Below are 57,671 nucleotides of genomic sequence, written 5' to 3' on the forward strand. Positions count from 1 at the left end.
CTGAAGAAGATGGTTGCGTAACTGTTCGTGATAGAGATACTATGGAACAGGAAAGAGTTGCAATTGCAGATCTTAAGGCATACTTCGAAGACAAATTTAGATTTTAGCAATTGATATCTAGTCGGATTTCAAAGGCTGTTACTAATGTAGCAGCCTTTTTTTTATTGCCCATTTGGAGTATAATTAAGGGGATTATTAGCTAACTGAAAGGATATCTTATGGCAGAAGTAATTAATGTTACGGGAATTATTTTATCTAGCATGCCAGTAGGTGAGTCAGATAGAAGAATTGTTATTTTAACAAAAGAATTAGGTAAGATAAGTGCTTTTGCTAAAGGTGCTAGACGACCTAATAGCAGCTTGATAGGGCTTACAAGACCCTTTATCTTTGCTGATTTTGAAGTTTATAGAGGAAGGAATTCCTACACCATATACAAGGCCGTGGCAAAAGAGTATTTTGAAGAGTTAGTAACTGACTTGGATGCGGTTTGCTATGGCTATTATTTTGCAGAAATTGCAGATTATTACTCAAGAGAAAACCTTGAGGCGAAGGAGCTTATAAACCTTTTATATGTAAGCCTTAAGGCTCTTTTAAAGGAGCAGATTCCAAACGCCTTAATAAGATACATTTACGAGTTAAGAATGATTGCCATTAATGGAGAATGTCCGGATTTCTTCTCTTGTAGAAAATGTGGCAAGGAAGATAATTTATTATTTTACGCAAAGGATCTTAATGGAGTAGTTTGTGGCGATTGTATAACAGAGAGCCTTGCAGCAGTAAGACTTAGTAAAGATGCCCTCTATACACTACAGTATATTGTTACAAGCCCTCTTAATAAGCTTTATACCTTTACACTAAATGATGAGACTTTTAGAATTATTGCTAGTGTAATTAACAGGCTTGAGGACATTTGCTTTGACAAGAAATTCAAATCTAAAGATATGTTATTAGAAGAAATACTTTAAATAGTTAGTATAATAATGTAAAATAATATTAATAAATATAGATTAAAGAGCTGAGGTGAGATTATGCTTTGTCCAAAGTGTGGTCAGGAATATGAAGGCCCTCAGTGTCCACGTTGTGATGGACCTGTGGTCCTTGTAAATAATTCGGATTACCTTAAAAGAAAGAAGGCCTACGAAGAGAGACTTAAAAACAGGGGTAAGGAAGAATTAGAAGAAGATAAAAAAGAAGAGAAAAAAGAATTTGATTTGATGGAAGTTGTAGATGGTCTATTTTCTGAGGAGAATAAAATGTCTAAGCTTAAAATAAAGGCCAGGGGCTTAGCAAAGAAGCTTAGAAAGTCTAAGAGAAAGTCAACTAAAGACACCAAGCCTTCAAATAAGAATAATGAGAACAATGAAGAAGGACCGCTTAAGTCTGTTTCAATTAGAAAGGCTAAGAAATTCAAATATAACATTAGAAGAATAGCCTTTTTAGTGGCAGCTCTAGTGTGCTTAGTCCTTATAATTGTTGGAATTTATAAGTTGGTAACAAGAAAGAATTACGAGCTTTTCTTTAGCTATAACGACAAGATTTACAATGTAACAGATCTAGAGTCTAGTTATGTTTGTGACGAGTCGGATGCTGTATTTGCTGTGGATGGAAAAACATTTTACCAGGCAGAAAACCTTGATATAGAGGGTAGCATAAAGCAGGAGATGGCAAGTAATGACGGAGATTATTTAGCTTTCGTTTCCTATCTTGAGGATGGCAACTACGAAATCATTGTTAACACAAGTAAGGGAACAGTTAAGCTTGCCACTAACAAAAATTCAAAGGAATTAGTAGCCCTAAGAGATAGCGGAGTTTTGATTTATACTGAAACTGAAGAGCTAAATGACGAGGGTGGTACAGGTAGTAAGAGCTTAAACGTAGTATTTTTTGATGGCCTTGAATATCAAACCATTAATTTAAGCGAGGACATCAGTAAATATTATGTTTATACAGCCCAAAGCCTTGTGGTGGCAGTAGATAATGATGGTAATTTATTTGAATATAACTATAAGACTAAGAAAAAGACTAGTCTTGAGGGAAATGTAACTAATCTTTTAGGCATGAGTTCTGATAATTACAATTACTACAGCTATAGTGCTGATTTAGTAAACGAGTGGGATAAGGCTAATAGCTTTGTCTATGCCATTGGTTATGTTTATTATCTATATGATATTAAGGATGCTAAATCTACAGTTCTTGCTAAGTCTTCAGACTCAAGCATGGAGTTTATCTATGATGAGACTAATAATTATGTTTATGCTCTTAATACTAATACAGTTTATTCTGCAAAGCTTGATGGGGACACAGTATCAAGTCTTGAGGAACTAGATAATATTAAGACTGCAAGAAATGTGGTATATAATTATTCCACAAAGGAACTTTACTTTATTGATGGAGATTCTAATTTAGTTAGGGTTAAGAAGGGCGAGGAAAAGGAACTTGAAAGCAATGTCTATGATGGTTCCCTTAGCCTTGTAAGTAATGATAGTAAGGCTATTTGCTATATAGTTGATAATAGTATTTATTATAGAAAATCTTCCACAGCCGCAGCTGTAAAGATTTATACAGGAGATAATCTTACTACTAACATTGGTATGGTAAAATATAAGAATAAGCTATATTTCTACGCATCAAGCGAGCTTTTATGCACTTGCTCAACTAAGGGAGGCTCTCTTAGTGAGGTAGGAAAGATAGCAAGATTCTGGTTAGGAACTAAGTTAAAGTAAATAGGACAAGTTAGGTATTAATATGGATTTGTTTGATTATATGAGAGAGAATAATAGCAAGAAGGAATCACCTCTTGCTATGCGACTAAGACCTAAGACATTAGATGATATAGTAGGTCAGGAGCACATAATTGGTAAGGATAGTTTACTTTATAGAGCAATTAAGGCGGATAAGTTAAGCTCAGTTATCTTTTATGGACCTCCAGGAACAGGAAAGACAACCCTTGCAAAAGTTATTGCCAATACAACAAGCGCAGACTTTAGACAGATAAATGCCACAATAGCCGGTAAAAAGGATATGGAAGAAGTGGTTAAGGCTGCTAAAGATAACCTAGCTATGTATGGAAAAAAGACAATACTTTTTATAGATGAGATTCACAGATTTAATAAGGGACAGCAGGATTTCCTCCTTCCTTATGTGGAGGATGGAACCTTAGTCTTAGTAGGTGCAACTACTGAGAATCCTTACTTTGAAGTAAATGCCGCTCTTATATCTAGATCAATTATTTTTGAACTTATGCCTTTGAAAAAAGAAGACATAAAGGTGATTTTAAAGAGAGCCGTTTATGATGAAGTTAATGGTATGGGTTCTTATAATGCTGAAATTGATGAAGAGGCACTAGATTTTCTAGCAGATATTTCTAATGGAGATGCTAGAAGTGCTCTAAATGCCATTGAGCTGGGCATTTTAACAACAGATAAAAGCGAAGATGGAAAGATACATATCGATTTAGAGGTCGCTCAAAACTGTATTCAAAAAAGAGCCGTAAGATATGATAGTGACGGGGATAATCACTATGATACAATCTCAGCTTTTATTAAGAGCATGAGAGGTTCAGACCCGGATGCAGTTACTTATTATCTAGCTAAGATGCTTTATGCTGGGGAAGATATAAAGTTTATTGCTAGAAGAATTATGATTTGTGCTAGTGAAGATGTAGGAATGGCAGATCCCAATGCACTAAATGTTGCAGTTTCTGCCTGCCTTGCAGTTGAAAGAGTGGGTATGCCAGAGGCTAGAATCATCTTAGCAGAGGCAGCCATTTATATAGCCAAGGCACCAAAGAGTAATGCAAGTTATATGGCAATTGATAGAGCTCTAGAATTTGTAAAGACTCATAAGCAGGTGCCGGTGCCAACACATTTGCAAGATGCCCATTATAAGGGGGCCGCAAAGCTTGGACATGGAGTTGGTTATAAGTATCCACATGCCTATCCAGGGCATTATGTGGAACAGCAGTATTTGCCAGACGAATACAAAGAGGAGAAATTTTATATTGAAGAGTAGATGCTAGATTTTTAAACTGGTTAAAAATGGGAGGGGTTCCAAATGAGAGATTATGTAAATCGTCTATCAAGAGGAAAATTTAATTTTGAAGAAAATCGACTTAAGTGTAAGGAAGAGATAGTAAGACTTGATATTGCAAAAGACCTTATAACTGAGTCTAGCTTTGAATTAGAGGCATCAAATTCATTGAGAGGAATGGTTTTTGCCTCTGATTTAAGAGTGGAAATTATTGATAAGAATTTTGCCGGAACTAATATAGTTATTAGATATAGAGTTGATGGCAGGGATTTAAAGAAAAAGGAGAGCTTAGAGGGAAAGTTTGTGGTTATTAGTGAAGCTGGCGAACTTGAAATCCCTTACTCTTTTAAGTGCATTGAAAAGTTTGTGGAGACTAGTCTTGGAAATGCATCTAATCTCTTTCATTTTACAAACCTCTACCAAACAGCCCCAAGCGAGGTTATGGAAATCTTTTTTAGTCCAGATTTTAAGGATATCTTTTTGGAAAATGATGAAAAGCTATCTAATATTTACGATGCCCTAAAGAATCGTGAGCACGGACTAGAATCTATTGAAGAGTTTTTAATTGCCCTAAATAAGAAAGTGGCAACTAGCTTTAAGCTAGCTGAAACTAAGAAAATCTATGAATGCCCAAACAGTAATCTTAAAGACTTTTTTGTAATAAAAAAATCGGGCTGGGGAAATTTTAAACTCGATTTATCTTGTGATGAGGATTTTATTAAGCTAGAGAATACAAGCTTAAATCAGGATGATTTCACAGGAGATATCTGCGAAGTTGAATATTTTATTGATGTAGAAAAATTACATAAGGGTAATAATTTTGCAAAAATACGACTTCGTTCTTTTAACGTAAATCTAGATTATATCATTGAAATTAAAGAGGATACACAGATTCTAAAATCTGAAGAAAAAACTAGACATAGGGAAAGTAAGCTTGCCTATAAGCATCTAGTTATGGAGTATCTTGATTACAGAATGAATATTATTCGACGTGATGATTTTGTAAGTCACGTAAGAGAAATTGTAAATAAATATTATTCCTCTACAAAGGGAGATATATTTTTAAAACTAGCCCTTGCCCAGAGCTTTGTAATTACTGGGGAGGATGAATTAGCCTCAGAAATTATTGAAGAGGTAAAGGTAGAAGCCCTAGCTAGTATGCACTCAAACCCTGTAAATTACGCTTATTTTCTCTATGTAAATAGTCTGCTTTTAAAGTCAGGAGATTACACAAGAAAGGTAATAAATCAGGTTAGGGGAATTTATGAAAGCGGCAATAAGAGCTGGCAGATTCTCTGGATTTTATTCTATCTTAATACAGAAAATGAGAAGAATAGAAGTATTAGACTAGTTCGTTTAAAGGAGATTATATCAAAGGGCTGCACAAGTCCTGTTATGTATTATGAGGCCCTTAGAATCTTTAATAGCCATCCAGAATTATTTAGAGTTCTTGATGACTTTGAGTTAAAGGTTGTAACCTTTGGTATTCGTCACAGTGCTATTCATGAAAATCTTGCAAGACAGATTGCTGATGTGGTGGATGAGCTTAAGTATGCAAGTAACGAGCAGCTAGTAATTTTAAAGATTCTTTATAACATGTATAAGCTTGATAGCATTTTAGAGCCACTAGTAAAGCACCTAGTTAGAGCAGGCCTTGATAGTGAGGATAACAACCACTATATCGAGCTTGCCATTGTTAAGGGCTTTAAGATAACAAGAATTTATGAGTATTATATTTCTAGCTGTCCTAGGTCTATGAATGTGGTATTTCCTAAGCCTGTGCTTATGTATTTTATGTATGATAACTCTTTATCTAGAGAGGATAAGGCTTTCCTTTATGCTAATATTCTAGATAATAAGGGAGTTTATAAGGAAGAGTATGAGGCTTATGAAAGAATTATAGAAAACTTTGCAATTGAACAACTAAAGCTTGGCTTTATAAACGAGGATATGTCCATTATTTACAAAAATGTGTTGAGAGGGGAACTTGTAAACGATGACAACGCAAACTTTATATCTATTCTTGATTACATCAATAAAATCACTGTTAAGGATAAGAGAGTTAAGGCGGTAGTGGTTAAGCTAACAGAAAAAGCTAGTCTTGATTTTTATGAGCTAAAGCAGGGAGTTTGCTGTATTCCAATTTATACTAATAATTCTGCCATCTGCTTTTTATGCGAGGATGGAGTTATTAGAAAAGAGGGCATAGAGCATGAAATCAAGCCTTTAATGACAGATATGGTTTCTATGAATACCCTTAGACAATTTGATATTTCAAACGAAGGCTTTTTGATTAACTGGGCTTATGATAGTCACAAAAAGGGGGATAAATCTGAGGAAACCCTTGGTGGATATAAATACATTTTAGTAAATCCACTTATGGGCTATAACTTTAAGCTAAAGGTTAATTCATGGCTTATTAAATATTATTATGAATTAAATGAATTTGAAAATGCAGAAAGTGTATTAGCCCTGCTTATTAAGTCAAAGCTAAAAAGAGAAGATGGCATTAGACTTATTGAGATAGCTCTAAATAATAAGCTCTATGATGAGGCCTATGAATTGGGGCAGGAATATGGCTTTAGAGGGGTTTATCCTGCTAAGCTACTTAGACTTACAGATCATTTAATTACAAATAATAATTTTGAGGAATCTAAGGAACTAGATTTTATTGCAAGTTACCTCTTTGCAAACAGAGTTTATAATGAGAAATTGCTTATATACATGTTAAGATATGCTTCTTGTTCTAATGAGGACTTTTACAAGTTGTGGAAGGCCTGCCAGAACTTCGGCCTTGATGTCACTGAACTATCGGAAAGAGTCATTATTCAGATGATGTTTAGTGGGGTGCATAATGGCAGACTTACAGAAGTCTTTACAGATTACTACAGCCACCACGGCATTAAGCTTGTTACAAAGGCTTACCTAGCCTACAATTCCTACCTCTTTATTGTTAAGGGTAAGAAGGCAAACGAGGTAATCTATAAGGTAATTGAAAGAAGTATTGCTGAAAATGTAGGTCTTGCAGATATATGTTACGTGGCTTATTTAAAAGAAATTTCAAGAAAGCCAGAGCTACTAAAGGAAGAGGAAAGAAGGGAACTTGCTCAAAAGGTTATAGATTATCTTTGTAAGAAAAATATTATGCTTAGCTTTTATTCTAACCTAAGCAATTACCTTAGACTTCCTTATAATCTAGTGGGAGCAACGATTCTTGAATGTATAGCAAGCCCAAATCATAAAGTAATGATTCATTACATTTTAAATGAGTCTTCTACTAAGTTTACTAGCGAGCTTATGAACTCTACGGATTTTGGTCTATTTACATATAAATTCAATCTCTTCTACGGAGATAGTTTAAGGTATTACTTCACTATTGAAGGCGAGGGAAAATGTACTAAAACCGCCGAGAATACAATAGAGTTTACTAATCTAATTGGGGAGACAAGCAGGGGCCGTTTTGATAATATTAACGACTGCTTTGCTAGCAATGAACTTAGAGATTACATGACTTTAAGAAGGGTTATGGAAAGTTATTTGGTTGAGGATTTTGTAGTTGATGAGACGTTTAAGATGCGAAAGGATTAATCAATGGAGAGTTTAGAAAATGTGTCAGGCTTAATAATTGGTATGGATTTAAATGAAGACGTGGCCATGCTTAGCTACTATGATTACAACAACAATATAGTAAATCAGCTAGAATTTGATAATAGGCAGGAATATTTTCTTAATAAGCCTTTAAAGGAATTGGTTAAAGACGTGGAAGGGGTAAGAGAAGGAGAATATAGAGAGCTTACTAATCTCTTATCTAGCCTTTTGGATGCTGCGGCCAATAAAACTGGGGTTAGCGTAATTTCTTGTCTAACTGTGGTGCTTCACAATTACAGCATCGACTATTTAAATGCTATTAAAAGAGTCTTTCAAAATCTAGGGCTAAATCAGGCAAACAGCCAGGTCATTAGTAAAGGAGAGAGCTTTGCTTATTATGCATATTCTCAGAAACGCGAGTTATACATTGGGGGAGTTTGTCTTGTGGATTTTGAAGAGAATGGACTTAAATATATAAGGCTAAACTCAAAACGAAGCAACAACGTGGACTATATTATTGAGGATAAGAAAATCTATAATTCCATTGAATTTAAAGAGGTCCTAAATAAGGAAAAGAGCTTAGAGGATGTGGAGGATTTACTTATTTCAAGCCTTAATGAATTTTTAGATAGGAAAATGATTTCCTCAATCTATCTAACGGGAGCAGGCTTTAATACGGATAAGTTACCGGAGAATTACATTAAGTTAATTACAAGTAGAAAGAAGGCCTTTATAGGTAATAATCTTTATTCTAAGGGGGCTTGCTATTCGGCTCTTGAATATATTAGACCAAAGGTCTTTGATAATACAGTGCTTTTATCTGAGCAAAGAATTATGGTGGGCATTGAGCTTGATATTCTAGACAAAGGCGTGCCAAAGCGCTTTAGACTTATTAAGCCAGGCACTAACTGGTTTATGGCAGATAGAAGTATTGATTTTATAATTGAGGATATGAGGGAGATTAAATTGCATATTCTTACAGCAGATAATAGATTTGATGATGAATCTATTGATATATCAGATTTTCCTTATAGAGAAGGAAAGACTACTAGGATTTCTATATCTGTGAAATTCTTTTCTTCAGATAGATGCCAAATTGTAGTTAAGGATTTAGGCTTTGGAGATTTCTTTAAATCTTCTGGCAAGTTAGTTTATAAGGATTTGGATTTTGCTATTTAAGGAGTGCTTATGAGTGGAATGATACTTTGTAGAACAAAAATGGCAACTAATCCCTACAGGGTTTATAGTACGGGAATTAGAATTTATACAAGCCAAGAGCTTTGTTACTACATTTACAATAATATTTATTTAATAGCTAATGATTTTATAGACGATAGGTTGATAGATTTTCTAAAAAATGAGCTAGGGGAAGTAAACCTTGCTAATAGACTAGATTATCTAAGAGAGAATAATGCAGGCCTTGCAGAAATGCTTGTAACCATATTAAAGTCTATTGATTATTATACTATTGCTGAAATTGAGAAAATAAGAGAGATTCTAAATACACTATCAAGTCAGACACCTTTTGAAAGACTTGGAAAAAGAGCGGATAGTTATTTAAGCAATAAGTGCTATTATAGCGCCATTGACTGCTATCTTGAGATAATTAATAACTACTCTCTAGAAGATTTAGGAAGTCCTTTTTATGCAAAAATTCTTCACAACCTAGGAGTGGCTTATGCAAGGATGTTCTTATATGAAATGGCTATAAAATATTTTGAAGAGAGCTATAAAATCAGCCAGCATGAAGAGACTAAGCGTATGCTAAAGACTTGTGATGCTTTGATACATTTATATAGCAATTTGGAAAATTTGGACATAAGCGAAGACGAATATGTTATTCGAAGTGAAATGGAGACACTTATGGATAACGCCAGATTTAGCGAAAAATTCAAGGAATTAGAGAAAGTATTTAAGTTAAAGGATGAGGGTAAAATTTCAGAATTTAATTTGAAAATAAAGGACATTTTAGCTAAGTGGAAAGAGGAATATTTAAAATATACAGCTAGTATCTAATTAAAAGGAGTGGCTATGGGGATTTTCAAATTTATAAAAAAGAGTATTGATGATGAGTATGATCTAGATAATCTAGAGGACTTAGTCTATGAAGACGAGCCCTTAGATACAGACGAGAATTTAACAGACGAGGATTTTAAAAAGGACCTTAAAAGCTATGATATGGGCGAGCTTTTTGCAGGTCTTGGTTTTGATGGTTCGGGTAATAGGCTGCCAGAAGAAAGTGATGTGGTAGGCCGTAAAAAGAATGTGAAGAATCAAAAGGATTTAAGAAGGGAAGAGGAGAAATACGACGAACTTCTAAATTCTGTTCAGGCTCAAAACCTTATAAAGACCGTTGAGAAGATAAATGTTGAGGCTAACAAGGAAAAACAGAAGGAAAAAATTGAAGAAGGCCTAGAAGAGGGCAAGGACTCTTTATATATTAAAAATGGTAAGAAGCGACTAGACATCCAAACTGATGAGGATATTTATCAGCAAATGGGGGTTGATAATGAGAAGGAGCTTTATAGAAAACTTGAGACTGGCAAGGTGGATAGAGAAATTGATAAGCTAGAGATAGATTTGCCAGATGTTTCTAAAAAGCCAAAGGCTCTTGATAAGGTAAATACAAGTACTTTCATGCCTCAGGATATGGAGATTTATGTTAAGAGCCAGTGCGATATTATGGAGGAGGCCTCTTCTTATGTGGAGAGAGCTAAGCTTGAATATGAGACAGTGGCTGAGTATTACGAGGATACCAATAAGATTTGCGATGCACCTACCAATATGAAGCTTAAGGTAGAGAATGCCGCGGAGCGTGTGGAAAATCTTACAACGGATAGACGCATTAGCAGGGGTATGGGAAACCAGCTTCCTATGGAGGTCTTTAGAAAACTAGAGAGCCTAGAAGACCAGATTCCAGGCGCTATTGATGATATCCAGAGCCAAGAGAATTATTATGAAAATGTAAAGCGAGACATGAGGATGCTTGAGGGGGAGAGAATCACTCTTAAGTCAGAGGCTAAGTCTTTAGTTAGGCGTCAGTTAAACATTAGAAGCCTTGCTATTACTACAATAATTTGCCTTATGGTGGTTTTTGTGGTATTTGTTATAGCAATGTTTAAGCTTCAAGATGATGCTAACACTTTACTATTTGTTATTGTGACTGCTCTAGCAGCAGCCCTTGCACTCTTTATGTTCGCTCTTCTTCGTCGTACTGAAAGAGAAGTCTATGTGGTGGAGAATAAAATTAATAAGGCCACAACTCTTCTTAATAAGGTGAAGATTAAGTACATAAACGCTGCTAACACACTAGATTACGAGTATGCTAAGTATGATATAACAAGTTCCTATGAGCTTGCAGAAAAATTTAAACTCTTTAATATTATGAGAGCTGACCAAAAACATCTTGTGGAGATGACTTCTGCTCTTAGTTCTGCAGAAAAAGAGCTTGAAGACATTTTACGCATGCTTGACCTTTACGATCCTCATATCTGGCTATCTCAAGCTAGAGCCATTCTTTCTGATAAGGAAATGGTGGAGATTAGACATAAGTTAACCTCTAGAAGACAGAAGCTTCGTGGTCAGATTGAGTATAATGAGAATCGTATTAAGGAAGCTAAGAATAATATTAAAAATGTAACTAACAAAAATCCACAATATGCCGCGGATGCATTGAGGGTTGTTGAGATGTATGAGAGAAAGCATGCATTTTAATAGATAATAAATTATAAATTATTGCAAAAATTAGGGGTTGTGTTACAATAAGAAATGGTTTTTTGGACCTTGGAGAGGGTCAGTAAACACTACTACGTTATATTGAGGAGTTATTATGAACGAGAGACTAGTAAAGCTTAAAGAGAATGCGCTTGCTAAGATTAATGAAGCTGATTCTCTTGATAAATTAAATGATATCAGAGTAGCCTTTTTAGGTAAGAAGGGTGAACTTACAGAAATACTAAAGGGAATGAAGGACGTTGCACCAGAAGAAAGACCTAAGGTTGGTCAGATTGTTAATGAAACAAGAGCAGCAATCGAGGAAGTTTTAGAAGATGCAAAGAAGAGCTTAGCTAGTAAGGCTCTTGAAGCTAAGTTAAAGTCTGAAGTAATTGATGTAACACTTCCAGCTAAGAAGACTAATGTAGGACATAGTCATCCTAATACATTAGCTCTTGAAGAGGTTAAGAAGATTTTCGTTGGTATGGGTTATGAAGTTGTTGAAGGTCCAGAAGTTGAATATGATTACTATAACTTCGAGGCACTTAACATTCCTGCAAACCATCCAGCTAAGGATGAACAGGATACATTCTATATTGATGAGAAGACATTACTTAGAACTCAGACTTCATCAGTTCAGGTTCATGAGATGGAAAGAGGAAAGCTCCCAATCAAGATGATTAGTCCTGGTAGAGTTTATAGAGCAGATGAAGTTGATGCTACACATTCACCTTGCTTCCATCAGGTTGAAGGTATGGTAATTGATGAGAATATTACATTTGCTGATTTAAAGGGTACACTTGCTGAATTTGCTAAGCAGCTCTTTGGACCAGAGACAAAGGTTAAGTTTAGACCTCATCACTTCCCATTCACAGAACCTAGTGCAGAGATGGATGTAAGCTGCTTTAAGTGCGGCGGTAAGGGTTGTCGTATGTGTAAGGGTGAAGGTTGGATTGAAATCCTTGGTTGTGGTATGATTCATCCTCACGTATTTGAAATGAGCGGCATCGATAAGGATAAGTACACAGGATTTGCATTTGGTATCGGCTTAGAGAGAATTGCACTTCTTAAGTATGAAATCGATGATATGAGACTTCTATACGAGAATGATGAAAGATTCTTAAAGCAATTCTAGTAGTTGTGACAACTGCGAAGCAGTTGCCATGTAGGCTCGAGCAGATTGCCAAGGGCAATTCTAATGCGAGAGCTTCTATTAGTTGTGACAACTGCGAAGCAGTTGCCATGTAGGTTCGAGCAGATTGCCAAGGGCAATTCTAATGCGAGAGCTTTCATTAGAAGACAAAATTAAGCAACTAAAAGGGAGATTAAATCATGAATACATCTTTAAATTGGATTAAAGCTATGGTCCCAGGCCTTGAGTGTACTGATCAGGAATTCCGTGATGCTATGACACTTTCAGGTACAAAGGTTGAGGGATTTGAAAGATATAATAAGAACTTAGAGAAAATCGTTGTTGGCCAGATTGAGTCAGTAGAGGCTCATCCTGATGCTAGCAAGCTTGTAGTTTGTCAGGTTAATGTAGGAAGCGAAACAGTTCAGATTGTAACTGGTGCTCCTAATGTTAAGGTTGGAAGTTCAGGACAGAAGGTTATCGTAGTACTTGATGGTGGTAAGGTAGCTGGTGGTCACGATGGTGGCGCACTTCCAGAGAATGGAATTAAGATTAAGAAGGGTAAGCTTCGTGGAGTTGAATCATTTGGTATGATGTGCTCTATGGAAGAGCTTGGTGTTTCTTCTGAATTCTTCCCAGGTGCAGATCCAGACGGTATCTACTTCCTTGGTGATGATGCAGAAGTTGGTTCATCAGCAATTGAGTATCTTGGTCTTGATGATGTTGTTTACGAATATGAAATTACTAACAACAGAGTAGACTGCTATAGCGTAATTGGTATTGCAAGAGAAGCAGCAGCTACATTTAAGAAGGAATTTAAGGCTCCAGTTGTTACTAAGACAGGTAACGATGAGGACGTTAATGATTATATTAAGGTTGAAGTTAAGGATAGCGACCTATGCAAGCGCTACACAGCTAGAGTTGTAAAGGATATTAAGCTTGCTCCATCTCCAGAGTGGATGAGAAGAAGACTTATGACAGCTGGTATTAGACCTATTAATAACATCGTTGATATTACAAACTATGTTATGGAAGAATATGGTCAGCCAATGCATGCTTACGACCTTGAAACTATTGAAGATAGAAAGATCGTTGTTGCAAGAGCAAAGGACGGAGAAAAGTTTGTAACACTTGATGGTCAGGAAAGAAATCTTGATTCAGAAGTGCTTATGATTAATGATGGTAAGAAGGCTATTGGTATTGCAGGTATCATGGGTGGCGAAAACTCTATGATTACTGACAATGTTAAGACAATGCTTTTCGAGGCTGCTACATTTGATGGTACTAACATTAGAAAGTCAGCTAAGAGAGTTGGTCTTCGTACAGATGCTTCAGGTAAGTTTGAAAAGGGTCTTGATCCAGAGAATGCTATGGCAGCTATGGATAGAGCTTGTCAGCTTATTGAAGAACTTGGTGCTGGTGTAGTTGTTGGTGGTGCTATTGACATTTACCCAGTTAAGAATGAAAGAAAGAGAATTACTTTCGAGCCAGAAAAGATTAATGCATTACTTGGTACAAATGTATCAACTGATGATATGATGACATATTTTAAGAGACTTGAAATTGAATATGATAAGGATAGCAATGAGTTAATTATTCCTACATTTAGACAGGATTTACTTAGAAATGCTGATATCGCTGAAGAAGTAGCTAGATTCTTTGGTTATGACAACATTCCTACAACTCTTCCTCATGGTGCAACTACAATGGGTAAGATTTCATTTAAGCAGGAGGTTGAATTAGAGGCTGCTAGAATTGCTAAGTTTGCTGGTTTCTCAGAAGCTATGACATATTCATTTGAAAGCCCTAAGGTATTTGATAAGTTAATGCTTGATGCAGATGATAAGTTAAGAAAGACTATTGTTATTTCTAACCCACTTGGTGAAGATTTCTCAATTATGAGAACACTTCCACTTAATGGTATGTTAAACAGCCTTTCAACAAACTATAACAGACGTAACAAGAACGTTAAGTTATTCGAGCTTGCTAAGGTTTATATTCCAACAGGTGAAGAACTTCCAGATGAGAGAGTTCAGTTCACACTTGGTTTCTTTGGTGATGGCGACTTCTTTACAATGAAGGGTGTTGTTGAAGAATTCCTTGATGAAATTGGAATTAGCAACAAGTTAACATATAATGCAGATGCTAAGAAGAACTTCTTACATCCAGGTAGACAGGCTGAAATCTCATATGAAGGTAAAGTACTTGGTTACTTAGGTGAAGTTCATCCTAAGGTAGCTGATACTTACGGTATTGGTGATAGAGCTTATGTTGCAGTTCTTGATATGCCAGTAGTAACAGAGCTTGCTAACTTCGATATTAAGTACACAGGAATCGCTAAGTTCCCTGCTGTAACAAGAGATTTAAGTATGGTAATGCCAAAGACTATGCCAGTTGGTGATGTTGAAGCTATTATTGCTAAGCGTGGTGGCAAGTTAGTTGAAAGCTATAACTTATTCGATATTTACGAAGGTAGCCAGATTAAGGAAGGCTTTAAGTCAGTAGCTTACTCAATCGCATTTAGAGCTAATGATAGAACTCTTGAAGATAAGGACATTACACCAGTAATGGATAACATCTTAAAGGATTTATCAGCAGCAGGTGTTGAATTAAGAGCTTAATTTTAAAGTTTTCACTTTTTATAATAATAATTAAATGATAAAATACTAACTTCGGGGAGTTTTGTAAGATCCCTTCCCGAAGTTAGTTTTTGATAAAAGAAAGGGTATGATCGCGTTGGTCATATTTATAGGTGTTTAATGATGGATTTACATGATTTTGACTATGATTTACCAGAGGAGTTAATTGCTCAGGATCCACTATCTGATAGATCTTCATCTAGACTTATGGTTCTTAATAAGAACACAGGAAAACTAGAACATAAGATTTTTAGAGATATTATTGACTATCTTAATCCAGGGGATTGCTTAGTTCTTAATGATACTAAGGTTATTCCTGCAAGACTTTACGGTGAGAAGGAAGGCACAGGCGCAGGCATTGAAGTGCTTTTACTTAAGCGTAAAGAGGATTTAAAGGATACATGGGAAGTTTTAGTTAAACCAGGTAAAAAAGCTAAGGTTGGAGCTAGAATTAGCTTTGGTGATGGTAAGCTTGTTGCTGAAGTTAAGGAAATTGTTGATGATGGTAATAGAATTATTCAGTTTGAATACGATGGTATTTTTGAAGAAATTCTTGATGACTTAGGACAGATGCCACTTCCACCATATATAACACATAAGCTTGAAGATAAGGATAGATACCAGACAGTTTATGCAACTCATAAGGGCTCAGCTGCAGCCCCTACAGCAGGTTTACATTTTACTAATGAATTACTTAAGGCTATCGAGGAAAAGGGCGTTAAAATCGCAAGAGTAACCCTTCACGTAGGTCTTGGTACATTTAGACCTGTTAAGGTTGAGAATATCTTAGATCACCACATGCACTCAGAATTCTATATGGTTAGCCAGGAAGCTGCTGATATAATTAATGAGACTAAGAAGAATGGTGGCAGAGTAATTTCTGTAGGAACAACTTCTACAAGAACTATTGAGTCTGTAGCTAACGAAGACGGTACAGTGCCTGCTAAGACAGGCTGGACAGACATTTTCATCTATCCAGGTTATAAATTTAAGACAATTGATTGCCTTATAACTAATTTCCACTTACCAGAATCTACTCTAGTTATGCTTGTTTCAGCCCTTGCTGGCAGAGAAAATGTACTTAATGCCTATAAGATAGCAGTAGAGGAGAAGTATAGATTCTTTAGTTTTGGTGATGCAATGTTTATTACAGACAATGAGATACAGTAAATTTAATGAGCGTTTAATGAAAAATCCTGTCATATCGGTTGTTAATTAATGCACTGTTGTGTTAAAATAATACTAGTAGAGAGGATTAAAATTGGAGGTAATAAGATGGTTGAACGAAGAAAGTCTAAAAGGACTGACATCGACGCAGTCATTGCATTAAAGCAATTAGGGGATAATTTTGTTACGGGTATTTCAGGCAAAGCAGTTTCTGTTAATACTCTTAACATTTCAAAGGATGGTATTGCATTTAAGTCAGATAGAAAGTTTAAGTTAAACTCATATCATGATACTATTATCAAGCTTGATAACAAGGAATCCTTTGAAGCAATTATCGAAGTAGTTCGCATGGAGAATAGAGGCGAACCAGAAACAACTTATGGATGCCGTTTCATTGGTATTACTAGTGATGATCAGTTTAAGATTGATGTATATCAGATCGTTTACGAATCAAGACTAGCAACTGAAGGGGCTTAAAAGTTGTAATTACAATTTCAGATTTATATATGAGTAAGACAGATGATCGCGGCTACATTTCCGAAAGGAAGTAGGTGAGGAAAGTCCGGGCTTCATAGGGCAGGATGCCGGATAACGTCCGGTGGAGGCGACTCCAAGGCTAGTGCAACAGAGATATACCGCCATTTTATGGTAAGGGTGGAAAGGTGGAGTAAGAGACCACCGCAGTCTTGGTAACAAGATTGGCTATGTAAACCCCATTCGAAGCAAGACCGAGTAAAAACAATACGTCTGCCCGGCGTGTTTTAGGTAGGTCGCTTGAGTCTATTGGCAACAGTAGAACTAGATAGATGATCATCACGAAGTAATTCGACATAACCCGGCTTATAGTTTTGCTCATTTATAATATAAAAAAAGCACTACAAGGGAGAGGCTACTTTAAGGAAGTAGCTTCTCCCTTGTTTTACCTGACGGCGGGGTCGGTGTGGGGCTTGCCATAGAGCCTAACACTCCTGTGCTTTTCATTCTTTTATCAACTTATCTTCTTCGGTTATGCTCCGAAGTACTTTGCAGGGATTTCCGACTGCGATCACATTTGCCGGTATATCCTTTGTAACGACCGACCCTGCTCCGATTATTGAATTCTCCCCGATCGAAACGCCGGGAAGCACAGTCACATTGGCTCCGAGCCATACGTTTGCGCCAATCGTAATCGGTCTGTCGTTGAACAAGCCTTTTAGTCGTTCCACTCCGTCGATAGCATGATTTGTGCAGATAATATTGCATCCGGGGCCGATGAGAGCGCAATGACCGATCTTAATGATATTAGAGTCTAAAAAAGTACAATTCATATTGATCATCGCCATTCCTTCAAAGTGAAGATTTTTGCCGATAACGCATTGAAAACCAGATTCGATAAATACGTGCTGATTGTAGCCGGTGACCAGATCACGGATGATTTCGGTTCGCCTTGGATCGGATGGCTTTGTAGTGTTGAATTCAAAGCACAAATCTTTCACTTTTGCCATATGCGCCGTTACCTCGGCGTCTCTTCTGTTAAATTGTTCTCCGTTTAGAGCTTTTTCTAGTTCAGTCATTTTTTAATTTCCTTTCTTTTTAAGACAGATACTTGATTTTATGATCATAAAGACGGCAATTACCGTAATAATCAAAGCGACCGCTGTTCCGGTAATGATATTCGGCGTATGTACGTTCAATTCCGGCTCGAAGGATGAAAACATTGCGGTCTGCAGGGTGAACATGGCAGTCACCGCGAAGCTGAGATCAATCATTTTTGCAGCGGAGAGAATCGGTCCTCTGTCATGCCGGTCCTTGAATACCCGGATTACGGCAATCGTTATGCGATAGAAGGAGTACGCCGCTATTGCGAAAATGATCGTTCCGGGATAGGAAAAACTTTTATTCTGCTTAACGACCTGCACGACGATGCCGGACAGACCTATATTGAACAGAAGCATCAGCCATCCCGCAAGACGGTAGCGCCTCCACTCGGAAAGTTCATCCATCGCTGATTTGCCGCGAAGCAAGCGGACGTCTTTATGAATCAGCGTCACTTTCACCGCGATCAACAAAAAATAGTAAACGGCGATGGCAATCAGCCAGTTGGAACGGTAGTACACTCCTGTCACAAACTTGAACGCGGCGTAAAGCAGGTTGATGATCGCGCCGCGATACAGGATCACACGGGCGTTGAACGTTTTGTCCTCATAATACCGGCGAACGTATTTGTTTTTCAGTAGCTTGTTTACCGCCCTTGCAAGCAGTATCACCGTCACGGTGATGAGGTAATAAGCTCCCAGCGCCGAGGCAAGATACGCGATATAGGCGAACGGTGTGTTCGTAATTCGGTGCAAAAACACCGCGCCGACGGCGGTAAGCGACAAAAAGCCGAAGAAGCACCGAAACCAGACAGGCGGGAAAAAAACAAAATTAAAAAAGCGTTTCATACGGTTTGTTTTGCATACTTTTTTTATGTTCACCTTCAAATCCTCCTTTACGCCAATTATAGTAAAAGGAAGGTCAGAAATGAACAACACAAACGTACAAAAGTGTCGATTACAGAATATCGGAGTCAACATATTTGCTTTTTTTACGCCCGAACAGATGGAAGAAGCCTTTCAGACGAGGCTTAAAGCCGAAGAATATAAAAGCAAAATGGCGTAACCGAAGCGGTCACGCCATTCACAACAAGAATCAAATATATATTTTTATTATTAGGATGCATTATCTATTATATTTTTCTTCACAGTATTTACATCTGTAAACCTGCTTTTCCTCATCTGCAAGGAAGAATACGTGCTTTAACCCCTGTTCAATTGAAGTAATGCATCTTGGGTTGTTACAGAAGATAATATTAGTAATTTCCTTTGGAAGAGAAAGTGTCTTTTTCTCAACGATTTCACCGTTCTTAATTACATTAACAGTGATGTTATGATCAATAAAACCAAGCGCGTCTAAATCTACTAAATCAAGACCACCCTCAATCTTAATGATATCTTTTTTGCCCATCTTATTAGAACGAGCATTCTTTATAATAGCTACCTGACAATCAAGTAAGCCAAGTCCAAGTTTATTATAGATTTCCATAGCCTTGCCAGCTTCAATATGGTCAAGTACGAAACCTTCATTTAACTGTCCAACGTTTAACATAGCAATCTCCTCATTTATATTTGTATTTCTTAATTTAAAAAATGATGCTAAAACCCGTCTTTATTAGCGCCAATTCCTATCTATTAAGATTTATTATTTATCAAGTCCAAGAAGTGTAAGGATAAGAGCCATTCTTACATATACACCGAATTGAGCCTGCTTAAAGTAAGCTGCTCTTGGATCGTCATCAACTTCAACAGAGATTTCATTTACTCTTGGAAGTGGATGTAATACATACATATTTTCCTTTGCCTTAGCCATCTTTGCCTTATCAAGAACGTAGAAGCCCTTCATTCTTAAGTATTCATCTTCAGAGAAGAATCTTTCTCTTTGTACTCTTGTCATGTAAAGGAAATCAAGATTGCCAATAACATCGTCTAAGCTTTCAACTTCAACGAAGTCACAATTATTTTCTTTTAAAACATCTTCTCTGATGTAATCAGGAATTCTAAGTTCTTTAGGAGAAATAAGAACAAACTTGATGTTAGAATATCTAACAAGGGAACTAATAAGAGAATGAACAGTACGTCCAAATTTAAGATCGCCACAAAGACCAATAGTGAAATTATCAAGGGAACCACCAAGCTCTCTAATTGTCATAAGATCTGTAAGAGTTTGAGTTGGATGCTGATGGCCACCATCACCTGCGTTAATAACAGGAATTCTAGAAACAGAAGCAGCAACCATTGGTGCACCTTCCTTTGGATGTCTCATAGCAGCGATATCTGCATAACATGAAATAACACGAATTGTATCTGCAACGCTTTCGCCCTTTGAAGCGGAAGATGAGTTAGCAGAAGAAAAACCTAATACAGACCCTCCTAAGTTAAGCATAGCAGCTTCAAAACTTAATCGGGTTCTTGTACTAGGTTCATAGAATAAAGTAGCTAATTTCTTTCCTTCACAACGTTTAGAATACTTATCTGGGTTGTGAGAAATATCTCTGGCTAAATCAAGTAGGTTATTTAATTCTTCAACACTTAAATCTAGCGGACTAAGTAAATGTTTCATAATGCCTCCGTAAATCTCAATTAATTTTTAATCTTATGTATTCTACTATTAAAATCATAAAATATCAATGTTTATTTCAAAAAAAATACAAAAAATAAACCCCAAGAAAAATAAACTTAATTTTCTTAGGGTTTATATTAGAATTACAATATATTTTAACTCAGTCGGAGAAATCCCCCACCTCTAAGCGTTAGCGTAGGTGGGGGATTTCTCCGACTGAGTTAAACGCTCCGCGAGGATGCGCACGGATTCGGATAGGAATTTGTCTGCTGAAGCAGACCCGAATCCGGCGCGCAAGACTCGCGAGCGAGTCTTGACTAAATTCTAATTAGTCTTCTAATTCAACAATCTCCATGTTGTTAGGATGAGAAATGTTAAGTGGCTTACCATTCATAACAATTAAGCCCTTCTCATAATCAACAGTAAAAATTGTAATTGTGTTATTCTCGTTATTCATACACATTACATGCTTGTCATCAGGGAATACACCTAAGAACTTAGGATATTCGCCACTTACAGGTAAGGAATTAAGAGCTGATAACTTACCTGTCTTCTTATCTACTTTATAAACTGTAAGAGTGTTATCGCCAGCATTAGAGCAAAGTAAGTTATTTCCTGAGTTTGTAAAGGTAATATAAGCTGCTGCACTATTAGACTTGTGGTCCTTTCTTACAGTGAAAATGTTCTGAATAAGTTCAAATCTATTCTTATCTGAATTCTTGTCATATTCGTATACGTTGATGTAGTTCTTAAGCTCGCAAACAACATAAGCAAATTTACCATCTGCACTAAATAAAAGCTGACGAGGAGCTGATTCCTGCTGCGATCTAATAATATCATAGAGCTTAATTCTACCAGTCTTGTGGTCAAATTCGTAAAGCTTAATCTGATCGATACCTAAATCACAAGCGCAAAGTAAATCTTCATCAGGTGTGAAGCAAACTCCACTAACATGTGGTCTTGAATTACGTTCAGCAATACTTCCCATACCCTTATGGAATACTTCATCAGCAATGCCGCCAATTGAACCATCTGCCTTGATCTTTAAAACTGTAATCTTACCATCGTGATAACCTGCAACGACCATAAACTTATTGTCCTTAGTTGTAACAATATTACAGCCTCTCATACCGTTAATAGAAGCAGTATTAAGCTTCTTTAAAGAACCATCTTCTAATATTTTAAAGGAAGTAACACCCTGATCACAAATAGAGTAAAGGAACTGCTTATCATATGATGTAGTTACATAAGAAGGATTGTCGATTTCAATCTCATCTCTTTCAGTAATACGTCCCTTTGGCACATCTAAATCATAAATATGAATGCCCTTACTTTTTTCCTGTGTGTATGTTCCCACATATGCTACGTATTTTTTACTCATAGTTTTCCTCCAATAAAAAGTATTGTCTCCATGAATATAAAAACCCCTTTAGTTTTTTGTCACGTTAAAACAATCTAGTACAATTTTAATTCAAGGAGGGCTTTTTTTCAATAGGACTCGGTTAATTTTTTAACAAAACTAATATAATAAAGTATTTTTGAAAATGTTACGAAATCAAGTAATTATGTATATTTGACAAGTAAATATAAGCTTGACGTTGCTTAAAAAATTACATATAATTGATTTAAATAAAAGATGCGGAGGTGCTTAACATGAAGTGTCCATTCTGTGGTAATGATAATACTAAGGTTATTGATTCTAGACCAACAGACGATAGCTCAATTAGACGACGTCGTCAGTGTGAAGTTTGTGGTAAGAGATTTACAACATATGAGAAAGTAGAGACCCTACCGCTTATTGTTATAAAAAAGGATAATAACAGAGAACCATATGATAGAGAGAAGATAGTGGCAGGCATAGTTAGATCATGTCATAAGAGACCAGTTTCTATCTCAAAGATTAATTCTATGGTTGACGAAATTGAGAATACGATATTTAATATGGGAGAGAAAGAAATTTCTACTAATACAATTGGCGAAATCGTTATGGATAAATTAAAGGATGCAGACGAAGTCGCTTATGTACGATTTGCTTCCGTATATCGTGAATTTAAAGATGTAAACACATTTATGGATGAAATCAAGAAGATTTTAAAATAGAGCAATCTATTGTTATAAGGAGTTTTTATGTTAGAAAGATTTTATCCGGATTTGTATATTGATTCTGCGTATAATATTGATTATGAGGGCCTCTATAACGGTGGTTATAGAGGCATTATCTTTGATATAGATAATACCTTAGTAGAACATAATGCACCGGTAGATGAAAGATGCAAGAATTTATTTGAGAGATTACACGAGATAGGTTTTGAAACCTGCATTATCTCTAATAACGGCGAGGAAAGAGTAAGACCTCTAGCTAATGCAGCTAATTCTAAGTACGTTAGTAAGGCAGGCAAGCCAAATCCTAGAAACTATCACAAGGCCATGAACATTATGAATACAAGATCTAATGAAACATTTTTTGTTGGAGACCAGATTTTTACTGATGTTTGGGGCGCTAATAGAGCAGGAATTTTCTCAATCTTAGTAAAACCTATTGCAAAGCATGAGGAGATTCAGATAGTATTAAAAAGAAGACTTGAGTGGATTGTTTTAAAGTCTTACAAAAGGTTTTTAAGGAAGAAGGAAAATGAAAGAAATTAAGGGAACAACAAAGCTTTGCGGACTTGTTGGAAATCCGGTTGAACACTCTATTTCCCCGCTAATCCACAACAATTTATCAAAGCTAAAGGATATCGATATGGTTTATACAACCTTTAGAGTTGAGGATGAAGACGTGGATAGTGCCATTAAAGGGGCTTACTTACTTGGAATTGTTGGCTTAAATGTAACAGTTCCCCACAAGCAAAGAGTAATGGAGAGTTTAGTAGCAATTGACCCATTAGCTAAGGCCATTGGGGCAGTTAATACTCTAGTAAGGGATGAGAAGGGCTTTAAGGGTTACAATACTGATATCCTTGGACTAGAGCGTGAATTAATGGATGAGGGCTTATCCATTAAGAATAAGACATGTATTATTCTTGGAGCAGGAGGAGCTGCAAGAGCAATTACATTTTTATGTGCCAGCAGGGAAGCTAAAAAAGTTTTTGTAATTAATAGAAGTCTTGATAAGGCTAATTCTATTAAAGAAGCGGTTAATGCACATTTTAATTCAGATATTGTTGAGGTTTTAGGCCTTGATGAATATGAGCGAATTGAGGATAATGACTGCCTTTGCATTCAGTGTACTAGCGTAGGCTTATATCCTAACGTAGAGGATGTAATTATAAGCGATGATGCATTTTACAAAAAGCTATCAGCAGGGGTGGATATAATCTATAATCCTTACAGAACCCGCTTTATGAAGCTATGTAACAAGGCCGGTAAGAAGGCCTATAATGGTTTGAAAATGTTACTCTACCAGGGCGTTTGTGCTTACGAATTATGGACAGACACTAAGATTTCAGCTTCAGAGTGCCAAAAGATTTATACTAAGATGCGCGCCCATATGGCAGGAAACATCATTTTAATAGGCTTTATGGGTAGCGGTAAGTCTACCTTTGGCAAGTGGATTGCAAAGCACAAGGACATGGAATTTATCGATACCGACGACTATATTGAGTCTAAGGAAAATATGTCTATAAACGAAATTTTTGAAACTAAGGGTGAGGAGTACTTTAGAGAACTTGAAACAAGCGTGGTTAAGGAACTTCAGGCAAAGCTTACTAACTGCGTAATTTCAGTTGGTGGAGGCCTTGTTGTAAAGCCTGAAAATCAGAAGTTACTTGCTAATATGGGTAAGGTCGTTTATTTAGAGACACCTAAATGTGAGCTTATTAAGAGACTTTCATCAAGCAATAACAGACCGCTTTTAAAGGATGTTAACTTGTCTGATAGAATTGATGAGCTTATGGAGAAGAGAGAAGAAATCTATAAAAAGGCGGCTACTGTAAAGGTGGATACAGCCAATAGAGATTTTGAAGATATGTATAAGGATATAATTAATTCATAAATTATCTTAAAGAGATAAGAATTAAAACTAAGTGTAGTAAATGAAAGGTGGTAGTTAAGATGAAATTATTAGTTCTTAATGGACCAAATATTAATTTTCTTGGAATTAGAGAGAAAGGAATTTATGGTAATGACAACTATGAGACTTTAGTTTCCATGATTGAGGCTAAGGCTAAGGAGTTAGGAATAGAAGTAGAGGTTTTCCAGTCTAATCATGAGGGAGCAATCATTGATAAGATTCAGGAAGCTTACTATGAGAAGGTGGATGGAATTTTAATTAATCCAGGTGCCTTTACTCACTATTCTTATGCCATTAGAGATGCCCTAGCTTCATTAGCTGATATTAAGAAGATTGAGCTTCATATTTCAAATGTTCATAAAAGGGAAGAATTTAGACATACATCCGTTACAGTTCCTGTTTGTGATGGACAGATTGTAGGCCTAGGACTTAAGGGATATTTATACGGACTTGAGGCATTAATGGATATGGTTAATAAAAAATAGTTGCCAAATGACCTATATTAGTATAAAATTAATAAGGTTATTGCGTATCTTAGGAGGGGATAATCTTTCTTAAGATTTGAGTTATCATAAGTTTATATATTATTTAAGAACAGATAACATAATTGATTTATTTAGGAGGTTTACCAAGCATGGTTACAGCAGGTGATTTTAAAAATGGTATTACAATTCAGATGGATGGAAACATTTGGCAGATTATTGAATTCCAGCATGTAAAGCCAGGTAAGGGCGCAGCTTTTGTTAGAACAAAGTTAAAGAACATCGTTTCTGGTGGTGTTGTTGAAAAGTCTTTCAGACCAACAGAAAAGTTTGATTTAGCTCATATCGAAAAGAAGGAATATCAGTATCTTTACGCTGATGGAGATTTATTCTACTTCATGAATACAGAGACATACGATCAGATCGCATTATCAGCTGATAACGTTGGTGATTCACTTAAGTTCGTTAAGGAGAATGAATTAGTTAAGCTATGTTCACATAACGGTAACGTATTCTCTATCGAGCCACCAATTACAGTTGAACTTGTAATTACAGAATCAGAGCCAGGTGTTAAGGGTGATACAGCTACAGGTGCTACAAAGCCAGCTATCCTTGAAACAGGCGCTAAGATCAATGTTCCATTATTCGTTAACCAGGGTGATACAATTAAGATTGATACACGTACTGGCGAATATCTTTCAAGAGCATAATTAATTAGTGATTAATTAATAGAATAATAAGAAAGCCGCTTCGTATGAAGCGGCTTTTGTTTTATTTAATTATTACTAAAAAGACTAAAGGTTGGTTTAGCATTTTCACCATCATAATATTTAAAGATTACTTTAGCTAAAATCTCGTCCTTAGTTACATAAGAAGTTGTATCCCAGTATCTAGAATCCTTTGAGCTATTTCTATTATCCCCTAATACGAAGTAGCTGTCTTTAGGAACGATATAAGTCTGGCTTGTGCCATCGTCAATCATGGCTTCTTTTATATAGTCCTCAACTAATTCTTCACCATTTACATAAACCTTGCCCTCAGAGATTGTAACCACGTCTCCTGGTGTACCAATTACACGCTTAACGAAGTTTTGCTCTTCATCATCTGGGAATTTGAAAATGATAATGTCGCCACGCTTAGGCTCTGAGAAGATATAAGCAAGTCTAAAGCCTATTAATCTATCATTAACATTAATTGTGTTCTCCATGGAACCTGTTGGAACCTGAGCGTTAATAATAACGAATTTAGTAATGATAAGTGCTATAACAGCAGCAATAACTAAAATCTTAATATAGCTTAGGATTTCCTTTACAATAAGCTTCTTAGTGTCTTTCTTACAAGAAGCATTTGATTTAGAAGAATCATCACTAGATGATTTCTTAGAACTAGATTTACTAGCTGAAGTAGAGTAATCTAAATCGTCGTCATAGTCGTCAGGATTTTCAAAATAGATACCGTCATCTACGCTGTCATCGATATCAGTTAGAAAATCGTCGTTGAACTCCTCATTATATCTGTATTTGCGATTGTCAGCCATCTTTATACCCCTAATTGTAAATATTATAAGTTCGTAAAATGTCTAGCCAAAAAGAAAAGCTAGTACATTCGCATAAAAGTAGGAAAACCCTTATTTTTCACGAATTTACTAGCTTTATTTTACGTTAAATTTTTTTATTTGGCAAGTAATTCCATAATTTTATTACTTCTTGAAATAAATGCTGTCATAGCCTCAGCTGAGAGTGGTGCATGAGCAAGTAAAGCAAGGTCATAAATCTGTTCACAGAAGAGCTTTGTGTTCTCTCCTTCAGGATTTTTTGCAACGTAATCAACTAACTTGTTGTTAGCGTTAAGTACAAGGGTCTGACCGTTTGCACCAAACATAGATGGGTCCATGCCTGCCATGCCATACATCTTCATCATATCCTGCATACGTCTATCCTGCTCAGATAGTGTAATCATTGAGGAAATGTTCTCATCCTTGAGCTTTGTTACATTTACATTAAGCTTGTCATTGTTTAAGGCCTTCTTAAATGTATCTGTAAGCTTTTCAGAGATATCCTTTAATTCATCTTCGTTAACTTCTTCCTTAAAGCTATCATCAATAGCAGCATCAACACGGCTAAACTTTAAGCCTTCGTTTTTACTCTCTAAGCTCTGGATAAATGGCTGATCAATTCTGTTATCAAGAATTAATGCATCGATATTATCTGCCTTAAACATGTTGATATACTGGCTCTGTTCCTGCATATCAGTTACATAGAAGATTGTATTCTCATGCTTTTCTTTATTCTCTTCAAGGGCTTCCTTAAGTGTTAAGTACTTGTTATCTAAGTTCTTAAAGATAATGTAGTCGTTCATCTTCTCAGCGAATTTCTCATCCTTTAAGCAACCGTATTTAATGAATGGATTAATGTCATCCCAGTATTTCTCGTAGTTTTCTCTATCAGTCTTGCACATACCTGATAACTTATCAGCAACCTTCTTAGTAATATAGTCGCTAATCTTCTTAACGAAACCGTCATTCTGAAGGGCAGAACGAGATACGTTAAGTGGAAGGTCTGGACAATCAATTACACCCTTTAGTAGGAGTAAGAATTCAGGAATAACTTCCTTGATGTTATCAGCTACGAATACCTGATTGTTATATAACTTAATTGTTCCTTCAGCAGATTCATATTCCATGTTAATCTTAGGAAAATATAAGATACCCTTTAAGTTAAATGGATAGTCCATATTTAAGTGAATCCAGAAGAGTGGTTCCTTGTAATCCTTAAATACTCTGTGATAGAACTCAATATAGTCTTCCTTCTTACATTCATTAGGATGCTTTGTCCATAATGGATGAATGTCGTTTAGAGCTTCTGGACGCTTGTTGATTGTAACCATCTTCTTTGCTGGTTCCTTTTCAACAGTCTTCTTTTCGCCATCTTCCTCAACCTCTTCAGTTACTGCATCCTTTGTAAAACGCTTAACTACAACGTCCTTTTCCTGTAATTCTTCTTCAGGGATGTCGACAGTCTTTGGCTCTTCGTCAACATTTTCCATAAAGATTTCAACAGGCATGAATGAGCAGTACTTCTCAAGAACTTCTCTAGCCTTGTATTCGTTGCAGAATTCATAAGAATCATCGTTTAAGTAAAGAGTAATCTCTGTACCAACGCTTGTCTTATCTGAATCAGACATATCATAGTCTGTACCGCCATCACATTCCCAGTGAACAGCTGTTGCATCCTTTTTATATGATAAAGTATCGATTGTAACCTTGTTTGCTACCATGAAAGCTGAGTAGAAACCAAGACCGAAGTGACCAATAATCTGATCGTCATTAGTCTTATCCTTGTACTGTTCAAGGAAGGCTTCAGCACCTGAGAAAGCAATCTGGTTGATATATTCGTTAACTTCCTCACTTGTCATACCAAGACCATTATCAATAATCTTGATAGTCTTATCTTTAGAGCTAATTTCTACTTTAACCTTATATTCAATGTCATCTGGCTCTTCGTATTCGCCAATAAGTGATAACTTCTTTAATTTAGTAATTGCATCACATGCATTAGAGATTAATTCTCTATAGAAAATATCGTGGTCTGAGTACATCCACTTTTTTATAATAGGAAAAATATTTTGACTGTTAATTGATAAACTACCGTGTTCCTTAGCCATTTTATCCACTCCTTTGATTGTAATAGTATTAGAATCTAGGCTTTCGCCCAACAAAATATACTTTAAACTTAAAATGACTGAAAGTCAATAAAAATTAGCACTCAAATTAGCTGAGTGCTAATAAAATTTTTATAAACTTATAAGATAGATGCATTAGTTGTATTTACTAGATATTAGTTTCCGTCCATGCTATAATATACCAAAATTTTGGTAGGTGGAATGACCACCAGTGTTAACAGGTAACAAAAAAAGTGGGGGATTTTAATAAAAAAGGAATCTGAAAGCCTTGAAATTACTGGCTTAGAGATTCTGAGAGATTATTACTATGACAAGGAGGAACCAAAAGTTGGACATCATCTGGAAGGAACAGGGTTTTATATATAATGAAGAATACAGGGAACTGAATGAACAAACGCTTTTGCTGGATGGCAGACTTTCCCGGGAGGAGGCGGCTGCGCATCCTCATGTCTACTGTGATATTCAGGAGGCTTTTGCCGGTCGTGAACTTTCGGAAGGGAGTCTGGAAAATCCCACTATCATGTACATTGTTCCAAATGTCTATTGGATTGATGACCCTCTGGCAACAGATACCCTGCAAAAAAAAGAAGGGGATAGAGCTCCCTTCGGTATGCATGTAAACAGCAGATCTTTAAAAATAGTAGGATTATCCGAAAAGCCGGAAAACATAGTGATTGCAGGCAACAGAGGGCAGTCCCATGCCTGCAACGGAAATTATACTCTGTTTAGTTTTCAGGTGGAGGAATTGTTCCTTGCCAATCTGACGCTGGGAAACTATTGTTGTGTAGATTTAGTCTATCCGACGAATCCGGCACTGAATCAGCAAAAGAGAACGGAGTCTGTTACCCAGGCACAGCTTGCTTTTCAGGAAGGAGAAAAACTTTGTGCCGACAATTGCCGTTTTGTAAGTCGGTTAAATCTGGTTCCTGTTTGTGGGGCAAAACGCGCATTGTATCGGAATTGTCATTTTGAGAGCACAGATGATGCTTTAAACGGAAACGCAGTGTATGTAGGCTGCGATTTTGATTTTTACGGTAATCGGCCCATTTATCAGGCAACAGGAACGGGAGCTGTGTTTATTGACTGCATTTTCCGTAGCAGGATTAAGACTCTGGGAACGGAGGCAGAACAGTATCTTACCAAGGAGGGCGGTCAGATCGCGTTGATTGATTGTTGCTATGAAACAGCGGAAAACGTGCCTGTGAGAGTTGATTGGACGAAATATCCATTGCCCTCTCTAAAATGTTATCAGTACGGAGTTGTTCAAAACGGAAAGCCGGTCATACTTGGAGGCGGTGGCAGCGAAGAAACGGTACAGCTTCAGGGTAAGAAAGCGCTGGAAGCCTATGTTTTCGAATATGAGGCAAAGAGATATATCAATATTGAAAATCTGCTGGGGGGAAGTGAGGGCTGGAATCCTCTGGGAGAGCCGGAAATTTCGAAAAAAGCCGGGAAGCTGCGAATTCCGACTTTTATGCAGTTGCAGACAGACAGGGAAAAAATTGTCTACGGAGAAGATGCTATTCATGTTACCGCGAAGGTATTCCTCTTTTCCGGAGAGGAATGCCGGGAGAGGGTTGACTTTCGATTGGAGAAAAGAGATACAGTTTATGCAGAACTGATTCCGGAAACGGAGCATTCCTGTCGAATTGAAAATCGCAATCACAGTGAGCAGGAAAAGCAGCTTGTGGTTCATGCGTGTACGGAGAGCGGTCTGGAGGCTGCGGTTGCCATTTCTGTGGAACCCTGCCTCTTTCCAGCACCGAAACTGACAGGAGAACCTGTAATGAAGATGGTAAGAGAAATGGGATGTGTGACTCTTTCCTATGCTCTGTCTTCAAAGGAACGCACGGATGCGTCGGAGATTTCCTGGTACAGGTGTGATACCGCAGCGGGAGAGGGTGCGGTACTCTGCGCTGTGACCAAAAGAAGCATTCCGCTTCAATGCTATCGTTTGACAGCGGCTGATATCGGAAAATATATAAAGGCAGTCATCATTCCCAGACTTTCGGGAAGTTTGCCGGGAATTGCAAAAGAGGTTATGACATCTTTTCCTGTGACGGAAGACGAAGTGGATGAGAAGTATTTATTTACAGATTTCTCTGAATTACCGGATGAAAATCAGCCGGAATTAAGAAGGGGAAGCTGGACTTTGGATTGTGCAAGACCGGTCGACATAGAGATTAACTCGTCCACCTTTGGCAGTTGGAAGATGGATAGCAGTATTCCGGCCTGGCAATATGGGGAGACAGGCAATGGAAGCAAGGGTGTGGGGTTCTATCAGAATACCCAGGGCGCCAGACTTCGGTTTGCTCCCGTCTTAAAACAGTATGGTGATATGAGCCTGACGGTAAAGGCTGACCCTGCAAAGACGGCGGGGCAGGGGTTTGGCAGTGCAGGACAATACATGGATTTTGGAATCAAGTTTGAGGTAGAAAAGTTGACAGGATATGCTTTGCGGGTAATCCGCGTAAAAGAAGCTTCTGATGCAGTAGCAATGGCGCTGGTAGAATATAGAGAAGGAAAGAGCAGCTATCTGACTGCATTACAGTTGGTTTCCTGTTATCTCACCGGCTTTTGTGTAACTGTCAGATTGGAAGGAAAAACGCTGATTGCTACGGCTGAATGTGATACACCTCAGCCTGCTTATCAGATGGAAAAAGGCTATGCACATGAGGTACGGTTGGAGTCGGAGGTGTCGGTAAATCCGGAGGGCGGAATTTTGATCTGGCATACGGGAACACCGGGAACGGGCGGCTGGCAGAACACGACTATGCTCCATAGTATAGAAGTGGAATGGGAAACAGCATCAGAATGATGGATTTGTCAAGAGAATTTGACAAAAAAAGTGGGGAATTTTAATAAAAAAGGAATCTGAAAGCCTTGAAATTACTGGCTTAGAGATTCCGAGAGATTATAACTAAATAATGGAGGTAAATTATGAGAATAGCCATATGTGATGATGACAGCATAGTGATAGACGACGTAAGATGGCGCATTCAAGATATTGACGACAGCATAGAGTATGACGGATATAGTTCAAGTATTGATCTGTTGGTGACTCTGAAAAACAAAGGTTATAATTTTTATGATTTAATAATTCTAGATCATTTAATGCCAGAGATTAATGGCCTGCAGCTTGCAGAGATTTTAAGAAAGAATAATTTTACGGGACTAATTGTTTTCTTAACAGGTGAAGATGGAATTATTGATGACACTTTTAAAGTGTTACCTTTTAGATTTCTTAGAAAGCCAATTAATAAAGACAGATTCAATGAAATGATATCTGCTGCGCATAAGAAAATAACCAAGAATAGATTGATAGAAGTACCTGTCTCAAAATTAGAGAAGCTAGTTTTGAAAATAAACGACATTGTTCTTTTTGAAGCGGGACACAGAAAGAGCATTGTAGTAACTAGAGATTCTGAGGTGGAGAGCACAAGAAACATTTCCGATTGGGAAAGATTTGTAGAAGAAGAAAAGCTTAACTGCTTTGTAAGGATTACAAAAAGTTACGTAATTAATCTAGAACATGTAGTTGGCTATAGCAAGGGCTATAGAGGCGGAAGTGTAAAGCTTGATAACGTGCACTACAAAGAGGTTGAGGTAAGTTCTAGTTATTGGGGTCATTTTATAGACAGTATGAATGTCTATAGCTTAAGCAATAAAGTGACTATCTAATGTTTGTGAGGATGACAATTTATAGGGAGAAGACATGAATAATCATTTTTTAGGAGCTTTAATTTTGTTAGTAATATATTTAGACGTTTATTTATTAGTTACTTGTATTTTTAAATTAAAAATGAAATACAAACTATACCCTTCAATCATATTAGTTTTAGTGGTGGGTATCTTAAGCGAGTTTTTCTTAAACGATAGCTTACAGGACTTTATTGAGATAGTACTGCCGGTGCTAGTTATAGGCTTTAATCTCTACAATAAGAAAGACCTAACTAAGCTTATATTTGCAACGGTTTTAGTAACCATGCTTGATAGCCTAGTTTCTATACTAAATTATTTATTTATACCAGAGAGTAAAATTTCAATCTACAATTATGATGCAACTAAATTTATCTTAGAGATTCCAGTATTTCTCTTGATTCTAGTTATAAGCCTCATCGTTTATAAGAAGAAGTTTGATTTTAGCAAGTATAAATTAGATAAGTACATTTTAGTCTATTCCTTTGCAGGTCTTAGTATTATTGCAAATATTAGCGTCTTCTCGCTATATTTTCTCAATCTAAATATGAGCCTAGATAGAATAGTAGTGGTGCTTTTAATTTCCACAAGTTTAGCAGTAATTACCTTAGTTTTACTTGTCTTTAACCTAGTTAAAAACGACAGATTAGAGTATGAAATCGAATTATCCAATAAGGTAATTGCTAATCAGATTGAGTATTTTAAGGTCATGGAGGAGAAGGATAGCCAAACTAAGGCCTTTAGACACGACATTAGAAAGCATCTTTTTTGCATGCGACATTTAAGCGAGAATAAGGAATATGAGGAGCTTGCTAAGTACATTGATGCTATGTGTGAAAATGTTACAGAGCTAAGTCCTGAGATTAATACCGGAAACAGCCTTATGTCTTCCATTTTATCGGAGTGTATAAGACAGTGTCCAAAGGTAAATGCAAGGTGGGAGGGACATTTGCCATCTGACATGGGTATATCAAATATCGACCTTTGTACCATTTTCTATAATCTTGTTCTAAATGCCTTCGAGGCAGCAAACAAGAAGCTTGAGACTATGACTAGTGAAGAGAGACAAGACGATAGGGCAAAGCTTGACTGCGATGTCTATATTGAAATGTCTATGACAAATGTAAACAAGATTCTTACAATTAAGAACAAGCGCATAAGTCCACCGGTTAAAATTAGAAATAGATATATTACTTCAAAACAGGGGGAAGGCCATGGTTACGGCCTAAAGAACGCAATGAATGTACTAGATAAGCTAGATGGTTCTCTTATAACTTCGGATGACGGTTACATTTACACAACTGAGATTATTATACCTAATCAAAATAGTTAAAACTTTTTTCGAAAAAGTGTATCCAAATGTAGCTTTTTGGTACTCAACTGTGTTGAAAAATAAAACTTAACAAATTAAAATATTCTTAGATGATAAATTATCATCGTAAACATAAAGATCGTGGGAGGTTTTTAAATATGGTAAGCGGTTCAGCATTTTTTGATTTAATTAGACGTTGGTTACTCGGCGAAATCTAATTAAGGATAAAAGAACAAACATGGAGGTTATGCTCATATAAGGAAATGCGTTCTCCCTATTGTCCCGTATATTAATAAATGCATTTTCTCATATGGACATAATATAGATTGTCTTTTGACAGATCGTACCCTCGAATTCACAAACATTAAACGAAAAAATAAAGTCTAGATTTCTAGGCTTTATTTTTTTATTCTAATTGGTTTAAATTGTGCTCAATGTACTTAGATGTAGCTTTTTGGTACTGAACTGTGTTGAAAGGGGAGCTTTAAAAAGAGTAAAATTATAAGCGTGATATGAAGAGCTTCACGAAAGATCATGAAAACATCATGCAAACGATGTCAGTCGTTCCTGACAACTAATATTGTATTACACCCTAAGTTATTGTCGTTGTCTGTAGTGAATGAGAATTTCTATATGATATTAGTTAATAAGGAATGAGTAGACAAAGTCTATAGTCTATTCATTCCTTATGTTTGCAGCTTTCTTTAATTTTCTGTATAGGCAATTTCAGCCATTTCAAAAGTGTTCTTAATATAAGCATCAAAAGCTTTCTCTAAACTCTTATCAAGAGTGAAAGTCTTAAGAGAAGTACCTGTAATAATTGTTACAACATCATCCTTGTAATTCACATTTATAAAAAGTCCATCAATGCTATCAATATCAAGGTCGATATCATTTTTCTCAATGAGTTTTGCAATTGCTTTTTTTGATAGGGCGAAAATGATTTTAAGGCCGCTTGGCACTTTCTTGCCCTTTATAAGATTAAAGATGTGAGGTCTTTGCATCTTCCAGTTAGAATATTGGCTATCAGGAAGAGCTTCTAATTCCTCGGCTGTGTAGAAACTTGTGTTGATTCTACCATCAATTTTATAAAATGAACCAGTCTGAATATCTGCCTCAGATAAAAGTAACATATCAAAAGTTTCCTTTACTAAGAGCTTGTTCATAAAGTCGCTGGTATTAGTAACTGTAAGTGATATCATATATTTTCCTCTCAAAATTTATTCTGACATAAGTCAAAAACGAAATAACAATAAAATGATAATTGCAAATCAAAACACTGTCAATTAGATTATAAAATTCCCCTATAGTCAAACTCAGGAATGAAGCTTTCACTAGCCACGCTGCCATCTTGGGTAAAGCCCTTAGTAAGGCCTAAATCAAGGGCGTAGTCAATGACACTATCATATTCCCTTTTAGTCACCTTTCTGTGAAGCTTTGGATGATTTTCCACCTGCTTTAGAGGAGTATATTGGTTCATTATGCTTATGAAAATGTTGTCGCCATATTTTTTATATAAATATTTTATGACAGCCTTTGAATCCTTTGTGCTTCCTGGCAAGCAAAGATGTCTAACAACAATGCCGGATTTTAAAATTCCATCTTCTATATTTACATTGTGAGCTTTTTTAAGGCTTTCTCTTTCTTCATCTGTAAAGAATACTGGAGACTTTCTTTGTCTATACATTTCAGCAAGGGCAGCGCTAGCCACTTCAAAATAGTCTGGGGCGTTAGAGTATTCCTTTGATAACTCATGGCTTACATACTTAAAGTCAGGAAGATAGACATCCACAAGGCCGTCTAAATCCTTTAAAGTTTCCACCTTTTCATAAGAGCTAGTGTTATAGACAATAGGAATAACAAGGCCTTTGTTCTTTGCAAGCTCAAGGGCCTTTATGATTTCATAAGTAAAGTGCGTTGGAGTTACAAGATTTATATTGTTGGCCCCTTGTGCTTGAAGGGTTAGCATAATCTCTGAGAGTTTCTCAACACTTATTTCAATTCCATCTGTATTTGCGGCAATGTTATAGTTTTGGCAGAAAATGCATCGCATATTACAGCCTGAAAAAAATATGGCGCCACTGCCATTACTTCCGGAAATACAGGGTTCTTCCCAAAAATGAAGAGCAGCACGGGCTGCTCTTATTTGGTCTGAGGATTTACAAAATCCTGTGTTGGTTTTTCGATTTATATTACAGCCACGAGGGCAGATGTTACAGTTCATAGTGATCCTTTCAGGGGGGCCCGCCATTAGATGCGACTTATCTCGTCTCACCACAAGTGGGGAACCTCAGGACATGAGATACGGCTTATCTTGTCCCACCACAAGTGGGGAACCCCCGCCATTAGATGCGACTGACGTCGCGGGGCGGGTGATAGGTAGCGATTCACTGCGTGAATAGCTACAGAAGCTACCAATGGGACTTGAACCCACGACCTACTGATTACGAATCAGTTGCTCTACCAACTGAGCTATGGTAGCGAATAGTTTGTGGCACGTTAGAAATTGTGGTAAAGCGGACATTCGGAATCCGCTTTGCTACTTCCTCATGAACGCAGTGGCACTTTGTGCCACTTGTCAGAAGGGGCTTTAACCCCTTCTGACACCAGTAAGCTTTATACCCCCGCTTAAAGCTTACGCTTTTGAAGCGGGGGATTGCTTACACTGCGTTCAAACTAATATATTTAAGTTTTGTCGATAATTCCCCCGACATTTGTTAAACCATTTTTAAATATAATTCAATAAAATTAGGATGTCAAGACAACTTCTAGCGTTTAAGCCTTAGTTTTCTTAACATCCCTAGTATCGATACTTAATATAACAATTATTTAATAAGACACATCCAATGTCTGTAAGAAGCGTTCTTTCATCTGAATGATAAACTCATTAAGATTGATTTCTTCTGGATTTCCTTTAAATGGTAGGAAACCTCCCGCCATGTTATCATGGCCGCCGCCACTACCAATGCCCTCTAAGGCTATGTTTGTAATGTAACCGGCTCTGTAATTAGAATTACTTCTTATGGATAACTTGATGCCATCTGCTTTTACAGAATAAATAACGGTTAGTTCAATGCCATTTAGCGTGATTAGGAAATCGGCAATGTTAGCAATAAGGGCATCGGGACAATTTTTACCAGCATCCGCAAAACAAACGGATTCGTAAATGTCCACACTTGAAATAGCTGTGCTATAGGACTTTAAATCGCTCATCTCTATGATAGAACTATCAAGGTCGTAGAGCACGTCATTGTCCGCAAGTCCATGTAATATATAAAACATCTCCATATCCAAATCGCTAACCCCGCGTTTCATATCAGCAGTATCAACCTTGATGCCGTATAAAAGGGCAGTAGCAACATTTTTTGGAATATCAATGTCATTCTCAACATAGTAAGAGGCAATAATTGAGGCGCAGGCCCCAACCTCAGGTCGAATATCAGAGAATTGGTAATCTTCATTAATATAGATAGGATGGTGATCAATACAAATAATTTCTGTACCATTCATGTTAATAATATTGGCATTACCTTTCTGAGCATCAACAATAATAATCTCATCGTCATTTTCTAACTCGTCTGCAGATTCACTTTCCACCACCTTAATTCCAAGCCTGCGAACCATCTTCGCAGTAACTGTCTTATCAATGGAACCGTTGTAAGTGATCTGTGCATCAATCCCTCTGATTCTAAGCAAAACAGAAAGACCATATGCACTTGCAATTGCATCTGGATCAGGAAAATTATGGGTTTGTATGTAAACTTTATTGTTGTTCACCTTAGAAATGATTTTGTCTAGATTAGTCATGATCATTCTCCTATAAAATTTAGTGCTCCCTTATCCCCTTTAAGTAAATATTTCCCAGCTTAAAGGTTTTACAATTAGCAACCTAATTAAACAAAGTAAATCGCATAAAGTAAACCTAGATGTTTATATTACATGAACAGGGCTTTTTATTCAAGCCGATTCATATATTTTTTTACTCGTTAAAATATGTCAAATATATTATAATATAATAAGAAAAAATTGTTTATATAATATGAGCAAAAAAATAATGAGTGAAAATATTATGAATGATAATTTTAATAAAGAATCAAAGGAAAATCTAAATACAATAGAAGCAAATAAAGCAAAGATGTGGCAGATTGCCCTCTTTAGTCTAAATAACACCTCCACAAACCTTTTCCTAGCCATGATGGGATACGTTTCTTATTATGCAAATGGAATCGCAGGTCTTGGAGTTGTGCTTATTTCCTTTATTTTAACAGGCATGAGGGTTTTTGATGGTGTAACTGACCCCTTTATTGGCTATTTTATTGATAAGACCAATGGCAAGTACGGAAAGTTTAGGCCTTACATAGTTCTTGGCTACGTGCTTATGGCCATAAGTTCTCTAGTGCTTTTTTTTACTACAGATTTGGTTGCAAATGTATTAAAGCCAATTTACTTTATCGTAGTTTATTCAGTCTACATCATAGGCTATACTTTCCAGACAGCGGTTGTAAAATCTGGCCAGTCGGTTATTACTAATGATCCGGCACAGCGCCCCTTTATAACCTTTTTTGACTCAACTTTTATAATGCTTGCTCACGGTCTTGTAGCATTTTACGTATCTGTTTACTTAATTGGAAAGTATGAGAGCTTCACAAATAAAGACCTTTATATTGAGTTTGTAATAACCGTTGTAATAGTGGCTGGAATCTGCTCATTACTGGCGGTTATTGGAATTTGGGAAAAGGATAATATTAAGTATTTTAGGTTAGAGAGTAAGGAAGAAAGGCCAAAGATACATTTTAAGGAGTACTTTAATATACTTAAGCATAACAAACCTATTAGGATGCTTGTAATCGCTGCGGCTTCTAATAAATTTGCTCAGATGGTTTATGGAAATGCTACGGTGCTAGTTATGTTTTACGGAATACTTATGCAAAACTATGCCCTTGCAGGTATCATTGGTATTATTATAGGTTTTCCAAACCTAGCAATTATCTATCTTGGAATTAACTATGCCAAGAAAAATGGCCAGAAGAAGGCACTTATTTTATCTACTTATTTGGCTATATTTTTTCAATTAATTTTAATGTTTATGATGCTATTTACGGATTTAACTAAGGTTTCCCTAAGTCACATAAATCTAATCACTATTTTGTTTTTACTTGTATTCATGCTACTTAATGGTGTAAAATCTATATCTAACAACATAGTAGTTCCAATGATTGCAGATTGTACCGATTACGAGTATTGTATAAGTGGTTATTTTGTGCCTGGAATTATGGGAGCACTTTTTTCATTTGTTGATAAGACTTTTTCAGCACTTGCCACAGCATTTGTGGGTTTGTGCTTGTCGGTTATAGGCTTTGGGAAAGTTTTCCCACAGGTCGAGGATGCATTGACACCGCAATTAAAGTACATGACAGTTTTCTTTTACTGCGTGATTCCAATTATTGGCTGGTGTGTAACCTTGTTTATCATGCGTTTTTACAAGCTTGATAAGAAGACAATGCAGGGACTTTATAGGGATAGAGCGTAAGTTAAAGAAAGCTAGGATAGGAGTAGGAAATGCAGGTAAGAAGCGGAAATCCAACAATCATGGGGGCGAATTTAATAGATGGCGTTTACAATTTTTCTTTTGCAAATGCATCATCCAACGTGACTTTATTATTATTTAGCGAGAAGAAAAAGCACCCTAAGTATAAGATTAAATTTGAAGAGGATATGCGATTTGGCGACGTCTATTCTATGGCAATTTCAGGAATAGACCTATCTAGCTATTTCTATGCTTATGAAATAGATAAACACATTTTCATAGATCCTTATGCCAAGGAAATCACAGATTGTGGCTGCTTTGGTAAGAAATCAAGAGAGGATGTCTATATCTCACCAATCTGTCTTCCGGAATACGATTGGGAAGGGGATAGACCTCTTGATTTAGACTATAAGGACAGTATTTTTTATAAGTTAAATGTCAGAGGATATACAAAGTCTAAGACTTCTAAGGTTAAGGAAAAGGGAACCTTTAGAGGTATCATAGAGAAACTCCCTTATCTTAAGGATTTAGGAATTACAACTATTGAGCTTATGCCAGCTTATGAATTTGATGAAATCGGACGTTTTTATCAGTTAAAGGAAGATTCCATTCTTTCAAGATACGGGGTGGATACTCGTTTCATTAATGGTGAGAAATCAAGCGCAGTTAACTTCTGGGGTTATACTAGAGGTTTTTACTTTGCACCTAAAGCAAGTTTTTCCTCTCGCGTTGCAGGAAAGGACTACAAAAAAGGCTACAGTTCTGAATTTAAGGACCTTGTAAAAGAGGCACACAAAGCAGGAATTGAAGTGGTTATGGAAATGTTTTTTGTAAAGGAAAGCGTAAGCTTATGCCTTGACTGCGTAAGATATTGGGTGAATGAGTATCATATCGATGGCGTTCACGTATACGGAGAGGAAACCATTTTAAAAGCTATTGCTTCAGACCCAATGCTATCAAAAACTAAGGTACTAACAGTATTTTGGGAGGGTAATAAAGGCACTTATAAGCACATGGCAAATTATAATAATGATTTCCAGAATGTGGTTAGACAGTTACTTAAAGGTGATGAGAATCAGCTTCAGAGTTTTATAAATGTTACAAAAAACAATCCAACAAACAGTGCAGTTATTAATTACATCACCAATAACAACGGCTTTACATTAACAGATTTAGTAAGTTATGATAGAAAGCACAACGAACTTAATGGCGAGAACAACAGAGATGGTGAGAACTTTAATTATAGCTGGAACTGCGGCGAAGAGGGTCCTACAAAGAAGCGTAAGATAATTGATCTTAGACTTAAGCAGATTAAAAATGCTCTCACTATGGTGATTTTATCTGCGGGCACTCCACTTATTTTGGCCGGAGATGAATTTGCCAATAGCCAAGAGGGTAATAATAACCCATACTGCGTAGATAGCGAGGTTTCTTGGCTTACTTGGAAGGAGACTTCAACTGCTAAGAAGATTTTTGATTGGACTAAAACTTTAATAGATTTTAGAAAAAAATATGCAATCCTACATCAGGAAAATCCACTTAGTCAAACAGACAGATTATCTATTGGATTCCCAGATTTGTCATATCATGGCAATAATGCTTGGTTTACACCAACAGATAATTTCATTAGACAGGTGGGCATGATGTATTCTGCAGCTCACGGTGAAGAAGGCGTTAATGAGCTTATTTATATAGCTTATAATATGCACTGGGAGGAGCACGAGCTTGCCCTTCCAAAGATTGACTCTAAAGAGGGCTGGAAGATTGTTATGTGTTCTGCCACAAAGAAAGAGACTGCTACAATTAATGAGGAGAAGAGAACAGTTTTACTTGCCCCTCGAAGCGTTGCAATCTTAGTGGGAGAGTATAAGCCTTTTAAGAAGGGAATAATTATTACTCCTAAGCTTGATACAAGCAACAATAATAAAATAGATGATATTAATAGATCAGACAAAACTAATTAGGATTTGGAAAGGTAAATTATGAATCTAGAGAAATTAACTAACATAAAGACTGAATTTAAGGGCTATAAAGAAATTCTTGATTCAGGAGATTATGAAAAAGCATACGAAATGCTTGATAAATTACTAAAGACAATTGAGGAAAGCTTAGATGAGAGAAGAGCTGCAAAGGTTAATTCCGATGCAGTTGTAGAACTTACTAAGGATAGCAAGGAAGAAATTTACATGAGCCTTAATCATGTTATGGAATATTATTTATATGAGGTTTATTTTGAGCCAGACGCTGAGGTTAAGACTCTTGACCTTCCAGTAGGGGAGTATTACAGAACCTTTGGTGAGCTCTGCCAGAACATGGGTAAATACAAGGCAGCAGAAGATGCTTATAAAAAAGCTCTTAGCTGGAACCCAGTAGACCTTGATTCTTATCTTGGCTTAGCAGAGAGCTACAAGTATCAGAACATGCTTAATAGATTCCTTGAGGTAACAAAGCAGGCCTATAGATATTGCTGCACTAGAGCAACTATGGCTAGATATTATAGAAATATTGCCTATTACTACCTTTCAAGCTACAAGCCAGAAATTGCAAGGGATGCTTATCAGTATTCCAACGTCTACTATCACACAGACAACGCAGATTCTGAGCTTAAGTATATTGAAGAGGCCCTTGAAAAGAAGATACCTGACATTGATATTAGACGAATTCAGAAGGTCTTTACTGAGGAAAATGTAGAACCAGGCCCAGACTCAAAGACAATCGGTATTATTTACAGAGTCGGAGAGCTTATGATGCAAGACAACGAATTAGCTCTTGCAAGAGACTGTTTCTCAATTTGCTATGATATCACTCAGGAACAGCAATTAGGATCAATCCTTGATCAATTAGAGGAAGCATTAAAGGAAGATAGTAATGGAAATGAATAAGAAATATGACGGTCTAATTTTTGACCTAGATGGGACAATGTGGAATTCCACTAAGCCAATTGTGGAGGCTTGGAATATCATTTTAGGAAAGCACCCTGAAATTAAGAGAGAGCTAATTGTTGAGGAGGATTTAACAGATTGCATGGGAAAGACAATGTACACAATCGCTGCCATGCTTTTCCCAAAGGAGGAGGAAGCTGTTAGAAACGCCCTTATGGATGAGCTTTGCCTTTTTGAAAATGAATACCTAGAAGAGGTAGGTGGCGTACTTTATCCTAAGTTAGAAGAAACCTTAAAGGAGCTTAGTAAAGAATATCCCCTCTATATCGTTAGTAACTGCCAGGATGGTTATATTGAGGCTTTTTTAAAGGCTCACAAATTAGCTTATCTATTTAAAGATACAGAATGTTGGGGCAGAACCTTTGTAACAAAGGGCGAGACAAACAAGATTTTAATTAAGAGAAATAATCTTAAAAATCCTGTCTACATCGGCGATACACAAGGAGATAAGCAGTCTGCAGTAGATGCAGGAATTGACTTTATCTTTGCAAGCTACGGTTTTGGAAATGTAGATGAATACAATTATAAAATCGAGAAATTTGAAGATTTAACAGATATTCTATAATTAATAATAAAATGAAAAAGGGAATCCCTAGTGGATTCCCTTTAATTATGCTAATTTAACAGCAGATAAAAGCTATTGGTTTATCTGCTACCTGTCATATCTATGGTAATGTTATGACAGAAAATTGTAAAGTCGTTTTAATAGCGACTATGATATCTGGAATTTTATCATAGATTTCTTTGTAAAGCTTAACAACTGGGCTCTCAGGTGAGAGTACATAGTTAATAGCAGTAAAATCTTTTGTCGCAAAACTGTAAACAATCCCAAGCATAATTACTCCTGCTAATATTTTTACAGCAAATTTAGCAATTATTGCTATTAAGCCGATAAATGGAAGAGCTTTCAGACTTCTCATAAAAGATGCCCCCTTTTAGTTTTCCGACTACGAGTCCTCCCCTCTAGCCCCAGACAAGTAATAGGTTAACGTTCCCATCCATTAAGTAGTTCCGACTTTTTTGCTAATCTCATTGTACTACTAATAAAACAAAAGTAAAAGTAGTATTTTGTATTTTTTCTACATTGTGATAATATACAAGTTATAAAGTCTATGACTAATTTAGTAAAAGGAGGATGGGCAATAGCCCTTAATATAAAAATGGCAGCAGGAATATCAAACGAAAAATTCACAGAAATCGCAAAGATTCAAACAGAGGCAAAGGAAATCCTAGAAGATCTTATAGCACAGGCACAGCCTGAAGAAGGAGATTTACTTATTGTTGGTTGTTCTTCAAGTGAAGTTGCAGCTCATAAGCTAGGTACATTTTCAAGTGAGGAAATTGGCGAAGCCCTTTATAGCACAATTAGCGAGTGCTGTAAGGCTCACAAGTTAAAGCTTGCAGCACAGTGTTGCGAACATTTAAACAGAGCTCTTGTAGTAGAGAAGGCATATGCTAAGGCTCACAATCTTGAAATCGTAGCCGTAGTACCTCAGCTAAAGGCCGGTGGTTCTTGGGCTACAGCAGCTTACAAGCATATGGAAAATGCAGTCATGGTAGAAACTGTAAAAGCAGAGCTTGGTATGGATATCGGTGATACTTTAATTGGAATGCACTTAAAGTCAGTAGCAGTGCCAGTTAGAACAAAGACTAACACAATTGGCAATGCTCATGTAGTTTGTGCAAGAACACGTCCAAAGTATATTGGTGGCGAAAGAGCTATGTATAGATAATAAAAAAAATCTTTGATAGATGTTCAAAGCTTTTTCTTTCATTAAAGCGTAAAAGTTTCAAGTTTTACTTGACTAAAGTAATAATGAATGATACTATATTTTCAACTTAATACTAAATAAAGTCGATGAACAGAAAGAGTAGCTATAGAAGCTGCATTACAGAGAGCCAAAGATTGCTGAGATTTTGGTGTGTGAGCATATAGTGAATGGGTCTGGGAGATGCTTTTGCGAATATTGTCACAACTACTGCGTAGTTGCGACAAGTAGCAAAAGACGTGTCCTCACGTTACAGGGGAAGGATATAATATGTATCTGAAATGAGTAGATTTAACAGGTGGCTAATCCTAGTTTAGGGTTACCACCTTTTTTTAAAACAAAAGTTAGCAAAAAAAGCTATGCTAGAGACTTAAGTTTTAAATTAGATCTAGAACAAGGGTGGCACCACGATAATTCGTCCCTGATAGATGTTAGCGCATTTATCAGGGACTTTTTTTAAGTTTTTGATGGGTCACAATTACTTCGTAATTGCGACAAGTCACGTATTAGATGCGCTATGTATTGAGTGACAGGCCGCTTATTAGAAGGAGGAAGTGTTGAGAATGAAGAGAGTTTTAAGAGCCTACAAAAAGAGTGTAAGTATTGTTGATGAAACAGCCATTGGCCTTTTTAAAGGACTAACTAAGGATGGAACTAAGGGCTTTTTGCTTGAAAGTAACGATAAGGAAAATGGTCGTTATACTTTTATGGGAGCTGAACCTGAGGAAGTTATTAGTTCCACAAAGACAGGTCTAATTATTACAAAAGCAAATGGAACTAAATTAGAAAAAACAGGTAATCCAAGAGAACTTCTAAAGGAATATCTAGATGAATTTGAAGTAAAAAAAGACGTAGGAGAAATTGAATTTATCGGTGGTTTAGTAGGTAGCTATGGTTATGACTATATTAGATATAGCGAGGATTTGCCAGATGAGAATCCTGATGAGATTGGCATTGAAACTATCCAGCTTATGTTAGTAACTAAGTTTATTGCAATTGATCACGTAGCTGAAACTCTTACAGCAGTTTGCCTAGATGAGGATAGTGCAGATGGCAAGGAACGTGCCCTAAAAGAAGCCAACGACATGATTAAGAAAGCTCGTGAGGGTGCAGCAAGTTATAGTGAAGAGAAAATCGACACTGTACTTGATGGAGAGATTATTAATAAAAGTGATAGCCTTGAGGACTACACTAAGAAAGTTCTTAAGATTAAGGACTACATAAAGAAGGGACACATTTTCCAAACTGTACTTTCTCAAAGATGGACTATTAAAACTGGTCAGTCAGGTTTTAACCTCTATGAAAGACTTAGAAAGGTAAATCCTTCGCCATACCTTTACTACTACAATTTCGGAGACTTTGAAATCATTGGTAGTTCTCCTGAGATGATTGTAAAGCAGACAGATAATAACATTTTCACATGTCCAATCGCAGGCACTAGAAAGCGCGGTAAGACAAGGGAAGATGATTTAAGACTTGAAAAGGAGCTCTTAGCTGACGAAAAGGAAAGAGCAGAGCACGTTATGCTTGTGGACCTTGCAAGAAACGACATGGGTAGAGTTAGCCAGATTGGTTCAGTTAAGGTGACACAGTTTATGAATATTCAAAGATATTCTCATGTAATGCACATCGTTTCCTTAGTTGAGGGTAAGAAAAATAAAGAATATCATCCACTTGATTTGATTTCTTCATTTCTTCCTGCAGGAACTCTCTCAGGTGCTCCAAAGATACGTGCTATGGAGATTATTGATGAGCTTGAAAATGTAAGACGAGGCCTCTACGGTGGCGCAACTGGTTACATGGATTTTGGCGGCAACATGAATTTTTGCATAACCATTAGAACCATGATTAAAAAGGGCGACAAGGTTTATCTTCAGGCAGGAGCTGGAATCGTTGCAGATTCAGTGCCAGAGCTTGAATATAAGGAGTGCCAGAATAAGGTTATGGCCCTTGCCAAAACATTAGTGGAGGAGGAGAAATTACAATGATTCTTTTAATTGATAACTACGATTCATTTACTTATAACCTCTATCAATTTATTGGAATTTTTAATAGCGACATTAAGGTTGTAAGAAACGACAAAATTACTATAAAGGAAATAGAGGAGCTTGACCCTAGCGCAATTATTGTTAGCCCAGGTCCTAAAAGTCCAAAGGAAGCGGGAATTTGTATTGAGGCTATTAAGTATTTTGCAGGCAAGAAGCCAATCCTTGGAATTTGCTTAGGACATCAGTCCATTGGTGAGGCCTTTGGTGCCACTGTAAGTTTTGCTAAAAGCATTATGCATGGCAAACAGTCAAAGATAGATTTTAAGTCGGAAAATATATTCGCAGGCCTTAAATCACCAATTAATGTGGCAAGATATCACTCCCTTGCAATCCTAGAGGAGACAATGCCAGAGGAGTTAGAGGTGATTGCAAGAACTGATGATAACGAGATTATGGCCATTAAACATAGAGATTATCCAATTTATGGTTTGCAGTTTCATCCAGAATCTATCTATACAGATTATGGAAAGAAGATGATTGAAAACTTTTTAGAGGAGGCGAAGGCACTATGATATTAGATGATATAGTTAAGGACAAAAAGATTAGATTAGTTCAGGCTAAGGAAAATGTATCTTTAGAGGAAATGAAAGAAAAGGCCCTTAAGTCTACAAGACAGTCTATTAGCTTTTATGAGGCCCTTGCAAAGCCGGGATTATCTATTATTGGAGAGTTTAAAAAGGCCTCTCCAAGCCACGGAAAGATGGATAACAAGATTAGCCTAGAGTCAAGAATTAAGGACTATAGCGAAAGTGCTGATGCTATTTCTTGTTTAACGGAAGAAGATCATTTTAATGGAAGTGTTGATTATCTAATGCAAATTAGAGAAATGACTAAGCTTCCAATTATTAGAAAGGACTTTATTATTGATCCTTATCAGGTTTACGAGGCTAAGGTCATTGGTGCTGATGCCATATTACTTATTGCAGCAATTCTTAGGGATGAAGAGTTAAAGAGCCTATATGAGCTTGCTACAAGCCTTGGACTTGATTGCCTTTGCGAGGTTCACGATGAGAAAGAGATGGAGAGAATGCTAGGTCTTGGTGTTAAGATCATTGGTATTAATAACCGCAACCTATGGGATTTTACGATTGATCTTAATACAACTAAGAAGCTTTCAGATATGATTCCAGCAAGTTTAAGAGAAGAGGGAGTTTTACTTGTATCAGAAAGTGGTGTTTCAAAGTCGGAAGATGTTGTAACCCTTTCTAAGTCAAAGGCAAATGCTCTCTTAATTGGAACAGTGCTTATGGAGGCTGAATCTCCAAAGGCCTTAATCAAGGATTTTAAGGAGGTTTATGAGTCTTATAGAGATTAATAAGGATGCTAAGACTAAAGTTAAAATCTGTGGCCTAACATCTATTAATGATGTCTCTTTAGTTATAAGAGAAAAGGCCGATTATGCTGGTATGGTTATGTTTTTTGAGAAGAGTAAGAGAAACATTTTCAAAGACAAGGCAAGGACCTTAATTAAGCCACTAAAGGAGGCGGGTATAAAGACCGTTGCGGTGGTGGTTAGTCCTAGCCAAGAGCAAGTAGAAATTATTGAGGAAGTTGGCTTTGATTATATTCAGATTCATGGGGATTTAGATAAAGAGCTTTTAGAAAATATAAGACTCCCAATAATTAGGGCTCTTAACCTAAAAGTGGCAGATGAAAAGATAGTAAAAGAAGTGCAGGAGTTAGAAAATGAGGATAAGATTTTTGCAATTCTTTTTGACGCAGGCATTCCTGGTAGTGGGAAGACTTTTGATTGGAACAGTTTGAAAAAAATGGACATCAAAAGAAAGAAAGTTTTTCTAGCTGGTGGGCTAAATAAGGATAACGTGGCACTAGCTATAAAGACGGTAAATCCGGATGTAGTAGATGTAAGTTCAGGCGTTGAGTTTGACGACGCAAGTATAGTAGGTAAATGTGAGGAGAAGCTAGTAGCTTTTATTGAAAATGCAAGAAAGGTAAGGTAGGAAAATGAAAGAAGAAAAGTATTATGGAAAATTTGGAGGTCAATATGTTTCAGAGTCCCTTATGAATACTCTTGATGAGTTATCTAAGGCCTTTGAGGAAGCAATTGCTGACCCAAAGTTTATAGAGGAATATAACTACTATTTAAAGCAGTATGTGGGTAGAGAAACACCTCTTTATAAGGCAGAGAGATTATCTAAGAAATATGGCGCAAAGATTTATCTTAAAAGAGAAGATTTAAACCACACAGGTGCTCATAAGATTAACAATGTAATCGGTCAGATTTTACTTGCAAAGAGAATGGGTAAGACAAAGATTATTGCTGAGACTGGTGCAGGTCAGCACGGCGTTGCAACAGCTACAGGTGCAGCGCTTTTTAACATGGAATGTACAGTTTACATGGGTGAAGAGGATATAAAAAGACAGTCCCTTAACGTATTTAGAATGGAGCTTTTAGGAGCTAAGGTTGAGGCTGTTAAGACTGGCAGCAGAACCTTAAAGGATGCTACAAACGAGGCTATTAGATCTTGGGCTAAAAATGCTGAAGATACATTTTATATTATTGGCTCAGCCGTAGGTCCATACCCATATCCTAAGATGGTTAAGGAATTCCAGAAGGTAATTTCAGTAGAAGCTAAAAAACAGATCCTAGAGCAAGAAGGTAGACTTCCAGATGCAGTAGTTGCCTGCGTTGGTGGTGGTTCTAACTCTATTGGTATGTTTGCAGATTTCATTGAAGAAAAGGATGTTAAGTTAGTAGGTGTTGAGGCAGGTGGCCTTGGTATTGAAACAGGTAAGCATGCTTCTGCTATGGCTCTTGGAAAGATGGGAACTCTCCATGGTATGAGAACTTATTTACTTCAGGATGAAAATGGAAATATCGACTTAGCACATTCTATATCCGCAGGTCTTGACTACCCAGGTGTTGGTCCTGAACATAGCTTTTTAAGAGATAGCGGCAGAGTTGAATACGTTTCTATTACAGATAAGGAATGTATGGAAGCCTTAATGGAATTAAACGAATTAGAGGGTATTTTACCTGCTATTGAAAGTGCTCATGCCCTTGCTCACGTAATTAAGATGGCTAAGGAAATGAAGGAAGATCAGATTATTGTTATGTGCCTTTCAGGTCGTGGTGATAAGGATATTAATACAATTCAGAAATATATTAGAGGCGAAGAGACTAATATGTAATTAGTTTGTGTAGTAAAAGGAGAGTGTATTATGAATAGAATTGAAACTAGAATGAAGACTTTAGAGGAAAGAAATGAAAAGGCTTTTATAACATATATTACAGCTGGACTTCCAAATTACGAGAAGACAAAGGAAATCATAAAGACTAGTATGGAAGCGGGTTGTGATGTAATTGAACTCGGTATTCCATTTTCAGATCCAGTAGCAGATGGCCCTGTAATTCAGGATGCTTCCTTTAGAGCAATTAATAACGGCGCAACTCTTGCAAAGACTTTTGAGATGATGAAGGAAATTAGAGCAGAAGGCGTTGAGCAGGCTATTCTTTTTATGATGTATTACAATCACGTATATCATCTTGGTGTAGAGAATTTTGTTAAGGCTTGTATTGAGTCAGGAGTTGATGGACTTATTATTCCAGATTTACCTTTTGAAGAGCAGTATGAGTTAAAAAATGAATTGTCAAAATACGACAATGCCCCAATTTTAATTCAACTTGTAGCACCAGTTTCAAAACAAAGAATTCCAATGATTTTGGAAAATGCAAGAGGATTTGTTTATTGCGTTTCCCAGATGGGAGTTACTGGTAATGGTGCAAACTTCCATAAGGAGATTAGAGAGTATTTGGAAAATGTAAAAGCAGTCAGCAAGATTCCAGTAATGATGGGCTTTGGAATTAGAACTTATGAAGATGTTGAAAGCTTAGTTGATACTATTGATGGTGCAATTGTAGGTTCTCATTTTATTAAGCTTTTAGACGAGTCTGCTTATGATTGTAAAGTTTCCGCTGATTATATACGCGAATTTAAGTCAAAACTAAATGATTAAATAAATATTTGAAAAATATTTCGCAAAAATCTTTTGTAAAAAAAGGACATAATACATATTTAATACTTGATTTATCAAATAATTAGTATTATTATATTTTTATATTTTGATAAGATAAATTATCTTAATAAAAAATACCAATAAAGACAAGAAATTCTATCTATCTATTGACGTATTTTACAAAAATTATATTAATAGCTAAACGATAGTTGACTTAATTGAGAGTTTAGAGTATATTCGTATTTGGAATTTTTTAAATTTTTGAAAGTTAGGTGGAGTTTGACATGAAAGAAAATGTTTTAGTCGGCGACATTGATAAGTTGCACAAGAATCCAATCGCTGAACTTGTTCAGGCAGCATGTGCATTTAACAGTCACATTGAAATCATTAGTGAGGGTAAGAGTATTAACGCTAAGAGTCTTATGGGTATTATGGCTTTTGGTTTAAAGCCAGGAATTGAAGTTGTTATTTCGGCTGAGGGTGATGATGAATCACAGGCAGTTGAATCTATAAAGAAATTTTTAGCATGTTAATTTATTGAGGAGGTAGAAAACATGGCAACAACAAGCACAGTACAGGTTAGTAGTGTTTTTGGAACAAAGACAGCAGACGTTAAGGTAGAGCCAAAGGAGATTAAGGCAGCCGCAACAAAGAAGACAGCTACTAAGGCATCTACTACAAAGAAGACTACAGCTAAGAAGACAGCATCTAGCACAAAGACAACAACAGCTAAGACAGCTACAAAGTCTACTTCAGCTGCAAAGAAAACTGTTAAGAAGGAATTATTTGTTCAGTACTTAAATCAGCAGGTTGATTTTGATACTCTTGAGAAGAGAGTTTTAGATGACCTTAAGGAGCAGAACATTTCTGCAAGCGACCTTAAGTTATATCTTAAGCCTGAAGATAATGCTTGCTACTATGTAGCTAATGGCAATATCGCTGGCAGCGTTAATTTATTCTAATTTAACAATAATTAGTAGATTTAAGAAATGCTAAATTAAATAGTTCGGAAGTAAGGCATCTCTCGTTATGAGAGGTGCCTTTTTATTATTGTTAGGCTAGATGCTTTTCTTTACGCATTTTCATAGGCTCTTACTTAATATTTTGAACAGAAGATAGGCCAAACATAATTTTCTTTTGAAAAAAACTATGAAATGTTGTATACTTAATAATGTTGACTTATGGATTTATGTATATCCCGGATTTGGAGGAAATTTTATGTTTGAAGTTGAAGATAAGGTATGTTATGGCGTAGTAGGAGTTTGCCAGATTGAGCAGATTGCTACACCTCCAATTAAAGATGTAAAAGGTGATTATTATTTCCTTCAGCCTGTATATGATGCTAAGGGAATTATCTATTGTCCAGTTAAGAATACAAAAGTGGCAATGAGAAACGTTATATCAAAGGCTGAATGTAAGAAGTTAATTGAACGTGCTAAGAATTGTAAGAAAGACCCGCTTCTTAATGAAAAGGTTACACCAATGCAGTATGACGAAATGGTTAAGTCACAAGATACATTACAGTTAATGCATCTTATTAGAGCTCTATATAATATAAAGAACGAAAGAGCTAAGGACTTAAGAAAGATGAAATCAGCAGATAGTAGAATGTTACTTGCAGCAAGAAAGCTTCTATATGGAGAGATTGCAGTAGTTACAGATTCTGATTTCGATGATGTGTCAGAGATATTAGATGCATACCTTTCAATTGAATAATTATTAATTATGATGCAAGAAGTTTTTACTTCTTGCATTCATTTTTTTCTTGTAGTTATTTGCGTAGCAAATCACTACTTGTGTGCGAGCCGCGGCAAAGCCGCAACTAATGCGAGCACGTCATTGTTATAAAGGAAAATTAAAAAGAAACTAGGAGACATTTATGAAAGACTTAACAAAGGGCAATATTATTAAGCTTATTATTGCTTTTGCCGTACCTGTATTTTTTAGTATGTTACTACAGATGACTTATAACTTGGTAGATACTAAGATTATAGGCTACGTGCTAGGAGAATCGCCCCTTGCAGCTGTTGGATCAACTAATTCTATTAACACTATGATAGTAGGATTTTTAAATGGTCTAACTAATGGCTTTGCTGTTATTGCAGCTCAATATTTTGGAGCTAAGGATATTAACTATTTAAAGAAAACTGTGGCAAGTTCCATTAGACTTGGAATTACAATTTCTATTGTACTTACGGTTTTAGTGTTAGTATTTTTAAAACCCTTACTTATAGTATTAAATACACCGGCAGACCTTTTAACAGAGGCCTATAATTACATTTTCATAGTATTCTTAGGAATGACCCTACTTATGTTATATAACGTCTGCGCAGCCCTTTTAAGAGCTATTGGTGATTCTATAACACCACTTTATTTCTTGCTATTTTCAGTAACACTTAATATAGGTGCTGACATTTTCTTTATGAAAATAATTCCCCTAGGTGTACGTGGTGCGGCTATAGCAACTGTACTTTCCCAGGGAATAGCAATGGTGCTTTGTGCCCTCTATATGGTGAAGAAATATGAGATTTTAAGGGTTGGTAGGACTGATTTTAAAAGGGAGTCAAGCCTTGATAATAAGCTGCTTTCCACAGGTCTTTCAATGGGCTTTATGAACTCTCTTATTAATATAGGTAGCGTTACTATGCAAAGCGCTATTAATTCTTTTGGACAGAATATTATTCTTGCCCATACAACAGCAAGAAGACTTACAGAGCTTTTCATGATGATGTTTACAGTACTTGGTCAAACTATGGCTACTTTTTGCGGACAAAATCTTGGAGCAAAGCAGTATAAAAGAATCGTAAAGGGCCTAAAAAGTGCTATACTTCTAGGTTGGATATGGTGTATATTTATTGTGATTATTGCCTATACAATTGTTCCAACTCTTGTAAAGATACTAATTAGCTCAGACAATAAGGAAGTAATTAACACAGCTAGTCTTTATTTAAGAGTGGATACTCTACTTTACTGGGTTACAGCTATGATTACAATTACAAGAAATGCTCTACAAGGCTTGGGAGATAAGCTTACTCCTGTAATCTCTAGTAGTATTGAGCTAGTGGGTAAAGTAATTCTTACCTTTACGCTTATTAAGATCTGCGGTTACTGGGGCGTTATTTTAACAGAGCCTATTGTTTGGGTATTGATGGTAATTCCACTAATTGTACAGGCTGTGAGATTGTGCAGGAAATATGAGAATATGTAAATTTACAGGAAGGATTCATAAAATGATTATTAGAGAAGTCAAGCTAGATGACGCTAAAGACTTATTAGAAATTTATGGATATTATGTAGAGAATACTGCGATAACATTTGAAACACAGATTCCAAGTGTGGAGGAGTTTAAAGAAAGAATTCTTGCTATTACAGCAAAGTACCCATACCTTGTGGCAGAAATGGATGGAAAGATTGTAGGCTACAGCTATGCTCATGCCTATAATGTAAGAGAGGCTTATGACTGGTGCGTAGAGATGACAATTTATTTAAAGGAAGATATTAGAGGAAAGGGTATAGGCTCTAAGCTTTACTTAAAGATGGAGGATTGCCTTAAGAAAATGAATATCAAAAACCTCTATTCCTGCATTGCCGCAACAAAGCACCCATCAAAGCATCTAACTAATGCCTCTATTGATTTTCACAAGGCCTTGGGCTATAGAATTAATGCTGAGTTTAAGCAGAGTGGTTATAAATTTGATGAATGGTATGACATGGTTTGGATGGAAAAGATCATTGGAGAGCATGAGATACATCCAAAAAAAGTAGAGAAATTCAGCGGCTTATGTTAATTAAAGAATTGACAGCACTAATTTAAAGTGTTAATCTTTAACTCAGTAGGAGTACAAGCTCCGACTGAGTTAAACGCTCCGCGAGGATGCGCACGGATTCGGACAGGAATTTGTCTGCTGAAGCAGACCCGAATCCGGCGCGCAAGACTCGCGAGCGAGTCTTGACAAGTTGTTGCAGTTGATGCAAGCACTAATTAAATAGCTAGTCATTGGGGACACCACCTTGACTAGAATTAGGAAATTACAGGCGTCGCTAGACTAGGAGATTATCTCTTAGTTTAGCGATGCTTTTTTGTTGCGCTGAAATTGCTTTTTATAAGAAAGGAAGGAAAAGATGGTAAAGATTAACGGACAAAGCCTTGAGGCAGCTGGTCGCAATCTTTTAGAAGTTGTTAGAGAACTAGAGTTTAAGGATAACAGCTATGTTATTGAATACAACCTAGAGATTCTTAAAAAAGAATTCTATGATAAGACAACTTTAAAAGATGGCGATGTTGTGGAAGTAGTTTCATTTATGGGTGGGGGCTGATTAGTCCCACTTTAAAAGAAGATTTTAATCGGGTTTAAACCGGTGCTTAAGGGAGGAAAAAATTTTGAATAAAGAGGACAAATTAGTATTAGGCGGAAGAGAGTTTAACTCTCGATTTATCTTAGGTTCAGGAAAGTATAACCTTGAGCTTATTAAGGCAGCAGTTGAGAATGCAGGAGCTGAGATTATCACTCTTGCAGTTAGACGTGCAAACACTAAAGATTCAGAGAATATCATGGATTATGTGCCTGAAAATGTCACATTACTTCCAAATACATCAGGGGCAAGAGATGCGAGTGAAGCTGTTAGAATTGCCCATCTCTCAAGAGAACTTGGTGGCGGAGATTTTGTAAAGGTAGAGATTATGAAGGATTCTAAGTACCTACTACCTGATAACAACGAAACTATCAAAGCTACTGAGATTCTAGCTAAGGAAGGTTTTGTAGTACTTCCTTATATGTATCCAGACCTTTATGCTGCAAGAGAATTAGAAAATGTAGGTGCAGCTGCAGTTATGCCACTTGCCTCACCAATTGGTTCTAACAGAGGTCTTGCAACAAAGGATTTTATCCAGATTTTAATTGACGAAATTGATTTACCAATCATTGTTGATGCAGGTATTGGTAAGCCATCAGAAGCCTGTGCAGCCATGGAAATGGGTGCTTCTGCAATTATGTGTAACACAGCTATTGCAACAGCTAAGGATATTCCAATGATGGCAACAGCTTTTAAAAATGCAATCGAGGCCGGAAGAAGTGCCTATCTTGCAGGACTTGGAAGAGTCTTAACAAGAGGCTCTGAGAGCATGGACCCATTAACAGGATTTTTAAGAGACTAGATTACAAACTAGCTTTAATTAAGAAAGAAGGATAAAAATGGAAAATGAATTTTTAGTGGATTCAGATAAGTTATCTGAAGCTGCCCTAAAAAGAAAGCATGAAATAGAAAATAATAAGTCAGTAAGAATTGATCATATGAAATTCTTACCAAACATGGATCAGCTTGAATCAGACATTCAGGATAAGGTCTTAGAAAACTTAAAGGATATAGATTGGGATTCTTATACAGATGCAGATGTTTACCGCGCCCTTGCAGCTAAGACTCCAAGTATTGAAGACTTCAAGGCCCTACTTTCTCCTGCAGCTAAAAAGCATATTGAAAAGATGGCGGCTAGAGCAAAGATAGAGACAGCGAAACATTTTGGCAACACTGTTTATCTCTTCACTCCGCTCTATATTGCAAATTACTGCGATAACTACTGCGTTTACTGTGGTTTTAACTGTTATAACGACATTAAGCGTAAGAAGATGTCTTTTGAAGAAATACGACATGAAATGGAAGTTATCTCTAAGTCAGGTATTGAAGAAATCCTTATTTTAACTGGAGAATCACCTGTTTATAGTGACGTTAAATATATCGGTGAGGCTTGTAAGCTTGCAAGAAAATATTTCAAAAATGTAGGCCTTGAAATCTACCCTGTTAATGTCAACGATTATAAGTATTTACATGAGTGTGGCGCAGATTACGTAACAGTTTTTCAGGAGACCTATAATCCAGATAAGTATGAGACCCTACATTTGCTTGGAAATAAAAGAATCTTTCCATATAGATTTCAGGCACAGGAAAGAGCAATTCTTGGTGGCATGAGAGGTGTGGCTTTCTCAGCCCTCCTAGGTCTAACAAACTTTAGAGAAGATGCCCTTGCCTCAGCCCTTCACCTATATTTCCTAGCTAGAAAATACCCTCACGTAGAGTATTCACTATCCTGTCCAAGACTTCGTCCTATTGTTAATAACGATAAGATTAACCCTCTTGATGTGCATGAAACTGAGCTTTGCCAGATTCTATGTGCCTATAGAATTTTCTTACCATACGTTGGAATTACTGTTTCTTCAAGAGAAGAGAAACACTTCCGCGATGGTATTGCAAAGATTTGTGCTACAAAGATTTCTGCTGGAGTGTCTACTGGTATTGGAGATCATGAGGAGAAATACGAGGCCTACAAAGAAGAGGAAGAAATGGAAAGCAAGGCTAGCGATTTTGATAAGAAGGAGAGTATTAAAGCGTTGCAGCAAGAGGCCGTATCAGAGAATGAAGAATGCGGTGATGAGCAGTTTGATATTTCAGATAGAAGAAGCTTTGACCAAATGTATGACGATATGGCAGGTGAAGGTTTGCAGCCGGTACTAAACGATTACATTTATGTATAAAAGAATTTGTGTAACTAATAGACATTTAGTCACAGGAGATTTTTTTGAACAAATAGGACATGTAATAAATATGAAAGATTCTCCTGATATGCTTATCTTAAGAGAAAAGGACTTAACTAAAGAGGAATATTTAGAACTTGCAAGAAAGGTGAAGAAATTAGTTTTTGATATGGGAAATCCTCAAAACGGGAAAGAATCTTATAATAAAACTATTCTTTATCTTCATAATAATATAGAAGCAGCTAAGGTCCTTGGTATTAGAAATATTCATTTATCCTTTGGGGAATTTATGAAAATAAAGGATTTAAGAATTATTCGTCCCTTTTTTGATAGTATTGGTACTAGCGTGCATTCTCTAGAAGATATTAGGCTTTGTAATGAGGCGGGCTTTGATTATGTCTTTGCAGGTCATATCTTTGAAACAGATTGTAAGAAGGGACTGAAGGGAAGAGGTCTTGACTTTTTAAGAGAAGTTGTGACTGAGGCTAAGATGCCAGTTTATGCCATTGGTGGAATAAAGACTTCTAATGAAGAACTTTGTATAGAGGCTGGGGCAGCAGGAGTTTGTAAGATGTCTGCCTATATGACTATATAAGCCTTAATTGTGGCTAGCTTTATAGAAAAACCAGACATATATAAGAAATCAAAAAAGCAGGTGTTAGAATTTTCTAGCACCTGCTTTTGGTAAATTTTATTCAAAAATTAGCTTTGTAAATTTTACTCAAAAGGGAATGTGTAAGGCAAGTTATATTTATCTCTAATTTCAATAAATTCCTTCTGAACAGCTTCACCTACCGGAACACCTTTTTCCTTTCGCTCCTGCCATACAAGCCATTCTTTTTCACCGGCAGTATAGATTCTATCTTGGCCTGGGGCTTTTTGTGAAGCACGAAGTTCCTTTAGAATCTCAGTTGTAATCTTTTTAAAGTCTTCAGCACCGCAGAAGAAATCAGGGTTAATAACAATAAAGAAATGGCCAAGATGATATGGGCCTTTATTGCCATTTGCATCAATACCTGAAAGAGCCTTTAGGAAGTTACCGGAAGCTAGAGCAGCAGATAAAATCTCTACAATTGTAGCGTAGCCATAACCCTTGTAACCTGCAAGTTCTTCTCCGATTCCACCAAGTGGGGCAAGGGCAGCTTCTCCCTTAGTTAAGTCCACTAGGATTTCGCTACTATTTGTTTTAGCCTCACCATCTTTACCTATAACCATACCAGCTGGTGTGTCCTTACCTGATCTAGCATAAAACTCAATCTTACCTCTTTGAGTAATAGAAGTTGCACAG

At 36.6% G+C, this 57,671-nt stretch carries 52 protein-coding genes, 1 tRNA gene, 1 other RNA gene and 1 other annotated feature (2 of these 55 running past the window's edge); of the genes, 41 read left to right on the forward strand and 13 right to left on the reverse strand.

Annotated features, from left to right (window positions below; all coding sequences use genetic code 11):
• The 13 genes from G600_RS0101730 to rnpB all read left to right on the forward strand — a co-directional run.
• On the forward strand, window positions 1-107 hold the 3' portion of the coding sequence (locus G600_RS0101730; RefSeq protein ID WP_027430390.1) for a glycine--tRNA ligase. Its footprint begins 1,282 nt before the window's first position; only the last 107 of its 1,389 coding nucleotides appear in the window; the start codon falls outside the window, past its left edge; the stop codon is at window positions 105-107.
• A 111-nt stretch (window positions 108-218) separates the two neighbouring features.
• Window positions 219-965, forward strand: a complete 747-nt coding sequence (gene recO / locus G600_RS0101735) for a DNA repair protein RecO (RefSeq protein ID WP_027430391.1) — start codon at window positions 219-221, stop codon at window positions 963-965.
• Window positions 966-1,028: 63 nt separating this feature from the next.
• Window positions 1,029-2,723, forward strand: coding sequence for a hypothetical protein (locus tag G600_RS0101740; RefSeq protein ID WP_027430392.1), 1,695 nt, complete (start codon window positions 1,029-1,031; stop codon window positions 2,721-2,723).
• A 22-nt stretch (window positions 2,724-2,745) separates the two neighbouring features.
• On the forward strand, window positions 2,746-4,011 hold the full coding sequence (locus G600_RS13450; protein WP_051195310.1) for a replication-associated recombination protein A: 1,266 nt from the start codon (window positions 2,746-2,748) through the stop codon (window positions 4,009-4,011).
• A 42-nt stretch (window positions 4,012-4,053) separates the two neighbouring features.
• The gene (locus G600_RS0101750; RefSeq protein WP_027430393.1) at window positions 4,054-7,617 is read left to right on the forward strand and encodes a DUF5717 family protein; all 3,564 of its coding nucleotides are present in this window, start codon (window positions 4,054-4,056) and stop codon (window positions 7,615-7,617) included.
• Window positions 7,618-7,620: 3 nt separating this feature from the next.
• Window positions 7,621-8,796: a DUF5716 family protein gene (locus G600_RS0101755; protein WP_027430394.1), complete on the forward strand. Its 1,176-nt coding sequence runs from the start codon at window positions 7,621-7,623 to the stop codon at window positions 8,794-8,796.
• Window positions 8,797-8,805: 9 nt separating this feature from the next.
• On the forward strand, window positions 8,806-9,633 hold the full coding sequence (locus G600_RS13455) for a tetratricopeptide repeat protein (RefSeq protein ID WP_051195311.1): 828 nt from the start codon (window positions 8,806-8,808) through the stop codon (window positions 9,631-9,633).
• Window positions 9,634-9,648: 15 nt separating this feature from the next.
• Complete coding sequence (locus G600_RS0101765; protein ID WP_027430395.1) at window positions 9,649-11,331, forward strand: hypothetical protein; 1,683 nt, start codon at window positions 9,649-9,651, stop codon at window positions 11,329-11,331.
• A gap of 115 nt (window positions 11,332-11,446) precedes the next feature.
• Window positions 11,447-12,466: a phenylalanine--tRNA ligase subunit alpha gene (pheS, locus tag G600_RS0101770; RefSeq protein WP_027430396.1), complete on the forward strand. Its 1,020-nt coding sequence runs from the start codon at window positions 11,447-11,449 to the stop codon at window positions 12,464-12,466.
• 197 nt (window positions 12,467-12,663) lie between these two features.
• Window positions 12,664-15,084 carry a phenylalanine--tRNA ligase subunit beta gene (gene pheT, locus G600_RS0101775; RefSeq protein WP_027430397.1) on the forward strand — a complete coding sequence of 807 codons (2,421 nt, stop codon included), beginning with the start codon at window positions 12,664-12,666 and terminating at the stop codon, window positions 15,082-15,084.
• A gap of 141 nt (window positions 15,085-15,225) precedes the next feature.
• Entirely contained in the window at window positions 15,226-16,272 is a 1,047-nt protein-coding gene (gene queA / locus G600_RS0101780) for a tRNA preQ1(34) S-adenosylmethionine ribosyltransferase-isomerase QueA (RefSeq protein WP_027430398.1), read from the forward strand.
• Window positions 16,273-16,377: 105 nt separating this feature from the next.
• Window positions 16,378-16,746, forward strand: a complete 369-nt coding sequence (locus G600_RS0101785) for a PilZ domain-containing protein (RefSeq protein WP_027430399.1) — start codon at window positions 16,378-16,380, stop codon at window positions 16,744-16,746.
• Window positions 16,747-16,776: 30 nt separating this feature from the next.
• Window positions 16,777-17,128, forward strand: an RNA gene (gene rnpB, locus G600_RS14900) — RNase P RNA component class A.
• Window positions 17,129-17,246: 118 nt separating this feature from the next.
• Here rnpB and G600_RS0101790 read toward each other — a convergent pair.
• The 5 genes from G600_RS0101790 to G600_RS0101815 all read right to left on the reverse strand — a co-directional run bounded on the left by G600_RS0101790 (window position 17,247) and on the right by G600_RS0101815 (window position 21,787).
• Entirely contained in the window at window positions 17,247-17,822 is a 576-nt protein-coding gene (locus G600_RS0101790) for a sugar O-acetyltransferase (RefSeq protein WP_027430400.1), read from the reverse strand.
• Between the two features lie 3 nt (window positions 17,823-17,825).
• A complete protein-coding gene (locus G600_RS0101795) occupies window positions 17,826-18,725 on the reverse strand; it encodes a hypothetical protein (RefSeq protein ID WP_027430401.1) in 900 nt (299 codons plus the stop codon).
• Window positions 18,726-18,969: 244 nt separating this feature from the next.
• Complete coding sequence (locus G600_RS0101805; protein ID WP_027430402.1) at window positions 18,970-19,395, reverse strand: aspartate carbamoyltransferase regulatory subunit; 426 nt, start codon at window positions 19,393-19,395, stop codon at window positions 18,970-18,972.
• 93 nt (window positions 19,396-19,488) lie between these two features.
• A complete protein-coding gene (gene pyrB / locus G600_RS0101810) occupies window positions 19,489-20,406 on the reverse strand; it encodes an aspartate carbamoyltransferase (protein WP_027430403.1) in 918 nt (305 codons plus the stop codon).
• A 328-nt stretch (window positions 20,407-20,734) separates the two neighbouring features.
• Window positions 20,735-21,787, reverse strand: coding sequence for a lactonase family protein (locus tag G600_RS0101815; RefSeq protein ID WP_027430404.1), 1,053 nt, complete (start codon window positions 21,785-21,787; stop codon window positions 20,735-20,737).
• Between the two features lie 272 nt (window positions 21,788-22,059).
• Here G600_RS0101815 and nrdR point away from each other — a divergent pair, with 272 nt between their 5' ends.
• The 5 genes from nrdR to efp all read left to right on the forward strand — a co-directional run bounded on the left by nrdR (window position 22,060) and on the right by efp (window position 25,610).
• The gene (nrdR, locus tag G600_RS0101820) at window positions 22,060-22,506 is read left to right on the forward strand and encodes a transcriptional regulator NrdR (RefSeq protein WP_027430405.1); all 447 of its coding nucleotides are present in this window, start codon (window positions 22,060-22,062) and stop codon (window positions 22,504-22,506) included.
• A gap of 27 nt (window positions 22,507-22,533) precedes the next feature.
• Window positions 22,534-23,052, forward strand: coding sequence for a YqeG family HAD IIIA-type phosphatase (locus G600_RS0101825; protein ID WP_027430406.1), 519 nt, complete (start codon window positions 22,534-22,536; stop codon window positions 23,050-23,052).
• Window positions 23,039-24,400, forward strand: coding sequence for a shikimate dehydrogenase (aroE, locus tag G600_RS15800; protein ID WP_051195312.1), 1,362 nt, complete (start codon window positions 23,039-23,041; stop codon window positions 24,398-24,400). The genes G600_RS0101825 and aroE overlap by 14 nt, the downstream gene beginning before the upstream one ends.
• 59 nt (window positions 24,401-24,459) lie before the next feature.
• On the forward strand, window positions 24,460-24,903 hold the full coding sequence (gene aroQ / locus G600_RS0101835; protein WP_027430408.1) for a type II 3-dehydroquinate dehydratase: 444 nt from the start codon (window positions 24,460-24,462) through the stop codon (window positions 24,901-24,903).
• Between the two features lie 149 nt (window positions 24,904-25,052).
• Window positions 25,053-25,610, forward strand: a complete 558-nt coding sequence (gene efp / locus G600_RS0101840) for an elongation factor P (protein ID WP_027430409.1) — start codon at window positions 25,053-25,055, stop codon at window positions 25,608-25,610.
• Between the two features lie 65 nt (window positions 25,611-25,675).
• Here efp and lepB read toward each other — a convergent pair whose 3' ends face one another.
• Both lepB and htpG read right to left on the reverse strand, forming a co-directional pair.
• Window positions 25,676-26,215: a signal peptidase I gene (gene lepB, locus G600_RS13460; RefSeq protein ID WP_051195323.1), complete on the reverse strand. Its 540-nt coding sequence runs from the start codon at window positions 26,213-26,215 to the stop codon at window positions 25,676-25,678.
• 356 nt (window positions 26,216-26,571) lie between these two features.
• Window positions 26,572-28,563, reverse strand: a complete 1,992-nt coding sequence (htpG, locus tag G600_RS0101850) for a molecular chaperone HtpG (protein ID WP_027430410.1) — start codon at window positions 28,561-28,563, stop codon at window positions 26,572-26,574.
• 346 nt (window positions 28,564-28,909) lie between these two features.
• Between htpG and G600_RS0101855 the strand changes: the two genes are divergently transcribed.
• The 3 genes from G600_RS0101855 (at window position 28,910) to G600_RS0101865 (ending at window position 33,613) form a co-directional block, all read left to right on the forward strand.
• Window positions 28,910-31,399, forward strand: coding sequence for a hypothetical protein (locus tag G600_RS0101855; RefSeq protein ID WP_027430411.1), 2,490 nt, complete (start codon window positions 28,910-28,912; stop codon window positions 31,397-31,399).
• A 122-nt stretch (window positions 31,400-31,521) separates the two neighbouring features.
• Complete coding sequence (locus tag G600_RS0101860; protein ID WP_027430412.1) at window positions 31,522-32,262, forward strand: LytR/AlgR family response regulator transcription factor; 741 nt, start codon at window positions 31,522-31,524, stop codon at window positions 32,260-32,262.
• 34 nt (window positions 32,263-32,296) lie between these two features.
• Entirely contained in the window at window positions 32,297-33,613 is a 1,317-nt protein-coding gene (locus tag G600_RS0101865) for a sensor histidine kinase (protein WP_027430413.1), read from the forward strand.
• Window positions 33,614-34,296: 683 nt separating this feature from the next.
• On the opposite strand, the gene G600_RS0101870 is transcribed toward G600_RS0101865, so the two are convergent.
• The 4 genes from G600_RS0101870 to G600_RS0101885 form a co-directional block, all read right to left on the reverse strand.
• Window positions 34,297-34,794 carry a DUF5721 family protein gene (locus G600_RS0101870; RefSeq protein ID WP_027430414.1) on the reverse strand — a complete coding sequence of 166 codons (498 nt, stop codon included), beginning with the start codon at window positions 34,792-34,794 and terminating at the stop codon, window positions 34,297-34,299.
• 89 nt (window positions 34,795-34,883) lie between these two features.
• Window positions 34,884-35,816 (reverse strand): radical SAM protein, encoded by a 933-nt coding sequence (locus tag G600_RS0101875; protein ID WP_027430415.1) that lies wholly within the window; start codon window positions 35,814-35,816, stop codon window positions 34,884-34,886.
• Window positions 35,817-36,001: 185 nt separating this feature from the next.
• A tRNA-Thr gene (locus G600_RS0101880) sits at window positions 36,002-36,074 on the reverse strand.
• A 347-nt stretch (window positions 36,075-36,421) separates the two neighbouring features.
• Window positions 36,422-37,399 carry a DHH family phosphoesterase gene (locus G600_RS0101885; protein WP_027430416.1) on the reverse strand — a complete coding sequence of 326 codons (978 nt, stop codon included), beginning with the start codon at window positions 37,397-37,399 and terminating at the stop codon, window positions 36,422-36,424.
• 262 nt (window positions 37,400-37,661) lie between these two features.
• Between G600_RS0101885 and G600_RS0101890 the strand changes: the two genes are divergently transcribed.
• The 4 genes from G600_RS0101890 to G600_RS0101905 are packed head-to-tail and all read left to right on the forward strand — an operon-like array spanning window position 37,662 to window position 42,626.
• Window positions 37,662-39,122, forward strand: coding sequence for an MFS transporter (locus tag G600_RS0101890; protein ID WP_051195324.1), 1,461 nt, complete (start codon window positions 37,662-37,664; stop codon window positions 39,120-39,122).
• A 29-nt stretch (window positions 39,123-39,151) separates the two neighbouring features.
• Entirely contained in the window at window positions 39,152-41,083 is a 1,932-nt protein-coding gene (locus G600_RS13465) for an alpha-amylase family glycosyl hydrolase (RefSeq protein ID WP_051195313.1), read from the forward strand.
• An 18-nt stretch (window positions 41,084-41,101) separates the two neighbouring features.
• Window positions 41,102-42,001 (forward strand): tetratricopeptide repeat protein, encoded by a 900-nt coding sequence (locus G600_RS0101900; protein ID WP_027430418.1) that lies wholly within the window; start codon window positions 41,102-41,104, stop codon window positions 41,999-42,001.
• On the forward strand, window positions 41,988-42,626 hold the full coding sequence (locus G600_RS0101905) for an HAD family hydrolase (RefSeq protein WP_027430419.1): 639 nt from the start codon (window positions 41,988-41,990) through the stop codon (window positions 42,624-42,626). The genes G600_RS0101900 and G600_RS0101905 overlap by 14 nt, the downstream gene beginning before the upstream one ends.
• Before the next feature lie 100 nt (window positions 42,627-42,726).
• Here the strand turns inward: G600_RS0101905 and G600_RS0101910 are convergent, their stop codons facing one another.
• Window positions 42,727-42,981 (reverse strand): hypothetical protein, encoded by a 255-nt coding sequence (locus G600_RS0101910; RefSeq protein WP_027430420.1) that lies wholly within the window; start codon window positions 42,979-42,981, stop codon window positions 42,727-42,729.
• Between the two features lie 240 nt (window positions 42,982-43,221).
• Here G600_RS0101910 and G600_RS0101915 point away from each other — a divergent pair, with 240 nt between their 5' ends.
• From G600_RS0101915 to G600_RS0101990, 16 genes are all read left to right on the forward strand, one after another.
• On the forward strand, window positions 43,222-43,794 hold the full coding sequence (locus tag G600_RS0101915; protein ID WP_034245156.1) for a TIGR01440 family protein: 573 nt from the start codon (window positions 43,222-43,224) through the stop codon (window positions 43,792-43,794).
• A 116-nt stretch (window positions 43,795-43,910) separates the two neighbouring features.
• Window positions 43,911-44,256: a binding site (T-box leader), on the forward strand.
• 137 nt (window positions 44,257-44,393) lie between these two features.
• Window positions 44,394-45,818 (forward strand): anthranilate synthase component I, encoded by a 1,425-nt coding sequence (gene trpE / locus G600_RS0101920; protein WP_034245159.1) that lies wholly within the window; start codon window positions 44,394-44,396, stop codon window positions 45,816-45,818.
• Window positions 45,815-46,390, forward strand: a complete 576-nt coding sequence (locus G600_RS0101925; protein WP_027430423.1) for an anthranilate synthase component II — start codon at window positions 45,815-45,817, stop codon at window positions 46,388-46,390. Before trpE ends, G600_RS0101925 begins: the two co-directional genes overlap by 4 nt.
• Entirely contained in the window at window positions 46,387-47,193 is an 807-nt protein-coding gene (gene trpC, locus G600_RS0101930; protein WP_027430424.1) for an indole-3-glycerol phosphate synthase TrpC, read from the forward strand. The genes G600_RS0101925 and trpC overlap by 4 nt, the downstream gene beginning before the upstream one ends.
• Window positions 47,174-47,839: a phosphoribosylanthranilate isomerase gene (locus G600_RS0101935; protein ID WP_034245164.1), complete on the forward strand. Its 666-nt coding sequence runs from the start codon at window positions 47,174-47,176 to the stop codon at window positions 47,837-47,839. Before trpC ends, G600_RS0101935 begins: the two co-directional genes overlap by 20 nt.
• 4 nt (window positions 47,840-47,843) lie before the next feature.
• Complete coding sequence (gene trpB / locus G600_RS0101940; RefSeq protein ID WP_027430426.1) at window positions 47,844-49,031, forward strand: tryptophan synthase subunit beta; 1,188 nt, start codon at window positions 47,844-47,846, stop codon at window positions 49,029-49,031.
• Between the two features lie 30 nt (window positions 49,032-49,061).
• A complete protein-coding gene (gene trpA / locus G600_RS0101945) occupies window positions 49,062-49,856 on the forward strand; it encodes a tryptophan synthase subunit alpha (protein ID WP_027430427.1) in 795 nt (264 codons plus the stop codon).
• A gap of 284 nt (window positions 49,857-50,140) precedes the next feature.
• Window positions 50,141-50,389: an HPr family phosphocarrier protein gene (locus tag G600_RS0101950; RefSeq protein ID WP_027430428.1), complete on the forward strand. Its 249-nt coding sequence runs from the start codon at window positions 50,141-50,143 to the stop codon at window positions 50,387-50,389.
• A gap of 21 nt (window positions 50,390-50,410) precedes the next feature.
• Window positions 50,411-50,818 (forward strand): DUF6465 family protein, encoded by a 408-nt coding sequence (locus G600_RS13470; protein WP_051195314.1) that lies wholly within the window; start codon window positions 50,411-50,413, stop codon window positions 50,816-50,818.
• A gap of 256 nt (window positions 50,819-51,074) precedes the next feature.
• Entirely contained in the window at window positions 51,075-51,572 is a 498-nt protein-coding gene (locus tag G600_RS0101960; RefSeq protein ID WP_027430429.1) for a CarD family transcriptional regulator, read from the forward strand.
• Window positions 51,573-51,735: 163 nt separating this feature from the next.
• On the forward strand, window positions 51,736-53,064 hold the full coding sequence (locus tag G600_RS0101965) for an MATE family efflux transporter (protein ID WP_027430430.1): 1,329 nt from the start codon (window positions 51,736-51,738) through the stop codon (window positions 53,062-53,064).
• 22 nt (window positions 53,065-53,086) lie between these two features.
• Window positions 53,087-53,644 carry a GNAT family N-acetyltransferase gene (locus G600_RS0101970; protein WP_103952193.1) on the forward strand — a complete coding sequence of 186 codons (558 nt, stop codon included), beginning with the start codon at window positions 53,087-53,089 and terminating at the stop codon, window positions 53,642-53,644.
• A 334-nt stretch (window positions 53,645-53,978) separates the two neighbouring features.
• Entirely contained in the window at window positions 53,979-54,173 is a 195-nt protein-coding gene (gene thiS, locus G600_RS0101975) for a sulfur carrier protein ThiS (protein ID WP_027430432.1), read from the forward strand.
• A 64-nt stretch (window positions 54,174-54,237) separates the two neighbouring features.
• Window positions 54,238-55,011 carry a thiazole synthase gene (locus G600_RS0101980; RefSeq protein ID WP_034245167.1) on the forward strand — a complete coding sequence of 258 codons (774 nt, stop codon included), beginning with the start codon at window positions 54,238-54,240 and terminating at the stop codon, window positions 55,009-55,011.
• A 37-nt stretch (window positions 55,012-55,048) separates the two neighbouring features.
• Window positions 55,049-56,383: a 2-iminoacetate synthase ThiH gene (gene thiH / locus G600_RS0101985; RefSeq protein WP_027430434.1), complete on the forward strand. Its 1,335-nt coding sequence runs from the start codon at window positions 55,049-55,051 to the stop codon at window positions 56,381-56,383.
• Complete coding sequence (locus tag G600_RS0101990) at window positions 56,376-56,978, forward strand: thiamine phosphate synthase (RefSeq protein WP_027430435.1); 603 nt, start codon at window positions 56,376-56,378, stop codon at window positions 56,976-56,978. The genes thiH and G600_RS0101990 overlap by 8 nt, the downstream gene beginning before the upstream one ends.
• A 122-nt stretch (window positions 56,979-57,100) precedes the next feature.
• On the opposite strand, the gene G600_RS0101995 is transcribed toward G600_RS0101990, so the two are convergent.
• Window positions 57,101-57,671, reverse strand: partial view of an Ldh family oxidoreductase gene (locus G600_RS0101995; protein ID WP_027430436.1) — the 3' portion only. It continues 536 nt past the right edge of the window; the window shows 571 of its 1,107 coding nt (coding positions 537-1,107); the start codon falls outside the window, past its right edge; its stop codon occupies window positions 57,101-57,103.

The organism is Lachnospira multipara ATCC 19207 (assembly GCF_000424105.1).
GTDB lineage: Bacteria > Bacillota > Clostridia > Lachnospirales > Lachnospiraceae > Lachnospira > Lachnospira multipara.

Excerpts from the sequence above, each read along its gene's own strand:
- recO (WP_027430391.1), top strand. The coding sequence starts at position 219 with ATGGCAGAAGTAATTAATGTTACGGGAATTATTTTATCTAGCATGCCA.
- G600_RS0101740 (WP_027430392.1), top strand. The coding sequence starts at position 1,029 with ATGCTTTGTCCAAAGTGTGGTCAGGAATATGAAGGCCCTCAGTGTCCA.
- G600_RS13450 (WP_051195310.1), top strand. The coding sequence starts at position 2,746 with ATGGATTTGTTTGATTATATGAGAGAGAATAATAGCAAGAAGGAATCA.
- G600_RS0101750 (WP_027430393.1), top strand. The coding sequence starts at position 4,054 with ATGAGAGATTATGTAAATCGTCTATCAAGAGGAAAATTTAATTTTGAA.
- G600_RS0101755 (WP_027430394.1), top strand. The coding sequence starts at position 7,621 with ATGGAGAGTTTAGAAAATGTGTCAGGCTTAATAATTGGTATGGATTTA.
- G600_RS13455 (WP_051195311.1), top strand. The coding sequence starts at position 8,806 with ATGAGTGGAATGATACTTTGTAGAACAAAAATGGCAACTAATCCCTAC.
- G600_RS0101765 (WP_027430395.1), top strand. The coding sequence starts at position 9,649 with ATGGGGATTTTCAAATTTATAAAAAAGAGTATTGATGATGAGTATGAT.
- pheS (WP_027430396.1), top strand. The coding sequence starts at position 11,447 with ATGAACGAGAGACTAGTAAAGCTTAAAGAGAATGCGCTTGCTAAGATT.
- pheT (WP_027430397.1), top strand. The coding sequence starts at position 12,664 with ATGAATACATCTTTAAATTGGATTAAAGCTATGGTCCCAGGCCTTGAG.
- queA (WP_027430398.1), top strand. The coding sequence starts at position 15,226 with ATGGATTTACATGATTTTGACTATGATTTACCAGAGGAGTTAATTGCT.
- G600_RS0101785 (WP_027430399.1), top strand. The coding sequence starts at position 16,378 with ATGGTTGAACGAAGAAAGTCTAAAAGGACTGACATCGACGCAGTCATT.
- G600_RS0101790 (WP_027430400.1), bottom strand. The coding sequence starts at position 17,822 with ATGACTGAACTAGAAAAAGCTCTAAACGGAGAACAATTTAACAGAAGA.
- G600_RS0101805 (WP_027430402.1), bottom strand. The coding sequence starts at position 19,395 with ATGTTAAACGTTGGACAGTTAAATGAAGGTTTCGTACTTGACCATATT.
- pyrB (WP_027430403.1), bottom strand. The coding sequence starts at position 20,406 with ATGAAACATTTACTTAGTCCGCTAGATTTAAGTGTTGAAGAATTAAAT.
- G600_RS0101815 (WP_027430404.1), bottom strand. The coding sequence starts at position 21,787 with ATGAGTAAAAAATACGTAGCATATGTGGGAACATACACACAGGAAAAA.
- nrdR (WP_027430405.1), top strand. The coding sequence starts at position 22,060 with ATGAAGTGTCCATTCTGTGGTAATGATAATACTAAGGTTATTGATTCT.
- G600_RS0101825 (WP_027430406.1), top strand. The coding sequence starts at position 22,534 with ATGTTAGAAAGATTTTATCCGGATTTGTATATTGATTCTGCGTATAAT.
- aroE (WP_051195312.1), top strand. The coding sequence starts at position 23,039 with ATGAAAGAAATTAAGGGAACAACAAAGCTTTGCGGACTTGTTGGAAAT.
- aroQ (WP_027430408.1), top strand. The coding sequence starts at position 24,460 with ATGAAATTATTAGTTCTTAATGGACCAAATATTAATTTTCTTGGAATT.
- efp (WP_027430409.1), top strand. The coding sequence starts at position 25,053 with ATGGTTACAGCAGGTGATTTTAAAAATGGTATTACAATTCAGATGGAT.
- htpG (WP_027430410.1), bottom strand. The coding sequence starts at position 28,563 with ATGGCTAAGGAACACGGTAGTTTATCAATTAACAGTCAAAATATTTTT.
- G600_RS0101860 (WP_027430412.1), top strand. The coding sequence starts at position 31,522 with ATGAGAATAGCCATATGTGATGATGACAGCATAGTGATAGACGACGTA.
- G600_RS0101865 (WP_027430413.1), top strand. The coding sequence starts at position 32,297 with ATGAATAATCATTTTTTAGGAGCTTTAATTTTGTTAGTAATATATTTA.
- G600_RS0101870 (WP_027430414.1), bottom strand. The coding sequence starts at position 34,794 with ATGATATCACTTACAGTTACTAATACCAGCGACTTTATGAACAAGCTC.
- G600_RS0101875 (WP_027430415.1), bottom strand. The coding sequence starts at position 35,816 with ATGAACTGTAACATCTGCCCTCGTGGCTGTAATATAAATCGAAAAACC.
- G600_RS0101885 (WP_027430416.1), bottom strand. The coding sequence starts at position 37,399 with ATGACTAATCTAGACAAAATCATTTCTAAGGTGAACAACAATAAAGTT.
- G600_RS0101890 (WP_051195324.1), top strand. The coding sequence starts at position 37,662 with ATGAATGATAATTTTAATAAAGAATCAAAGGAAAATCTAAATACAATA.
- G600_RS13465 (WP_051195313.1), top strand. The coding sequence starts at position 39,152 with ATGCAGGTAAGAAGCGGAAATCCAACAATCATGGGGGCGAATTTAATA.
- G600_RS0101900 (WP_027430418.1), top strand. The coding sequence starts at position 41,102 with ATGAATCTAGAGAAATTAACTAACATAAAGACTGAATTTAAGGGCTAT.
- G600_RS0101905 (WP_027430419.1), top strand. The coding sequence starts at position 41,988 with ATGGAAATGAATAAGAAATATGACGGTCTAATTTTTGACCTAGATGGG.
- G600_RS0101910 (WP_027430420.1), bottom strand. The coding sequence starts at position 42,981 with ATGAGAAGTCTGAAAGCTCTTCCATTTATCGGCTTAATAGCAATAATT.
- G600_RS0101915 (WP_034245156.1), top strand. The coding sequence starts at position 43,222 with ATGGCAGCAGGAATATCAAACGAAAAATTCACAGAAATCGCAAAGATT.
- trpE (WP_034245159.1), top strand. The coding sequence starts at position 44,394 with ATGAAGAGAGTTTTAAGAGCCTACAAAAAGAGTGTAAGTATTGTTGAT.
- G600_RS0101925 (WP_027430423.1), top strand. The coding sequence starts at position 45,815 with ATGATTCTTTTAATTGATAACTACGATTCATTTACTTATAACCTCTAT.
- trpC (WP_027430424.1), top strand. The coding sequence starts at position 46,387 with ATGATATTAGATGATATAGTTAAGGACAAAAAGATTAGATTAGTTCAG.
- G600_RS0101935 (WP_034245164.1), top strand. The coding sequence starts at position 47,174 with ATGAGTCTTATAGAGATTAATAAGGATGCTAAGACTAAAGTTAAAATC.
- trpB (WP_027430426.1), top strand. The coding sequence starts at position 47,844 with ATGAAAGAAGAAAAGTATTATGGAAAATTTGGAGGTCAATATGTTTCA.
- trpA (WP_027430427.1), top strand. The coding sequence starts at position 49,062 with ATGAATAGAATTGAAACTAGAATGAAGACTTTAGAGGAAAGAAATGAA.
- G600_RS0101950 (WP_027430428.1), top strand. The coding sequence starts at position 50,141 with ATGAAAGAAAATGTTTTAGTCGGCGACATTGATAAGTTGCACAAGAAT.
- G600_RS13470 (WP_051195314.1), top strand. The coding sequence starts at position 50,411 with ATGGCAACAACAAGCACAGTACAGGTTAGTAGTGTTTTTGGAACAAAG.
- G600_RS0101960 (WP_027430429.1), top strand. The coding sequence starts at position 51,075 with ATGTTTGAAGTTGAAGATAAGGTATGTTATGGCGTAGTAGGAGTTTGC.
- G600_RS0101965 (WP_027430430.1), top strand. The coding sequence starts at position 51,736 with ATGAAAGACTTAACAAAGGGCAATATTATTAAGCTTATTATTGCTTTT.
- G600_RS0101970 (WP_103952193.1), top strand. The coding sequence starts at position 53,087 with ATGATTATTAGAGAAGTCAAGCTAGATGACGCTAAAGACTTATTAGAA.
- thiS (WP_027430432.1), top strand. The coding sequence starts at position 53,979 with ATGGTAAAGATTAACGGACAAAGCCTTGAGGCAGCTGGTCGCAATCTT.
- thiH (WP_027430434.1), top strand. The coding sequence starts at position 55,049 with ATGGAAAATGAATTTTTAGTGGATTCAGATAAGTTATCTGAAGCTGCC.
- G600_RS0101990 (WP_027430435.1), top strand. The coding sequence starts at position 56,376 with ATGTATAAAAGAATTTGTGTAACTAATAGACATTTAGTCACAGGAGAT.